This is a genomic window from Mesorhizobium sp. B2-8-3, from assembly GCF_006440815.1.
Classification (GTDB): Bacteria; Pseudomonadota; Alphaproteobacteria; order Rhizobiales; family Rhizobiaceae; genus Mesorhizobium.
In genome coordinates this window covers 330,837-386,190 of sequence record NZ_VFTW01000001.1, presented here as the reverse complement: position 1 = coordinate 386,190, position 55,354 = coordinate 330,837, and the positions used below count along the sequence as shown (strand labels likewise).

Here is a 55,354-nt window from a genome sequence, read left to right as displayed (position 1 = left end):
GCCCCATTTCTCGCGGTACTCGTCGGGCGTCAGGCCGTGCAACGCAAGATGCCGCTTCAGCGATTTGAACTTCTTCCCGTCCTCGAGGCAGATGATGTAGTCGGGGAGCACCGATCGCTTCGGATTGACCGTGGGCGCCAACGCAGGTTGCTCTGGTGCCTTGGCTGGCGAATGCCGGACAGCGAGGTATCGAGAAAAGCAATGAGGTCGGGCAGCCCCGATACGGGGAGGGGATTGTTGCCGACATATGCGGAGACGATGTCTGCGGTTAAGTTGATTAGCTCGTTGTTTGGGTCTGGTCGGCCAAGTCGTTTTCTATCCTGCTAGTCACCGGGCGGCCAATCGGAAGCTTCGCCGCACAATCAGAGATACCTGGCCGGGTTGCCTTCGAGGAACAGAACATGACGGCGCGCGCCCCAGGCAAAGCAGATGGCCCAACTCAACCAATCCTCTAATGCCGAAGGTTCTTCCAATCTGAGCGACAGCGATCCCGCCGCCTGATCAGCTACTTTGTGCTCATTTTGGAGCGGAGCGATTTGGCTGACTAGCAACCCAAGCTGGTCGAGCGGCGTATGCGATTTACATTATCTGAAGCCTTTCGCCGTAGCCGCGAGCGGATTCAGAAGACGCCTTGAACTCCGGCCGCTACTTCAGCCCATGACTCTAATAGCTTGCAACTTCATGGAACAATATCTTCCTCTGCGGGTAAGGTCTCCATGTCATCGGGTCGTTGTCTATGCGGGTCTGTGCGTTACGAAATAGCGGGCGAGCTTGCACTCCCTATAGCCTGTCACTGCACCCAATGCGCCCGCACAAGCGGCAACTTCGCGGCTATGGCGGCCTGTCGCTCGGAGGATCTCCGACTGCAAGCGTCGTCGACTCTCAGTTGGTACCGGTCGTCAGATGACGTCGAGCGGGGCTTCTGCTCGCGCTGCGGTGGTAATCTATTCTGGAAGGCGGCTCCGGGCATCCAAACCTTCGTCGCTGCTGGAACCCTTGACCGACCGACCGGCCTGCGCCTTGCCAAGCATATTTTCGTCGGCTCGAAGTCCGATTTCTACGATCTAACCGACGGCCTCCCGCAGGAGCAGGATGGCTAGGTTCAGCCGGCAGGCGCTCGAATGGGGGCGCCTCAAACGGCCGCCGTCGGTTGCCAGTTTTTTTGGCCTGCACGCTTCGGCTGCCAGCTACAATTCGTCGCTTATGGCAAGTGAGGCGCCTCACCATCGATGATCAGCCGCCGATGCTCCGAGAAAGAGTGCCAGACCACCTGCCGCGCGTCCCGCTCATCCACCATCTGACCGCACCGGGGGCAGCGGTAGAAATACTCACTTTCGTGCTCGCAAATCCTTCCGTTGAGGTGAGCTTCGAATGGGCCGAGCTCCGAAAGCTTCGTCATGTCGCCTTGTCCATCAGAGGCGTCTTCCGCTTCGGCGGGACGTTGCGCATGACCAGCCTTACCGTATCGGCGCTGACCGTAACGGGAATGCCCAGGTTGACCGTGACCTTCGCTTCGTCGACATGGGTGACGTCGCCGGTCAGTTCGATCTCCTGGCCATGCGTGATCTTTGTCGTTCGGTCGATAGTCGAGTGGGGAAAGTCGTATGAGAGGATCGTCACGCTGACGCGATCTCCGTCACGCGACCCCGCACCTTAGCGGTGATGGCGACCTCGTCGCCGACTTTGATGCTGCCCTTCGCCATAAAGGGAGTCTGGAGCGGGCAGCGGTTTAGTCAAGCAATTGCTAATGGAACGTTCAATCAGCCACCAAGTTGGGTGAATGCCGGGCGTGGAATCGTCCGCGCCGCTTTGTTGGGAGGTCTCCGGCCGCGCCCGCGCCGCGAGAGGCGTTGGAGAACTCGAGCCGAGAGTCTCGGCCACTTTGGATGAGTAGCGCTATGCCCCGTATGGTTGGTCGGCGATCCACAGCAACTGCAGGCGATCGAGGCGGGTGCTGCGTTCCGTTCGATCCACGAACGTCACTGCGGCGTCGAAATCGGCCAGGTGCGCAAGCAGCGCGAGGACTGGCAGCGTGGTGCCACCTGCGATTTGGCAACCGGCAGGATTGGCGCAGCGATCGACGCCTATGAGGCGCAAGGCATGGTCCATCAGGCGGCGACTCGGGACGACGCGCGCAGCGGTCTGGTCGAACGCTGGGATCGCGACAGGCAGACGCAGCCTGAGGCAAGCCGGATCATTCTCACCCACACAAACGACGAGGTGCGCGCGCTCAACCAGGCAGCACGCGAGCGCATGCGCGCTGCAGGCGATCTCGACGAAGATATTTCAAGTGGAAGTGGAACGCGGCGCGAGAGCTTTCGCCAGCGGCGACCGCATCATGTTCCTGCGAGAGGAAAATCAATAACCATGCAAAGGGAAGACAATCGAACGAACAGAGCCCATTTTCCCATGCATTGCTCGCCAAGAGACGTGGGAAAGAAATCCCCGTGAGTAAGAGACGTCGCCGCCATCAGGACGATGGGCGGCAAGGGTCCGATCGGAATCAAACTTGGCGCTGGTGATCTGACCGGGACTGTCTTGCCTGGCCAATACCAAACGCAACGCTTCCCGGCTGTGAGCCCTTGGGTGGACGTGAACGAAGAGCTGGAGATTTGGACGCCGGATGAACGGCGCGCGCTCCTGCTGCGATTCTGAAATGCTCTGCTGGAAGCCTCCGGTCGGCCGCCTGCGCGCTCCATTACAGAGTTCGAGCGAGCAGCTGCGGTAGCGCCGCTTTCGAAATAGGCGATGCATGATTAACGCTTCTGGGGCTAAGCCAACGTCAGCAGTTCGATGCCGGACTGACCGGTTCCCAGTCGAAAGACCGACGGGTCAGCAACCCACCGAGCGCGTTGAAGCGGCCGTCCGCGCTACGTCGGATAGGCGCTCAAGTTCTTGCCGCATTCAACGCGGCTCGCCCTCGGCTAGCATCATCGAAATGAGAATGGCCCATATGAGTTTCCGCTGCCTTGATCGGCCAGACGAGGAGCGGTGTCGGCAGCACCATGGCTTGGGCCCGCAAGCCGTCTGGCGGTTGCGGACGCGAGGCGCAAAACGGCAGGCCTTCGAACTGGCCTGCCGAGATTGGCAACTGGCGGCCAACCCCGTCCGCTTCGAGCTTGGGAACTGGAATACGAGTTTGCCGGCGTCAGCCGCATTGAGAGCGCTCGCTGCGCTTGAAGCGCCCCTATATAATCCCCGCCGCCGCGTCACCTTGGGCGAATACAGCTTGAGAACGAAAAGAATATTCGCCACTTCTTGTGCGAAGGTGGAATAGCGCACAATGCCGTTTAACGAAGACCGCCTTGTCCTGAATCTGACCGACAGCGAACTGGAAGATTTAATCAAAAAGTGGTTCGCACGCCTCGAAAGCAGCTATATCGGATTTGAGCGTCCCACGCGATCAGCGGACATGGGTCGCGCCGCCGTCGGATTCCTGTCCAACAACGCTACGACGGCGAATGGCACAATTATCAGTGTAAGCACCTGAAATCGCCCTTGGGCAAGGCGGAGTTCGTCACCGAGTTCGGGAAATTTTCTACCATGCGGGCCAGGGCGAATTCACGCTGCCCACCAGCTACATTTTCGTCTGCCCCAACTCGGCGGTTCGCGATGTGAAAAAGGTGATTGACCGGCCGTCGTTCATCGCCGACTTCCTGATCGACAATTGGGCCGACTATTGCATCGCGCCGTCGACAGGACGATGACGCTGTTGAAGTAGGCGTTCTATTTCCCGTATCGCTGCTCCAGCGCTTCGGCAATGTGTTCGCAAAGCAACTCCCCGGTGACGATGTTGACGTGGAGACGGATGCGTGCGCCCTGCGGATCGACCATCGTGATCACCGCGCCGCGGTCGGAGTATTCGAACGTATCCAGAACCTTGTGAATGACGAAGTCAGCTACGTTGGGCAGCGAGCCGGCGCGATCTTCCACGGCCTTTCTCCATCCCGAAATCAGCGGATCATCCCTTTGGTCGGCAGTCGTGTGCCTAGAAGGTCTCCGACAGCTGCCCGATCGTTAAATATGTAGCGGCTTGTACTAGCGTCCAGAAGAATATTAACGCTCCGCAGCATCCGTTGCGCATGTCCTTGGAGCGGGCGGCTTCTCGGCAAAAGCCAAGCCGGGAACCGGATCTTTGACTGGCTGCTTTCCGCATAGGTCTGGATAAGCGTCAGGTCGCGGTGCCGTGCAAGCGTGCTGCGACGGCTCGAAAAATAGCGGCATCATCGAGTCGCCGGATTTGCTGGTCCGGCGCCCGCGAACGCCTTCCAGCATAACACCTGCCGTTAATGGCCGGGTGAATTGTGCAGCCCGTTGGAACCTCTTGTGAAATCGAGTGTTAAGCTGCGTTTAGGGGAATTCAATCTTTCATGGAACAACGAGCTTTGCCCTCCAGCATTTCTGGCGCGAAATCCTTCGCCGATGAAAGGGACGTCGAAGGGCCCCGTGCGGTCCTGCTCCCCGGCAGCGATATGGAAGATTTCTTCGAGAATGCAGCCGTGGCTCTCCACCTGGTCGCGAATGATGGCACGATTTTGCGCGCCAATAGAGCCGAACTGGACTTGCTCGGCTATGCCGCGGAGGAATACATCGGCCGGAACATCCGCGAATTCCACGCCGATCCCGCCGCGATCGAAGACATTTTGCACCGCCTTTCTCGGCATGAGCAGCTTCGACATTATCGTGCGAGGTTGCGCGCCAAAGAAGGCTCCATGCGTTGGGTCGAGATAACATCGAATGTGCGTTCGGTTGGTGGTCAGTTCCTCAATACGCGCTGCATCACCATCGACGTGACTGAGAAGGTCGAAGCGGAAGAGTTGTTGCGCGAACAGGAGCAGAGGCTTGCCCTGACCTATCACAGCGCTGGTGTGGGAATCGTGGAAGCTGACGCCGAAGGCCGGCTGCTGCGGGTGAACGGACATTTGTGCCGTCTTTTGGCCTGTACGCAGGAGGACCTTGTTGGCCGATCTATTTTCGATCGGACCTTTCCTCCCGACGTCGAGGCGGATCGCATGAAATATCGCCAACAGGTCGCTGGCGAGATCAAAAGCTACACGATCGAGAAGCGGTTCGTGCGCAAGGACGGGTCGCTTTTCTGGGCTGTCGTGACGTCTTCCAGCGTCTACGACGGCAGTGGGCGGTTTCACTACGCGGTACGGGTGCAGCACGATATCACCGAGCGGAAAGAGATTGAGGCGACGCTCGCCCAAAGGGCCGAGGAGCAGGCTGCGCTGCATCAATTAACGGAAATGCTACAGCACGCCCGTACCCGCGAAGACGTCTACGAGGCGGCGCTCGACGCGATCCAGCGCGGGCTAAGATGTCAGCGTGCTTCTGTTCTGCTCTTGGAAGGCGGGATCATGAAGTTTGTCGCCTGGCGGGGCTTGTCGAAGGCATATCGAGGCGCCGTGGAAGGCCATTCGCCCTGGTCCGCGGCAGACCGCGATCCGCAGCCGATTTGCATGCGCGATGTGGAACAGGCCGAACTCCCCGACGGCTTGAGACAGGCAATCCGAACAGAAGGCATCGGCGCGGTCTGCTTCATTCCGATAACCGAAGGTGGGCGTCTGTTGGGCAAGTTCATGGCCTATTTCGACGAGCCGCACGAATGCTCGGCCGAAGAGGTTGAAGTCGCCCGGACAATTGCACGCCAGCTCGGCTTTGGCATTGAGCGTGTCAAGACACAGAATGCGACCCGGCAATTGGCGGCAATCGTGGAGTCGTCCCATGACGCCATCGTAAGCAAGGATCTCAGAGGCGTCGTCTCGACCTGGAATCGCGGCGCCGAGCGGTTGTTCGGCTATACGGCCGCGGAGATGGTCGGTAAGCCCATCACCACTATCATTCCCGAGGATCGGCAGCACGAGGAGCCGCTGATATTAGGCCGCATCCGCAACGGCGAACTCGTTGATCATTTCGAAACGGTTCGCCGCCGCAAAGACGGAACGCTGGTAGATATCTCTCTCACAATATCGCCGGTGCGGGATGCGTCAGGCCATATCGTCGGAGCATCCAAAATCGCCCGGAACGTAACCGACAAAAAGGTAGCGGAAGCCAAGATAAAAGACAGCGAGCGCCACCTTCAAGACCTGCTCGCGGCCATTCCTGCCGCGATCTACACCACGGATCGCGACGGTAAGATCACCTACTTCAATGAAGCGGCGGTGCAACTCGCCGGCCGAACGCCCGTCATTGGCACCGACGAATGGTGCGTGACATGGAAGCTCTACTGGCCGGATGGAACGCCGCTCCCCCACGATCAGTGTCCCATGGCCATCTCACTGCGCGAAGGGCGGCCCATCCGGGGATATGAAGCGGTGGCTGAGCGGCCGGATGGTACCCGGGTTCCATTCATTCCCTATCCCACACCGATGCGCGATGCCGCGGGAAACATCACCGGCGCCATAAACATGCTGGTCGATGTGAGCGAGCGTAAGCAGGCAGAAAGCCAGCAACGGATCTTGCTCGACGAGCTCAATCATCGCGTGAAGAACAACATGATGATGCTGAAGTCCCTGCTTTCCATGGCGGCAAGGACCAGCAAGAGTTCGGAGGCTCAAGCCGTTCTGCATGAGGCCAGCAAGCGGGTGGCCGCCATGGCTGCCGCTCAGCGGGTCCTCTATGACACGCCCGATGCCATCAACTTCGGTGCCGAACCTTTCCTGGGAGCTGTTTGCGAGACAGCAAAACAGATGTTTCCCTCAGCTGTTCAATTGGTCTGCGAGGCAGATCCGATCCAACTGCCGAACGACGTTGCGATGCCGCTGGCGCTTATTATCAACGAGCTTTTGATCAATGCCGTGAAGTATGGCTTGCCCGGAAATGAGCATGGAACCATTCGCGTTTCCATCAGACAGAACGGCCGGGCGATTAGCCTTGTGGTAGAGGATGAGGGCCCGGGCTTCGAACTGAGTTCGGTACGCTCGTCGTCGTCCGGCCTGCGACTTGTCGAAGGCCTGGTGCGACAGATCGGCGCGACGTTCGAAGTCAGCCGGAGCCCGTCCAGATGCACCATTATTTTTTCTCAGATGCCTCAGGAGATTGGCCTTGCGACCAAAAGCAGCGATACCTGAGTTGAGCCGTGCGGGGGACATCAATCGGCCCTTCAAGCCGCAGGTAGTCTTCTCCCGAGATGATGTGAGCGGAGGACACCCCGAAACCGCTCTGAACCAGCCGATTCTGATCGTCGAAGACGACTACCTGATCGCGCTGGATGTAGAGGCGGGACTGCTGGCCGAAGGCTTCTCGCTGGCGGGCCTCGCGACCAGCGCCGATGAGGCGATAAGTATGGCGCTCTCGACCAAGCCGGTGCTTGCCCTGATGGATATCCGCTTGCTCGGCAAGCGGGACGGCATCGACGCGGCCGTGGAATTGTACCGCGAGTTGGGCATACGGTGCGTCTTTACGACGGCCCATAGCGATCGCGACGTGCGGCTTCGAGCCGAAGCGGCCAGACCGCTGGGCTGGGTGCAGAAACCCTATTCGATAGCGACGCTAGTCGCAGCCATTCGAAATGCTCTTCAGGAGCTCGAGAAGGAGAGCTGAACGCGCGGGGAGGGTCATTTAAGCAGTCGGACGCGCCGAGCGCCACGTCAGTGCTTGATTTTGGGTGTGATTTGAACCTATGGACCAGGTCTAGAGGGCGAGGCGATGGAGGCTTTCGGTGGTACCTCGCTGGTTGCTCGCGGAAGCATAGGGAACGACACGCGAAGCTTCGTGATTTTGGCCCACAAAAACGCGGGTCGTGTCCCCCGCAGGTGGTGTAGCTCGGCGATAGCGCAGCCGTTCGCGAGCGCGCCCTCGACAGCGCCGTTTTATGGCAGGAATTGCATGCCTCCGTTGAAAGGGACATGCAGACTTGCAGACTACTTCTTGGGCGGATTTCTGCGGGCAGTTATCGCGAGATCTCGAAACCCGCGGCGACCTGAAGCATGGTCGGTTTCTTTCAGGTCTTCTTCATCGTGTTCGTCGGCGATCACGTAGGTCGACCAGCGACTCGGCCTCGCCGATCTCGACCCCGTTCCTCGCGAACAGCGGCTCACTTCAAAGCGACCGCAGTTCCCAATGTTCGACGAACCAGCCTTAGCTGACAACGACTCTTGCTTTGACACAAGCTACGGGCAAGCGTTTCGTGACCATCCGCGGGCGGGAGGGCAGCCAGTCAGTCTTTCGCGTGAGCGGTCCTGTGGCCGGCAGGACCGCTGCAACTCCGTCGTGGCGCTAGGCCGCCTGCAGAGCACGTCGATTGGCATCGTTCTCGCCGAGAGCGTTGAGCGCCTCGTCGGTGTCGGACTCTTCTTTTAAGGTCTGACGGAGCAGCGGGAGAGCATCCTTGAGTCTGAGCTCCTCGGCCCATGCAATCAGCGTACCGTAGCGCGCGATTTCGTAATGCTCGACCGCTTGTGCGGCGCCCACCAGACCCGCGTCGAGCGCCGGTTCGTCCTTGTACTCCTCGAGGATTTCCGAGCCCTCCTCGATGATTCCATCAATGGCCGGGCAGGTCTTGCCCCGGGCCGGCTTGCCGAGTATGTCGAAGACTTGCTCCAGGCGATCGACCTGGGCTTCAGTTTCCTTGAGGTGCTTTTCGAAGGCAGCGCTTATCTTTTCGGACTGTGCTGCTTTCGCCAGCTTTGGCAATATCTTCAAGATTTTCTTTTCCGCATAGTAGATGTCTTTGAGTCCGTCCAGGAAGAGGCTTTCCAAGCCCTTCGAGGTCGCGGACGAAGCTTTCTTCGGCATTTTTACGCTCCTTTGCGGTTGCGATCGTGCGCCTGCAGCGCTCTTTCCTAATCCGCCCGGGGACCTGAAGTTCCGACAAGACCGTCGTGTTGAAACATCGCGTTCCAGACAACCGAACAAGCTGACCGTCTCGCTATCAATCACGCCGTTGATGGAGATGGTGGGCGGCTGGAAAAGGAGTGTTGCCTGATTCGGGCCGTCCTGCTGCCGTGAAGCGCTGTCGTGTCGGAAGTCATGGAATGCCTCGCCGGGTCTTGGAGCTGCAACCTTCCATCCGTCCGTTCGTTCCTCGTGCTTCGAGTTTGTGGGAACATCGGCGTCACGGCCCGGTTAAGTCGATGCGAGGAGGTGCTCCATGAACGCTCCAACGCGTGCTCGACAGAGCCGCCGAGCGAATCCCGATGAGGAGAGTTCGCTGGCGCCGATGCGCTGGAAGCCGTTGAGCCCGAGACGCACGGGCGCTTGCCGCAAGAAGATCCCGCGGAAGGTTCACGCAAGGCTGTGGATCGCGAACTCGGCCGGCAAAAGCCATCGGCCAGGGCTGACAAAGCGAAGTCCGACAGTTAGCGCCAGCGGGATCAGGTCGGCTTCGGCCAGGGAGCCGCGCAACGCCCCCTGTCAAAGCGTCAGGACGGTGGCGAGATTTTCCAGCTCGCCATAGTCGCGCATCGCCATCGTGTCGCAATGAGCGGTCGCGAGCACGGTCGAGCTGCTGGTCCCACGAAGCAGTATCGTCACGCAATGCCGGCCGCCTCCAGGCCGGACTCGTTCGCCAGATATTCCACATGACGGAAGGCTGGATCCTCCCGCAACTACGCTGCCGGCCATCGACCGAACGCAGCACCGCCCTGCCTGCCGGTGACGCTTTTCTGTTAAGTGAGCGAGATTGCGCGGGCTCTGGCGCGCTCAAGCCATGTCTTGGCTATGTCGCGTTCACGATCGTCCCGATAAAGCTGAAACATTGCGAGCTCAGTCGGACATGGAACCGGCCAGCCTCGATGCCGCAAATCCCGAACACGGAGGAACTTTCGCGTGGCTGCGGCTTTATCTTCGGGATTTGAAGCGATTGCAGCGAGGGGAAGATGTTGCGCACCGTTGCCCGGCCGAGCCGCGCCTTCCTGCCCCTGCTGGCGCTGGCGCTTGCCTCTTGTTCCTCGTCTGAAACCGTTGACCAGCAATCGAAGCTTGCGGCCTCGACGGCACAGGCGGCAGTGCTGGGGAGCGACGCCTGGCTCTCCGGCGCAGCGCCGTCCCATTATGCGTCCTCAGCATTGCAGTCCTTTGCCGAGACACTCGCCGACGCTGGCCGGCAAGTGGAATCGGCGTCTCCGTCCGACCGGGGAAAGCGAGATGCGTTGGCGGCCGCTGTTAGTCGGCTGTCGAATGCGGCAAGGCGGGCCAAGGACGCGGTCGAGGCCGGACAGGATGCGCAGCTCGGTCAGGCGCAACAGGAGCTTCGGGCCGCGCAAGGCGATCTCGCAACAGCCTATCGAAACTATTTCTCGCCGAAACGATGAAGAAGCTGCTGGAGATTTCGCTTGGTGTCGTCACCAGCGTCGGCGGCTTCCTGGAGGTCGGATCGATGGCGACGGCGGCGCAGGCCGGCGCACTGTTCGGTTTCCCGCTCATCTGGGCGGTGGTGCTCGGTACCATCTGCATCATCTTCCTGGTCGAGATGGCCGGTCGCTTCGCCGCGGTCAGCCATCACACCATTGCCGACGGCATCCGCGAACGGTTCGGCTTCAATGCGTTCATCTGGCCGCTCCTTGCCACCCTGCTGGTCAACTTCCTGGTGCTTTCCGCCGAGATCGGCGGGGTGGCTATCGCCGCCGAGCTTGCCACGGGGATCAGCTTTCAATGGTGGGCCTTGCCGGTCGCTTTCCTGGCTTGGCTGCTGTTGTGGAAAGGCACATTCGAGCTCATCGAGAAGGGGGTGTCGATGCTTGGTCTGGTAACGCTCTGCTTCGTCGTCGCAGCCGTGATGCTCCGCCCCGAATGGAAAGAGGTGGCGGTGGGGGCCGTGCCCAGCCTGCCGCAGCACGACACGGCAAAATACTGGTTCATGGCCGTCAGCATTCTCGGCGCCTCGATATCGCCTTACCTTTTCATGTTCTATTCCTCTGGCGCGATCGAAGATCAGTGGGACAAGAGCTATCTCGGCGCCAATCGGGCGATAGCCGGGCTCGGTATGAGTTTCGGCGGCACGATCTCGGTGGGCGTTCTGATCGTGGCGGCGCTGGTTCTTGGTGCTCATGGCGTTACCGAAGTGGAAGACTACAACCAGCTTCCGTTGATGTTGATTCCGATGTTCGGCTTCTGGGGCTTCGTCCTTTTCGTCGCGTCGCTGGCCATCGCCTGCTTCGGCGCCGCGCTCGAAGTGGCCTTGCAGCAGGCCTATCTCGTCGCGCAGGGATTCGGCTGGACCTGGGGCGAGGATCTGAAGCCGCGCGACGATCCCGGATTCAGCCTCATCTACACATTGACGCTCTTCCTCGCCGCGGTCCCGATAGCGCTCGGTCTAGACCCGTTGAAGCTCACTATCTTCTCCATGGCGCTGACAGCGGCCAGCCTCCCGCTGACGGTTGTGCCGTTCCTCTTCCTGCTGAACGACGACCGCTATGTAGGCAAGCATCGCAACGGCGTCATCTCGAACGCGGCCGTGATTTTCGTCATCGCGCTCGGCTTCGTGCTGGCGCTCGTGACGATTCCGCTGCAGATATTCGGAGGCACGTGATGCAGCTGCTGCGCGATATCCTGGACAAACAGGTCGTCGATCGCGAGCAGGTCAAGATCGGCAAGGTTGATGGCCTGGTCGCCGAGCTGAGGCCGGGTAAGCCGCCCAGGCTCATTGCGATCGAGCTTGGCTCGATCGCGCTGGCACGTCGGCTTGGCGCGCGGCCCGGCCGATGGACCGCGCGGCTCGCGGCAAAGCTTGGCGGCAAGCGCCAGGCACGGCCGCACCGGATCGCGTGGCACAAGGTGCGCGACATCGGTGTCGACATCGAATTCGACATCGACGTGCGACGCACCAAGATCTTCGCCTGGCAGGACTGGCTGCGCGAACATGTCGTCGGCCGAATCCCGGGAGCCTGAGGATGGCGACTGTAAATCTCGAGCATCTTGCCGGCAGGCCCGTATTCTCCGAGCGCGGCAAGAGCATCGGCTATATCGAAGAGATCGTCGCCGAGCGGGACGGCGACGACCTCGTCGCCACCGAATTTCATGTCGGCATCTTCGCCGCGTTCGAGCGCTTGTCCGCTTCGACTATCGGCGCTGCATTGCTCGACTTCTTCGCGCTGAGGCGCCATGAGGGCCTTTATCGCATTCCCTGGGACAAGATCGATATTTCCGATCCGACACGCCCCCGGCTGCTTTGCCCGGACCAGGAGCTTGCCGCTTTGAGGGCAAAGCCCGAGAGCAAATGAGAATTTGCTAAAAAGCCGCTCGTCCAGGGGAACATCGCAGCCGGCGGGAAGTTCGGACTGCATCGAGGAGGCTGCATCATGAACAGTGTCATCTATCTCATTGGTCTGATCGTCGTTGTGCTCGCAGTGCTTTCCTTCCTCGGCTTTCACTAGGAGGCACCATGCAGCGCGAGGATGATCGGGACCCCCAGTCCGCCGACTTTGCCAAAGCGAAGGACGACATTTCCGACCGGATCCGGCAAGAAGCGCAGAGCGCCGGCGAAGCTCTCCACGATGCCCGCGACGAGGTTGCCCGCAGGGCTGGAGCGTATGCCGCCGAAGCCCAGCAGGCCGTCTCCGAAAAGGCCGAGCAGACGCAGCGCGATATCGGATCGAGCCTTTCGGCTTTCGGCGGCGCCCTGCGCGCCGCGAGCAATCACTTGGCTAACAGCGACCAGACTGCGGCCTCGAAGTTCATGCAGGAGGCCGCAAGCGGGCTCGAGCGGCTGTCCTCCTCGTTGAAAGAGAAGCCGTTCGGACAGGTGCTGGAAGACGTCCAGTCTTTTGGCCGCCAGAATCCTGGGGCGCTTCTTGCCGGTTCGGTTCTGGCGGGATTGGCACTTGGCCGCTTCATGAAGGCTTCGCCGCCCGGCACGCGCCGCCCGACGCAGGGCGCGGCAACGCCCGATCACCCCCGACAAACCGGCATGGGAACGAGCGCGCGCCGGCATAACGCTCCAGCAAATTGGGGTTCCGATGGCGGCATACCCGGGAAGGCAGCGGAGCTGAAGAAATGAGCACTGAGGACAATCCAAGTCTCGGCACATTGGTCGCCGATCTGGCGCAGCAGGTGAGCACGCTCGTGCAAACGGAGGCGAGGCTCCTAAGAGCGGAGATATCGGAGAACGCGACCAAGGCCGGCGCAGGCGCCGTGGAGGTGCTGGGCGGCGCGATATGTCTGCTCGCCGCGCTGCTGGTTTTGTTGCAGGCACTCGTCATCGCCCTGGCTCGCCTTGGTCTGGGCGCCGGGTGGTCCGCTTTGCTCGTCGGCGTGGTCGTTGCCGTGCTCGGCGTCATCCTGTTGCGGACCGGCATGGCGAGCATGGCGCCTTCCGAGCTCGCGCCGGACCGCACACAGGAACAGCTCAAGCGTGACGTGAACGTGATCAAGGAACAAGCGAGATGACCGAGAGATCCGCAGCCGAGCTCGAACGCGAGGCGGAAGCCACACGCGCAAGGGTGGTGGCGACCGCCGACTCCATTCGCGACAAGATGACCCCCGGGCAGCTCTTCGACGAGTTCACCGGGCTTTTCAGAGGCGGCGCGGGCTCCGACATGCTTCACAACCTGAAGGCCCAGGTACGGGACAATCCGTTGCCGCTGACCGTGATCGGCGCGGGCCTGGCCTGGCTGATGTTGGGCAGCGGCGCCTCCGCCACCCCGGCTGGTACCAATGGTGTGACGCGGCGCGGTCCTGGCCTCGATCATGGCGCATTCGGCGCTGGAATGGCTTCGAGCGCGTCGGATGCGGCAGGCTCTGTTGCCGAAGCCGCCAGCGGAGCGGCCGAAACTGTTTCGGGAATGGCAAGCGAAGCAGCCGGCACGGTGTCGAACCTGGCAAGCAGCGCAGCCGACACACTGGCGAGCTCGGCGGCGGCTGCGGCCGATATGGCGACGAGCGCCAGCCGATCGGCGCATGGTCTGCTTCAGGACCAGCCTCTCGCAGCAGCCGCCATCGGCCTCGCCGTCGGAGCTGCGATCGGCGCCATGCTGCCCCACACCGAGGTCGAGGATGAGCGATTGGGTGCCTATCGCGAGAGGCTTCGGGACAGTGCCGAAGACACTTTGAAAGAAGGCCTCGACACTGCAAAGCAAGTCGCGGCCGAAGCCTACCAGACGGCGAGCGACGAAGCCGGACGTCAGGCCTCGAGCGAGGGCACGCTGGCCGACAAGGCCGGCGGCGTTGTCAAAGCCGCGGCCGACAAGACCGACAAATCGATGCGGGAGAAACTCTCCGGTTCCGACCCGTCCTCGTCCCGGAAATCGTAGACGCTTTTCATCACGTTCAAGGAACAATGCGGGCCACCCTCGGTTCGGGCGGCGTCAAACTGATGGAGACACCGCAATGGCTGAATCGCGCGAATGGCTTGTTCAATGGTTGAGGGACGCTCACGCAATGGAGGAACAGGCCGAGACGATGCTGTCGGGCCAATTGAGTCGGATAGACAATTACCCCGAACTCAACGAGCGAATCCGTAGCCATCTGGAAGAAACGAAAGAGCAGGCCAGACGGCTGAAGACCTGCCTGGATGGCCTCGACGAAGGATCGTCCATGCTGAAGGACGCAGGCGGCAAGCTGACCGCCACCGCGCAGTCGATCAGCGGCGTCTTCGCCGGTGACGAAGTGATGAAAGGCTCTCTGGCGAGTTACACATTCGAGCATATGGAAATCGCGTCCTATACGATCCTCATCGCCGCGGCCAATGCCGTGGGCGAAGCCGAGATTGCCCGCGTGTGCAAATAGAACCTGCGCGAAGAGGAAGCCATGGCCGAGTGGCTGAAGGACCACCTTCCGCAGGTCACCCAGACGTTCCTGACGCGTGCGGACGCAGATAGCGACAGCGCCAAGCGCTGAGACGGCGGTTAGATCAATTCCAGGAAAAGTCTGAGCGGTTTTCCGCCCGGAATTGCGTCAAAACAAGGAGGTGGAGCATTTCACTGTTTCACGGAAACGGCGAACCGCCTCATCTTCTTGTTTTGACCCAATTCCGGGCGGAACCGCGGACGAGCGGCCTGCCTGTCTGCCTATTCGTCATTCTCATCCTGGAACCGCGGTGATCTTGCACGCGGCTTGCGATCTCGGTTCCCTTGCTGATCATCTCAGCCCGTATAGATAGGCCGCGATATCGCGCGCCTGCTGGTCGGTAATCCTCATCGATGGCATGGCGGTGTGCGGGTTGATTTCCCTTGCCGAGCGGATCCAGCGGATCAGATTCTCCGGATTGTTCGCCAGCACCCCGCCGATATAGACGCGGCCGGCGAGGCTGCCGTCGAGGCGCGGCCCGACCTGGCCTTGCGCTCCCGGCACGCCGGGAATCGTATGGCAGCCGGAACAGCCATTCGCGGTCATGATCGGAATGGCGCGTGCGCCCACGCCGCCAGTCGCGACATCCGACTCGTGCCGGACGCGATCGCGCCGGTCGGTCCATAAGGCCGCCAGGCCGACCGCGGCGAGCAGCAGGCTCATGGCCAGGGCGCCGCCGATAAGCCTAGCCAGGTCGGAGCGCATGCGTTGCCTCCCTGGTTCCGCTGTTGCTTATCCAAAGGCCGGCGATCAGCAAGGCCGCTCCGCCATAGATGAGCCCGGCCGGAACCCACATCACCAGCCCGGCGAGCTGCTGGTCCTCGATGGGACTCAGACCCCAGAGCGCGGCGCCGGAGGCATTCTCCGGATACCAGAGTTTGGGCGATACCAGCAGCAGGACGCCGAGCAGGCCGGTATGCAGCGACGTGAAGAAAAGATGCATGATGGAGCTACCATAGGTTTGCTGTCGGCCAGAGCGCGGCAGAAGCACCGACCAGAACAGCAAGGCAGTGCCGAGGAAGCTCGCATGTTGCGCATAATGCAGCACGCCCTGCTGTAGCGCTGCCTCGAACAGCGCTGGAATATGCCAGATCCAGATCGCTATCCCGTGAAGGATCGTCGCGTAGAGCGGGCGAGCGGCGAACGCCCAGACCGCCTGGAGCATCTTGCCATGGGTGAGTTTTCCTGTCCCCCGCCGAAGTGTGGCCGGCAACGCCCACATCAAGGCCGCGCTCGGGCAGGCGGCGACAAGAAGCGGCGCCGCCACGGCCATCAGCAACTCATGCTCGATCATGTGGGCTGAAAACACCCGCTCGCCGAGCGCATGGATCGGGCTCACCAGCGCTCCCGTCAACACGCCCCAGCCGGCGGCGAACAAAAGAGCCTGGCGAAGCCGCTCGGGTCGGCCTCGGCCGCTGCGGCGCCACAGCCGGCCTGCGCCGATCCCATAGATGAGCGCGATTGCAGCCAAGGGAAGCGCAATAGGAAACGCCAACGTCCATCCGGCCTCGGGCGCGCCGGCGCCGTAGCATATCGAGGTCGAGAAGAACGCATCGAAGCTCATCGCAGGCACTCGTCGAGGATAAGCGCCGCGCTGCCCTGCATGACGATGACGAGGGCAAACAACAGAGCCGCGAGCATGCCGAGATCGGCGACGAAACGTTCGGTGCTGCGCGTGCGCTCCGGCTTGAACGCGGCGCCGCCCTGCCGCTTCGCCCGCCATGACAGCGCGCCGCCGAGCAGCGAAAACACGGCGAGCAACAGCGCCGCCGGGAGCACGACCTGCACCTGACGATTGCACTGCCAGTGCACAAGCGCGTAGTTCAGCTGCGTCGAGATTGCCCAGGCCAAAGGCCCCGACAACAAACCACCCCAGGAGGTGCCTAGCCGCAGCGCACGCATGTCAGCCCCACCTCGGCAGCCAGTAGATGAGCAGGTAGATCGGGATCCAGGTGAGGACCACGAAGTCCCAGTAGAAAACATTGTCGCCGACATCGCCGAAGCGCCGGCCGTTATAGCCATGGTGCGTGAACATCAGCACCGTCAGAACGATCGTGTCGCCGACGTCGGTGATGAGATGCGTGGTGTGGAGACCAAGCAGCACCCACAGCATCGAGCCATAGGCGTTCGTGTCCCAATAAATATTCAGTGCCGGAAACTCGAACCAGCGCACAATGAGTGGCGCAATGCCGAGCAACGACATCACCACCATGCCGATCCGCACCGGCCCGATCGCGCATTCCTTGGCGTAGCGGTTGAGCATGTGGTTCGGCACCAGGCTGACGATGAGAAGCAGCGTCACGATCGTTCCCGGCCAGTGGTTGGGTTCCGGAGCGCTCAGACGCCAGTTGGGCCACAAGGTCGCCAGATAGAGGTAAGCGCCGGCCGCCAGTGCAAAGCCCGTCCCTTCCAGCGCCATGAAGCCAAGCGTGCCCCACCAGGTGGGACTGCCCGGACCATGTCCAAAGGTCGGGAGGCCGGAAAGATCTGCGGCGGGACGCTGGTTCATTCCTCGTCCTCCGGATCGTCCTTGGGCCAGAACCAGCCGATCAGGGTGATGGCGATCGGGCCCACGCCCCAGACGATGGCCCAGGGCGTGAAGATCGAATAAAGGAAGGTGCCGCCGACCGCGATCGCAGCCAGCAGCGGCCAGATCGACGGCGTCGCCGATTTCTCGCGGATGTCTGGATGGGCTTCCGCCACCGTCGAGATGACCAACTCGCGCACGTCGACGCGAAGCCCGGTCGCGACCGGGAGCGCCTCGCGTTCGGCCCACAGCGGCTCGACATTTGTCACGACCGGAATGCGCGCGAAATTGTAGCTGGGTGGCGGAGAGGAGGTTGCCCATTCGAGCGTGCCGGCGTCCCATGGATTGTCGCCGGCGGGCGCGCCGCGCAATGCGCCATGCACGAGATTGAAGGTGAACAGCACGAAGCTCAGGAAGAACAGCACCGCGCCGGCGGTGATGAAAAGATTGATGTTGCCCCAGTCAAGCTCGGCTGGATAAGTGTAGACCCTGCGTGGCATGCCCCACAGGCCGACGATATGCATCGGGAAGAAAGCGGCGTTGAAGCCGATCAGGGCCAGCCAGAAGTGCCAGCGCCCAAGGCGCTCGCTCATCATGCGGCCGGTGATCTTGGGGAACCAGAAATAGGCTGCGGCCAGCAGCGGGAAGACCGAGCCGCCGATCAGCACGTAGTGGAAGTGGGCGACGACGAAATAGGTGTCGTGCACCTGCAGGTCGAGCGGCACCGAGGCGAGCATGACGCCGGTGAGGCCACCAATGACGAAGATGAAGAAGAAGCCGAAGACGAACAGCAGCGGGGTGCGGATCACCGGTCTGCCGTCCCACAATGTCGCCAGCCAGCAGAAGATCTGCACGCCGTTGGGGATGGCGATCATCATGCTGGATGCGGTGAAGAAGCTGGCGCCGAGCTTCGGCAGTCCCGTCGCGAACATGTGGTGGACCCAAAGGCCGAACGACAGGAAACCGACAGCGATCAGCGACAGCACCAGCCCCAAATGACCGAACGCCGGGCGCCGCGCGAAGGCTGGAATGATGGAGGAGACCATGCCGGTCGCCGGCAGGAAGATGATGTAGACCTCCGGATGCCCAAAGAACCAAAACAGATGCTGGAACAGCAGCGCATCGCCGCCCTCCGCCTGGTTGAAGATGTGCGTGCCGACGAGCCGGTCGAGAATGAGGAAGGTCGACGTGATCATCACCGCCGGCATGGCGAAGACGATGACGAAGGAAGTGACCAGCAACGCCCAGACGTAAAGCGGTATCTTGTCCAGCGACATGCCGGGCGCGCGCTGCTTCAGCACCGTCACGATGGTGGCGACGGCGACCGACAGCGAGGACACTTCGGTATAGGTGATCATCTGCGCCCATACATCGGCGCGCTTGCCGGGACTGTATTCCGGCCCGGACAGCGGCACATAGGCGAACCAGCCGACATCGGGCGCCATCGAGAGGGCGAAGGATACCCAGGCGAAGATACCCCCCGAGACATAGACCCAGTAGCTGAACGCGGTGAGGCGCGGAAAGGCAATGTTGCGGGTGCCGACCATCAACGGCACCAGATAAATACCGGTCGCCTGCACGATGGGCACGGCGAACAGGAACATCATGGTGACGCCATGCATCGTGAAAAGCTGGTTGTAGAGATCCGGGCCGATGAGCCCGCGCTGCGGGCCCGAGAGCTGGACGCGCATGGCGACGGCGTTAAGCCCACCCAAGCACAGAAAAAGGAAGGCGGTGATGAGGTAGCGCCGTGCGATCACCTTGTGATCGACGCTCGAGAGCGCACCGATGATGCCGGGGGGCGTGCGCCATGTCCGCGCCAGCCAGCGATGCAGGCTGGCATCATCCAAGCCGGTGTCGCGCGGCCCATCACGCTCGGGTGCAAGATCGCCTTTGGCGGACACCTCGCGCTCGGGCGGCAGATCGCGTTCGCTGGTGAGATCCGCGCTGCTCATTTCAGCCCCTCGAGATAAGCGACGATGGCGTTGAGCTCGTCGCCGCTCAGATCGACAACCGGCATGTGAGAACCCGGCTTGATGCCTTGCGGATCGGCTATCCAGGCGGCGAGATTGCCGCGGCTCATCGTCAATGTTCCGGCCGCAAGCGTTTGCCGGCTGCCTATATGCGTCAGGTCGGGAGCGACCGTTCCTCCGGCGGGGGTGCCCCCGATCCTATGGCACATCACGCAGGGCCGCTTGAGAAAGAGGTCTTCGCCGGTCTTTGCCTCGTCGCTCGCCGGGCCAGCGGCCGGCTGCAACTGGTCGTTCCACCAGGCGTCGAACTTTGCCCGCGGCTCGGCGATAATGAAGGTACCCATATTGGCGTGCTGCGCGCCGCAGAACTCGGCGCATTGGCCGCGATAGACGCCGGGCTTATCCGCCTTGATGTCGAGCACGTTCATGTGACCGGGAATGAGGTCGAGCTTGCCGGAAAGGCTCGGGACCCAGAAGGAATGGATAACATCGGTCGAGGTGAGGAGAAGCCGAACCGGTTCGCCGGCGGGAATGTGGATCTCGTTCGCCGTCGTCAGGATGCGGCTCGGTGTGGCGTCCTCATAGCGCACCTCCCACCACCATTGATGGCCGGTGACGCGAATGGTCAGCGCGGCGTCCGAGCCGATCGCGGCGAGCGTCCTGTTGGCGAAGAAGCTCAGCAGAGTGAGCCCGATCAGGATGACGGCGGTCAGCCCGACGGCGGCCGTCACCACGCGCAGCTTCCGATTGTCCGCGCCGGCGTCAAGCACAAGCGGCTCCAACCGGTCCCGCGGCCGCATCATCAGCGGCGCGGCAAGAGCGATCATCACCAGCACCCACACCACCGCGCAAAGCCCGGTGAAGAACCAGATCAGCCATGCCAGTTCGCTCGCCGCCGGGCCCTTCGGGTCGAGCGCCGATTGCCAGCCTGCGCATCCCTGAAGAAGCAGGGCGATTGCCGTGGCGAACGCAATCGAGGCGAAGCGTTTCACGGCGACTTCCCCAGCGTGGCGGCGTCCGGCATGCGGTTTTCCGACGGATGCACCATCATATCGTCATTTCGGGAAGGCGCGGCGGAGGAGGGTGCGTTGCCGCTCAGCGAGCGAACAAAAGCTGCGAGCTCCCAGATCTGGTCGTCAGGGATCTTGTCGCGAAAGCTCGGCATGCCGTTCGGACGACCGTCGCGGATCGTGGCGTGAATGCTTTCCATCGAGCTGCCATAGATCCACTTTTCGTCCATCAGCGCAGGGCCCATGCCGCCGCCGCCATTGGCATGGCATCCTGAGCAGTTGAACCAGCCGAACAGGCGCTTGCCTTCGCTCAGATGGAAGGCATTGGCCTCGAAGCTCGCCGCCTTGTTGTCTGTGGGAGAGGGCCGCTGCCCGCCGGGTTCCAGAGTCGTCACCGGTGTCGGCTGCTCGCCGGAGCCGAGCGCCGACTGCGGCCGTGTGTCCCGCTCCTCGCGCTGGCAGGCCGCCAGCGCTAAAATCGCCAAGAGAAGCATGGCGGCGGTCGATCTCATCGCACCGGGCTCCCGGCCACGTCGAGACGAGGCACTCCATATTGCGTCAGAACCGCGTCGATCTCGGCTTTGTGTCTGGCAAGCGCGCTGTTCACATCGCTGCGCAGCGCATCGTCCTCGCGCCGAACGCCCATCGAGATGTCATACATCAGCGGCAATTGCGGCCCGTCGATGCGAGGCGTAACCGGCGTGATCCGGAGCGGCACCTTCTGCTTCTGGGCGAAATAGCCGGCGAGCGGACCCCAGACCACCGCGAGGTCGATATCGCCGCTCGCCACTGCTTCGACGATACGCGCCGGAGGATTGGGAGCGGAGTAGTCGCCATAGACGGGGTAGCCGATTAGATGCCCAATGATGCCGCGGCGGCCAAGCGCCTGGACAGGAGGCGAGTTGGCGCCGTCGTCGCCGATGAGCTGAACGCCGATGCGCAAGTCGCGCAGCCGCGGGTCGTTGAAGGAGGCGACGTCGGGGTCGTCCTGGCGAGTCACGAAGACATAGGAGGAGCGGTAGTAGGGCCTCGTGGTGCGCAGCATTTCGAGATTGGCCGGCGTACCGGGCACGAGATCGCAGAGACCCGCCTTCAGCGTGTTGCGCACGAAGCCGCGGCGCTGCGCCCACCAGGTGTAGGTCAGCTTCGCGCCGAGATCGGCGGCGATGATTTCGGCGATCCTGTTCTCGAATCCTTGTCCGGCCGCATTGGAAAAGGGCAGGTTGTTCGGGTCGGCGCAGACCCTGAGCTCACGAACGCCGGCCGTCGCCGGCAAGAGCAGCAAGGCGAGTGCGACGGTGCCGAGCGCCATTCGTGGGAACGCCTTCCGTGCCACGCCGTGGATCAAGCCGAACGCATCAGGGCAGCCGGAACACATAGAGCGTGCCTCCCGCCGTGGTCGCGTTCTTCAGGTCCTTCATTGCATTGACGAAACCGAGCGCGGCGCTGGCATCGCGCGGGTCGAGGTCGCCCGACACGATGGCGCCCGCCCAGCCGCCGACGCCGGATAAGACGGCGACATATTGGTGGCCGTCTGGGCCGCGATAGGTGATGGGTTGGCCTATGATGCCGGACGAAGTCTTGAATTGCCAAAGCAGGTCGCCGGTCTTTGCGCTCACTGCCTTGAACCAGCCTTCCATCGTTCCATAGAAGACCACGTCGCCGGCGGTCACGACCGCGCCGCTCCATACCGGGAAGTTCTCCTTGAGGCTCCAGGCGGGTTTCTCAGCCGCGATATCCCAGGCGGTGAAAGCGCCGCGATTGCCGCCCGGCCCGGGGATCATGCGCACGTTCATCCCCACATAAGGCGTGCCGGCGATGTAGTTCACCTCGACGCCTTCTTCGTCCATGCACAAATTGTTGTGCGGGATATAGAGCAGGCCGGTTTTCGGCGAGAAGGCGGAAGGTTGCCAATCCTTGAGGCCCGACGCGGTCGGGCAGATGTCGCGGACGACTTTGCCGGTGCCGGTCTGCTTGTCAGGGTTTTCGATCAGCCGGCCGGTCTTAAGGTCGACGCCCTTGCTGGAATTGACGGGACCATAAGGTTTTGCAGACAGGACCTCGCCGGTGGTGCGATCAAGGACATAAAGGTAGCCGTTGCGTTCCGGACGGACCAGCACCTTGCGCGGCTTGCCCTGCCAGTTCATGTCGAGCAGGACCTGCTCGTTGATGCCGTCATAATCGTGCAGGTCGTGTGGACTCCATTGATAGAACCATTTCGCCGCTCCGGTATCGGGATCGCGGGCGAAAATTCCCGATGTCCACTTGTTGTCGCCGGGCCGCAGATCCGGATTCCAGGGGCCGGGATTGCCAGTGCCGTGGAAGATCAGGTTGAGGTCCGGATCGTAGGAAATCCAGCCCCACATATTGCCGCCGCCGATCTTCCAGGCCTCGGGCGGCCATGAGGTGACGCCGAGGTCCTTGCCCTTGTCCATATCGTAGTGGGGCTTGAAGTCCGGTCCGATCAGCACGTCCTTGTCCGGCCCGGTGCCATAGGCCGTCCAGACGACGTGACCGTCGCCGGCGTCCAACGCCTTGACCCAGCCGCGAACGCCCATCTCGCCGCCGGAATTGCCGACCAGCACTTTGCCTTTCACCACAAGCGGCGCCATGGTGATGGTTTCGCCGATATTGATGTTGCCGATATGGGCGTTCCAGAGCGGCTGGCCGCTGTCCGCATCGAGCGCGATGGTGTGGCCGTCGAGCGTGTTGAAGAAGAGGCGCCCGTCCGCGAAAGCCGCGCCGCGGTTGACGACGTCGCAGCAGGCAACCCCTTGAGCGGCTGGCTCAGGATTGGGCTCGTATTTCCATTTCATCGGCGCGCCGGGCTTGGAAAGGTCGAGCGCGTAGACGATGTTGGGAAACGGGCTCACGATATACATGGTGCTGCCGACCACCAGCGGCGCTGCTTCCTGGCCTTTGTTCACCCCGGTCGAAAAGGTGAAGGCGACCTGCAGGTTCTTGACGTTACCCTCGTTGATTTCCGCGAGTTCGCTATAACGGGTCGAGGCGTAGTTCTTGGCGGGCATCGTCCATTGCCCGTCATCAGGCGGCGCGGCCGCCGGAGGCGGAGATATCGCCGGCGATGGGGGAGCTTCCGAAGCGGCTGTCAGCAAGGGGGCGCAGACCAGCAGCATGGCTGTAAGAACGCCAAAACGTTTTTGAGATACGGCCGGGCGGTCGGAATACGCGGCATCACCGCAGAATGTTGCAGTTTCGGTTGCTTGCTTCATTTCGGCGTCGAACCTCCGACGCCGGAACCGATTTCCGCCGCAATATCGGCCTCGCGACCGGCACAAAGCGGATGACCCCAGCCGGAGGCACTTTTCCCCCCGGGATCAAGATCGTAGATGATGGCGTCCTTGCGATTGGGATTGACGCCCGCCGGAACCTTGTCGAGGCCGAGAGCGGCGCGAACGCGCCAGGCGACATTGTGGTCGGCACAGGAGGAATCGCCGCTGATGCCGAGCGCCCCGACGATTGTCTTGCCGTCGTAAAGAGCCAGTCCCCCGCCAAACACGACGACGCCCCCGATCGACTTGCCAATAAGCGGGTCGTTGGCGCTGCCGAAAGTCTTGGGGTCACCGGCATAGGCTGCTGCCTGGTTGACGGGGCTGGTGGCCAGGAGACCGAACAGCGGCCCGCCCGGCTGCACCCCGGCATAGAGATTGGCTGTCGACAGCGCCATGTTGGCCAGGCTGAGCCCGTTGGCCGTATTGGCCTTCTCGGCCGCGATCAGCCGGCTGCCCGGCCACTGCGCATCGGCGGTAGGTCCACTGAAGGCAACGGCACAGACGGTACCGTCGCGGGCGACTATCGCTGCCCATTCATTGTTCTCGAAGCCGCCATTCGCGGGGCCGCCACTTGCCTTGACATTAGCCTTCAACGCCGAGAGCAGCTTATCGTGATCGGCCGAGCAGGGCGCCTGGGCCTGAGCAGTGCCTTGCTGCATCGAGCCAAACGCCAAGACCAGGAAACCCAGACCCAGTGACGAAAACCGACGATGAGCCATGGCCTCGAAGCACTCTGTTGAGGCTATTCAAACTGGCAACAGGCAGCTTTGTTCCTCCTTCATGAAAGGCGTTTGTAGCCGACCAAGTCCGCTGGCGTGGAAGGACGTCGAGCAACCGATTCAGTATGGATCAGTGGCCGCATCAGACGTGTCGGCGCCAGGTCGGATCATGGCATTGGGGCAGGGCTTGGCCGTTTTTGCGACCGCGGCAGGGTTACAAAACTGTCTTTACTCTGTCTGCCACGCGAATTCCCCGAACCGCTCGGCACGCCGATCGAGATGGCGAGAGTGGCTGCGTTGCGCTGTTGCCGATTATCCCAGCCTCGCCATCAGTAAGATTGGTGACCGGAACACGAGCCGGGCTTTGCAATCGAAGGACAGGCTTGCCGGAGCTATCCCGTCCGAAAAACACGATGCCGGCGGCTTGGAATGCCTGGCGCATGGCAAGCAGCTTTCCGGCGGGTGGACGGCCACCACGCTCAAACGCGCGAACACTCGCTTCGCTCAAATCACATTTTGCTCCAAGCCGCACCGGAGGACAGGTCAACCGGACACGGGCCGCGTTACCTGTTCTGGCGTTATAGAAGCCACCAAACGTCTCCACTGCTTTTGGTCCTGCCTCGAACTGGAAGCTCAAGAACATGTTCTATTGCCGGCAAATTCAGAAGGCGTCATGCCCCAGGACTGCCGTCTTGAGCCCCGCTTGGAACAACGATGAGGCGCGCGTTGTTCGATGGCAATGGAACAGCTTCGTTCAGATTTCGCGGCAATGGCGCAGCCGGGCTATTGGATTGCCCTCGCACTCGTCGTTATCCCATATGGAGTGGGCGTGTTTTTCCTCGTAAGGACTTGCCACTGTATGTGACCGCGTGCCGTGCTGCGGTCCAAGGCGACGCGATCTGCAGCAAATACAACGGACGGTCGAATGTCACGTCCCGTTACGGGCGGCAACAAGAGCCGCTATCGGGAGCTCGGTCGCTCTCCAGCAACGGGAACTGGTGATTTATAGCGACCGGCGCATTCCCGCCTGCACTCCGGGTCGGAAGTCGCAGTCGAGGAACATTCTTCTTTCCGCGCTATTCGGGAGGAGTTTCCCGGGACACACAACATGTCGATACTGGGCTGGATTCTCGGTCGCCGGCTGGCCAATCAGGAACAGTCGCAGCGCAAGATCGGTGTTTTCGAAGGCGTGCCAGCCATGGGCCTCGATGGGCTGGGTTCGTCGGCCTACGGTCCGGAAGCGGCGCTCACGATCCTGATCCCGCTCGGCGCGGCGGGTCTGGGCTATATCGGTCCCATCATGGGCGCCATAGTCGGTTTGCTCGCGGTCCTTTATCTTTCTTACCGCCAGACTATCGCCGCTTACCCCAGCAATGGGGGCGCTTATATCGTCTCGCGCCAAAATCTTGGCCGCAACGCCAGCCTGCTTGCCGCCGCCGCGCTGATGGTCGACTACGTGCTCAATGTCGCCGTAGGCATCTCTGCCGGCGTCGGCGCACTGGTGTCGGCGCTGCCTTCGCTGCATGCCTACACGCTTTGGATCTGCCTCGGGATCCTGCTTTTGGTGACCGTCGTCAATCTGCGCGGCACGCTCGATGCCGGCCGGCTGTTTGCCTTGCCGACCTATCTGTTCGTCGCGAGCTTCCTGGCGATCCTGGCGATCGGCGTCGCGAAGACGGTCGCCTCCGGCGGTCAACCGGTGCCGGCAATTCCACCGCCGCCCCTGCAGCAGCCGTTCGAAACCGTAAGCCTGCTCCTCTTGATGCACGCCTTTGCCAGCGGCTGCACGGCGATGACCGGCGTGGAGGCGGTCAGCAACGGCATGACCGCTTTCAAGGATCCGGCTGTCAGGCACGGCCGGCGCACGCTGGCGGCGATCTGTCTGATCCTTGGGCTGCTGCTCGGCGGCATCGGTTTCCTGTCGGCACACTACCGTATCGGCGCGATGGATCAGGAGAAGGACGGCTATCAGAGCGTGCTGTCGCAGCTTGCGCATGCCGTCGTTGGCGACGGTGTCTTCTACTACGTCGCCATCGGTAGCCTGCTTTGCGTGCTGGCGCTTTCGGCCAATACAAGCTTCGTCGATTTCCCCCGCCTTTGCCGCATGGTGGCGGAAGACGGGTACCTTCCCAAACCCTTCGCCATGGTTGGCCGGCGGCTCGTTTTCTCGATCGGCATCCTTTATCTCGCCTTGTCGACCGGACTGCTGCTGATCGTGTTCGGCGGCATCACCGACCATCTGATCCCGCTCTTCGCCATCGGCGCCTTTCTGACCTTCACGCTGTCGCAGACCGGGATGGTGATGCACTGGGTAAGGGCGCTTCGCACAACCAAGGACACGAACCGGACGGGCAACCACATGCATCTGGCGATCAACGCGTTCGGCGGCATAGTCACCGCGCTGGCGCTCATCGTGATTGTCGTCGCCAAATTCAGGGAAGGGGCCTGGATCACGGTGATCGTCATCCCGGTGGTGATCCTCCTCCTGCGGCTGGTGCGGCGCTATTACGACCAGCTCGAGGCAAGTCTGCGCGAGCCCGGCAAAGTCGATTTGAGCAGCACCGAGCCCGCTGTCGTTCTTGTCGTGACCCAGCAATGGAACAGGATGGCGGACAAGGCGCTCAGCTTTGCCTTTCACCTGTCCGGAGATGTCATCGCCGTCCATGTGGCGCGGCTGTCGGGCGAAGAGAGCGATGAAGAGCGCGCAATTCGCGGAAGGTGGTCGCAGGATGTGGAAGCGCCGGCGAGAGCGGCGGGCCTGCGCCCGCCGCGTCTTCTTCTCCTCAATGCCGACTACCGGCTGATGTACGAGCCGTTACTGAAGGAGATCAGGACGTTGCGCGGAGAGTTCGATGGCCGTCCCATTGCAGTGCTGCTCCCAGAGGTCGTGCCGCCCAATTGGTGGCAATATATCCTGCATACGCATCGCGCTCGCCGATTGCACGCCAAACTGCTCGAGTTCGGCGGGTCGGACATCGTGATCATTTCAATGCCCTGGTATATCGAAGAACCGAGGATCGAGGGGGCCCATTGAATGTTGCCGCTCCCTTCGATCACGCCACGTCGCCAAAAGTTTTGGCCGAGCGATGGAAAACAGGAACGTTCCTTTTTTTCAAACATTCTCTCTGGTCTGCACCTCGTAATTCCTACTTGCTGGGGCCGGAACATTGTCATCCAGAGAGCATAATCTGCCGAGCCCCAGCACCGAGGAGATCTCCATCGTCGATCTCATTCCTGCCTTACGGGCTTTTGCCCGAACCTTCTGTCGCGTGCCTGACGATGCCGACGATCTTGTGCAGGAAACGTTGGCCAAGGGGCTTGGCAATCTGGACAAATTCGAGCCCGGCACGCGCCTGAAGTCCTGGCTCTTCACCATCATGCGCAACACGCACTACACGCGTATCAAAGCGGCGGCGAGGGAGGCGCCCGGGCTGCTCGACTGCGCCTCCAGCCGTCCGACTTCAGAACCGTCCCAGGACTGGTCCGTGCAAAGCAGGGAAGTGCATCAAGCCATCCAGAAGCTGCCTTCCCATCAGCGTGAGGTTTTGATGCTGATCGGCGTACTGGGCGTAAGCTACGAAGAAACCGCGCAAATATGCGGCTGCGCTGTCGGCACCGTCAAAAGCCGTCTCAACCGCGCCCGTGCCGGCGTTCTGGAGTTCCTTGGGGAAACCTCGCCGCAAGTGCTGATCGAGCCACGAGGTCAATTTTCGGACAACCATTGGGATGCTGAGGGCGCAAGGCGCTAAGCGCGGCCAAATCCTACAGGCGCTGAGCTGCTCTCATGACTTTCGCCTCTCTCATCAACGAGGCCCAATTCAGGCCGAGCAGAGCAACAAGTTCGAGCGCTTGCGCTTCGGTGATGCCCGTCTTTGCGACCAGCCGCCGAGCGAGTTCGTCCACTTCCGGAGTTCTGCCAGCCATCGGGATGACCCCCCAAACGGCTACAACGATTCACTTATGTTAAGGTTCCACCGATCACGCGACAGCGGGCGATATTGATACCTGCCCGTCTCCGAGTAATGCTGCATCCTTGCCGGTGACGTCTTCAACCGCGCTCACCCGTCATGTCGCCTTTGCGCTTTTCGATCAGCGCCTTCTGCAGTTCGAGCGCAAGCCTTGTCAGCCGGTCAGGGACCTCTTCCCGCTCGATAGCATTCAACAGTGATGCGATCTCCTGGTCCAAGCTCAGGATCAACTGGGCGCAAAGATCGCGCTGACTCCTGTGAGACATCGCATTCTCTTAACAAATAGAGGCCCCTTCAAATCTCACAGGGGCATAGCCGACCAGCCTTTTCAAGGCGCTTGCCGCAGGCTGTGGGATTTCCGGTCCGTTGTCACCGGATTTCGCGGCAAGAGGTGATCTGGGAACATCAGCTCAATCCTCGGGAAGGCGGTTCGCCGCGTGATCCTGATACTGATCGGACGTAATCCGGTTGCCGTCGAGACCGCGTTGCTCGGTGTGCTGCTTCTTGTCCCGGTTGGACAGCACGTCGTTCTCGCCGACCACGTCCTTTGCAAGCGTCGCCTTCGCTCCGCTTCCGGAACCCTTGCCCTGGCTGCCGCGGCCCATCTGCTTCTTACCGCCGGATGCCATTTCCTTCTCCCTGTTCTGCAGGCGTGGAACTGTTCGGTGACCGAACTGCCGCCGGTGCGTTATGTTCCGCCGGCACGGCGGACGAGGAAGACCATGCCGTCCCAACTGCCGAACGGCATTTCACCGTCGACCGCAACGTCCATGCCGCATACATGAGAAAGACGGCTGATGTCGCGGGAATCGATGCCCGGCGATGTCCGATAGGAATAGTTGAGGATCGCTGCCATTCCTCCCCGTCGCAGGACGCGCGCGATCTCGCTGAAATGCCGCTCGGCAACCCCGGCGAGCACAAGGTAAGGAAAACTGTCCAGGGCCAGCACGCCGTCAAAGCTTGCATCGGCGAAATCACCGAGATCAAGGCCCGAGGTCAGGCGAAATTCCACATTGACAAGGCCGGCGCATCGCCGGCGCGCGATTTCGATCATCCGCGACGAGATATCGATGCCGACGACATATCCTGCCTGGGTGCCGAGCGCATGTCCGAGACGCCCGATGCCGCAGCCGATGTCCAGTATGTGCTTATGGGCACCAAGGAAACCCTGCTGTTCCAGCCATGAGACAATCTCGGCGGTCGTAGTCGAAAGCCTGTGCTCGTCGCCAAGCGAGGACAATTGGACGCTGGCCGCGGGAGATATGGCGGCCGCCCGATCGAAGCTGCCGGCCAGCCGTTTGACAGTCATGGCGGTCGGTTCGCTATCCGGCCGGTCATGCGACACGCAGGCAGCCGCTCTTCGGACCTTGTCGAAGGCATCCGCCTTGCCACGAAGCATCGTGGCGATCTCTTCCAGCCAGCATCGCCGGGGAGCATGGCTTGGACGCATATCCAGCGCGATATCCGCCAGTTGCGCCGCGCTGGTGGTCTTGTCAATATAAACGGCCAATCTGCCCAGCGCGTTGTCAACGGAAAGGCTGTCCGTCATGCAATCCTCGAGCAGCGCCTGGCAATCGCGCCTGATTGCTTCGCGATGTTCACGGCGACGCGCTCCTGGTCCACACCTTCTGCGCCGTCCAGCGGTCCTTCGCGCCCCAGCCATATTTGTAACCTTCTCTGCCGCGTAGGAAATCGAACTCCAGCGCGCCCTCGGTGGCGGCTCCGGTGATGGCATGCCCGATCAGAATCGCGCCGGGGCTTTCGTCGGCATAGGCCGGATCGAAACCGCCAAGGTACGCATAGGCCCGGTCGCGGTGATGAAAACCGTAATAGGCACCGATGACGAGATCGTCGATCTGGATCGTCAAGCATCGCGCCAGGCCGTTATCGGCAAGCCGCGGCAGGGCCCTGCGATGAAATTCCACAGCCGTGTCGGATAGCACGCCACCGCCATGGCCAGTCCAGCGCGCGCCATGCAGTCGGATGAGCCTGTCGAGAAATGTCTGCGGATCGGACTCGCCGCGGCTGACAATGACGGCTCCTCTTCGCCTGGCAGCTCTCTCGGCACGGCGCAACTGACGCCTTCGTCTCGCCGGAACCGAGCGGGCCAGAGTCCGATCGCCATCGAGCGACAGCACAGGACAGGCCGCGTGGGCCATCGATCTGCGCTCTTCGGCATTCGGCAGTTCAAGGCTCAGCGATATGGCATCGGCCGAGAGGTCGGGCAGGATCCACTGCGACCATTCCAACGACAGCGCCGCCTCGGCTATGGCGGCCTCAGCCTCCGCCTGCAGTTCCGGCGCGCATAAAATGTCGAGATAGTCGCTCAGCGAAATCCCGATGGGGAGCAGGCGCTGACCGCAATTATGCCTTTCGATATAGAGCGGCGCCAGTCCGGCGAGATCGTCTCCGCTCCACACGGCAATTGCCGTGAGATCGCCCGGCGCGAATGTACGCCACCAGGGGATGAGCCAGGCAGGAGATTGGAACGGTGTGGCCGAGATGCTTTGCCCCCAGAGCTGCCACCAGCACGGCTCCAGGTCCTCGAACGTCCCGGGGGCGCGAATGATCTCGGTGCGCAGACTGCCCATCAGCCGGTTCCCAGCAAAGCGCGACGGGTGCCAAGCTTCGCCAGCGCTTCGTAAGCATCCATGTAGGATGTGATCATGCGCTCAAGCGAGAAGCGGCGGCGCGCCTCGGCCCGGCATGCCTCGTCGTCCAAGGCTCCGGATGCGACAATGGCCTTCGCCATTTCCTCGACGTCATTGACCAGGAATCCGGTCCTGCCATGCTCGATGACATCGGGAAGGGCGCCGTTCGGGAAAGCGACGACCGGCGTGCCGCAGGCAAGCGCCTCCATCGCGACAAGCGAGCTTGTTTCGGCGGCAAGGCTGGGAACGACCAGGCAGCGGGCGGCGTTGAGCAGGCGCCGCTTGGCACAAAAGCCGAGTGGCCCGAGGAAACGCCGCTGCCGATCGAGCCGAGGGTGCACTTCGTCGGCGAAATAGCGCAGATGGGTCTCGTAGGGATAGACCTGGCCGGCGATCGCCAGGGGAATGCCGGCGCGCTTGGCCGCCTCTATCGCGAGATGGATGGCCTTTTCGGGACAGATGCGGCTGAGCACCAGCGCGAAATTGCGCCGCGATCGGGGCTGGTTCAGCGCCTTGATATCAACGCCGTTTGGAATAGGCTTCGCAAGTCTCGACCCTGCCGGCGCCGTCCTGTGCTGCGCCCACGAGACCGCGTGCAGCCACAGGTCCTCGCGTGGCGGGGCAAGCACCTCGGACGAATACCAGCCGAGCGGCAAGTGCAACGTCACCAGGGTTGGGCCCTCGGAAGGCAGATAGGCATCGAAGTCGATCCCGTGGAGATGAACAACGTCGATGTGCCAGCGCGCCCGGGCGGCCGTGATCGCATCGCGATGCGCCTGCTGGGCCCGGTCCTTCGCCGCCTTGTCGAGCACGCCTGCTTCGGCCGGTGTTTCCACCAGGACGCCAGCCGTCTTTGACCCATGGCAGGCGACGACAACCGACCGGTGGCCTTTCTCAACCAGCCCCCGGTCCAGCGCCGACAGCACCTGCTCGGCGCCGCCGACCGCATCCGGCCCGACGGGCGCGAGGGGGTAGGCGACGTTGAGGACGGTCAGTGTCATAGCCGATCGAGCCGGAACTCACCATGCTGCCGACACACGTAGCGTTGGTGCCATGTCATCGCTGATCGCCGGAGCGTAGCGGCGGATCATCGCCGCGCAGAACTCGGCGAATTCCTCCGGCACTTGGGGCGGGCTGGTGTGATGGGGCTGCAGACCGCGATGTTGCGGCGTGAAGCAGAAGGTGACCGTGACGTTGAAATCGGCAAGCGCTTCCATCTGACGATCGAACCAGCCCTGCGCATTCGGCCGAAAACTGTCGGCCCAGGATAGGCCTGTGCGCAGATGCGTAACGCCCAGACGGTGCATCCAGGCAACGGCATCATCCAGCCGATGGTCCTCATAGTGGAACCACTGCACTAGGCCCATTTGCGGAGTGTGGCGCGCGAACTCCTCGAGCGCCGGCTTGGGCGTGCCGTCCTCGCGCAGCAGGCCCATGTGGAAGTGCCTGTAATAGGACGAGCCTTCCGCTTCCCGATGGCGCGTCGTCGCCTCCCAGGAACGCGGCAGATCATAGAGGCTGTACCACTGCACGCGTGGCGCGAGGCTGAGCAAAAGGTCCGCCGTCCGGCGCAAGCCCCAAACTTGCACCTCCTCGGCGCCGAAGGTAGACACACCGACTTCGCTGACCCAGACCGGAATATCGGCGACTGTAGCAATCTCACCGAGCTTGTGAGGCCACTCGTGGATCTGCCAGAGGTTCCAGTCGAGCGGGAAGCCATGCACTGCGGCGGCATCGACGTGGTCAAGCACGCCGAACTCCTTCATGCGCGTCATGAAGCCAGCATCGATCGGGGAAATGCCGCCGAGGACCTTGGTGATTGCCGGGTTCTCGCGGCCTATCGCATCGGCAGCCATGATCGCCATCGTGGCAAAACGGCTCCAGTCGGGGTCGAGCTCTGGGTCCCAATGCGATTTATTGTTGGGCTCGTTCCAGATCATGGCGGCTTCAATCATCGGTCTCTCCTTTCGAAGGATAGACGGCGCCGCTGCCTGTCGGGTCGTCGGACGCGCGGCAGAAATAGACCTCGTCTTCCGGATGCAGCAGGATGTCGAAACCAGCGCTGCGCAGCATCGCTTCGGTGCAGGCGCGGTTCGGGATCCACCAATTGGTCGGGTCGTCGGCGTAACGATGCTCGATGAAATGCAGCTTTGGAAATTCTGGCTGGTCGAACAGATCGCGCGTCCAGAAATGGTAGTTCTGTTCGAGCGGTAAGACTTTGCCGCTGCCGCGCTGCATCGACTGGAAGATTATCAGGTCGCCCGCGACATGCGCTCGGATCAGGTCGAGCGCCAGCAACGGGTGGCGCAGGTGGTAAAGCACGCCCATGAACAGCACGATGTCGAAGCGTTCGCCGAGCGCCCCGACATCGTAGACGGACAATTCTCGGAACTCTATGTCGCAGTCGGCGATCTCGGCGGCGAAGCGGGCCTGGGCGAGATAGGCTTGGTCGAAGTCGATTCCGAGCACGCGAGCGGCGCCGCGTTTCTTCATTTCGATCGAGTAGAAGCCGGCGTTGCAGCCGATATCGAGCACCGACTTGCCCGAAAGATCAGTCGGAATGGCATCCGCGAATTTGCGCCATTTGATCAGCGGGTAGTTGCCGAGGAAATGATCGGGAGCGGTCTCCACGCCCGCGAGCTCCATATTGTGAAACCAGGGCCCCAATGCGTCGATGCGGCGGCGTATCTCCGTGCTGGAATGGGGCATGACTAAGCTCCTTCGCTTGGGAGGAGTGGCACAGGCGAGCGGTCTTGCCGGGCGAACATCGGCGGGACTTCGTCTTCCGCGGCGCCGTTGTTTTCCAGCAGCCTGAGTGCCGTGCGATAGCCGTTGAAAGTACCGACATCGACATAAGCCGTCCCGGCCTTGACGCCGTAAGCCTCGCCTCCGCCGGCGAGATAGGCGTTGACCAGAGTGCCCAAATACTCGTCCACGCCGTCGCGCTGGCGCCACAGTGCCGCCAGTTGAAGGAAGATACGACCCGGCATCTTGAAGGCGCCCCAGACCCAGTTTGTCGCTGCGTCAGCTTGCTTGACCTGGATCTGCTCGACCCGCCCGTTCCGATCGAGGACGACGGCGTCGAACAGGTCGGGGCGATCGACCGGAAACATCAGGAAAGAAAGCTGGTCGTCGGCCAGGTGGCAGAAGCCGTCTTCAGGAAACCAGATCGTGTCCGGCAGGCCGATCAGGACCGTTTCTTCCGGCGTCACAAGCGGTGTCGCGCGGAAGATCGCGTCGCACAGTCCAACCGGAGAAGGCTGCGCCACGAAGATCGCCGTGGCGTCGTCGTAGCCGGCGGCGTAGTATTCGAGGATGTCCGACTTGCCGGAACCGATGATGAAGCAGATGCGGTCGACGCCGTTACGGACCATCCGCCGCACCAGATATTCGCTCACCGCGCAAGGGCGTTCGGTCTGGCCATCCAGTCGGCTGCCGACCGGCAGCAGTTCCTTGGAAAAACCCAGCGGTTGAATGCGGCTGCCGCGACCTGCGGCAGGCACGATGCCCAACATCAGACGACTTCCTCCATTGCTCCACCTGCCGTGGACACGGCGGCGTTCAAGATGCGATCGAGTTCGGCGGCGCGGTGCGCGGACGTGTGCTCGTCGAGAACGCGTTCACGGGCGCGGCGGCCAAGCGCCTCGATTTCGCTGTCCGACTGGCCAAGCGCGGCGACGACATCGTCGGTAGTGTGTGCCAACAGAATCTCGCTGCCGGGCGTGAAGAAGCTGTCCAGGCCGGCCCAGTCGTCGGAGATGATCGCGGCGCCGCATGCGGCTGCTTCGAACAGACGCCCTGATGGGCACCAGCCCTTTCGCGCCATCGCTTCACGGGTGACGTTCAGCGTCAGGCGCGAGGAGGAAAAGAAGGCAGGGTGATCGGCGGGCGGCAGGTGCCGGACGAAATAGATGTTGCCGCTCCAGGGGAAGTCCTGCGGGTATTGCGCCCCGCCGATGATGAAACGTCGGTTTGGAAGCCGGGCGGCGGCAGCGACAAGCAGTATTTCGACGCCTGCCTGCCGATCCTCGGCGTAGGTCCCGAGATAGGATAGGTCGCCGGCGAACTCGGGCCTTGGCTGCGCCGGCTGGTGACGGTCGGGGTCGACATGGCCGTAGAGCGGCAGGACGTGGCGCACGCCGAGAATGCGCTTCAGCGCATCGATCGCCGGCCCTCCTGTATAGCTGAGGACCAGATCGAAATCGCGCAATCCTTCCGGCTCGAAATAGGCCGGGTAATCACCTCGCTCGATGCTCGCCAGCGTCACCGGTGTATCAAGGTCGTAGAATACTTTCAGGCCGCGACAGCGGTCGTTGGCGAGCCGCGAGGCCTCCACGGCATCTGGACAATAGGAGGTGACGATGACGACGTCGGCCTGCCGTATCGCTGCCTCGGCCTCTTGGCGGATATCCTCCCAATCCGGGTAAAGAACGACACCGCCGCCGCTCAACCGGTCGATGTCCCTGGCGCCGGCATAGTACGGTGTATTGCGCTCGAAGAAGCTGATCGACCAGCCAAGCGGTGCTAGCGCGCTAATCAGTCCCCGCCAGAGCGTGGCATGCCCATTGCCCCACGACGATGTAACGGTCAGACCGAATATGACCATGCGCATGGGCGACCACTCCCTCAGGCAACTTCATTCAAACGGATCAGTTTGGAGCCCCAGTCGCCGTGGACGACTGTTGTGATGGAGGCCGGCGCGATATCGAAGCGAAAGCAGTCGCCAAGCTGCAGGCCGAGGATCGCGCAGACAGCCGCCTTGATCACATCGGCATGACTGACAAGCGCGATGCACTGACCCTGTCCATTCTCGCGCAGCGCGTCCATCAGGCCGATCATCCTGTGCTGCACATCCAGCATGGTCTCGCCGCTCGGCGTGCGGGCGCTCTGGCGCTGGTCGTTCCAAAGCCGCCAGCTTGCATCGCCGCTCAGTTCTTCGAATGTCTTGCCGGACCACTCGCCGAAGTCGATCTCGTCGAGTTCCTTGCAGATCGCGATCTTCTCAATCTCGCAAGCGATGGCGATCGGCTTCGCTGTTTCCAGCGTGCGCTCGCGCGGACTGCTCAAGATCGCCGCGAGCGGCTCTCGCGTCAGTCGCCGCGCGAGGTGCAGTGCCTGCGCCTGGCCGGCTTCGCCGAGGCGAACGCCTTCGAGCCGCCCGGCCAGGTATGAGCCAACATGATCATGCGCCGCGTGGCGGATGAGAAAGAACGTCGTGGTCATTCGGCGGCGTCCAGCATAGGCTTGTCGTTACCGGCGATGAAGGCGAGCGTGCGCAGGCGCGCTTCCGCGTCGGTGAACTGCTCCGGCGGCGACTTCATGAAGTAGCTGCTGGGGCCTGTGAGCGCGCCGGCGATGCCGCGGTCGAGGGCGAGCTTTGCGCAGCGGAGGGCGTCGATGACGACGCCGGCCGAGTTGGGCGAATCCCAGACCTCCAGCTTGAGCTCGGCATTGAGCGGCACGCCTCCAAAAGTAGTGCCTTCGACACGGATATAGGCCCATTTGCGATCGGTCAGCCACGGGACATGGTCACTGGGTCCGACATGGATGTTGCCGGCCTCAAGCGGGACGTCGATCTGGCTGGTGACGGACTGCGTCTTCGAGATCTTCTTCGATTCCAGCCGCTCGCGCTCGAGCATGTTGAGGAAGTCGGTGTTGCCGCCGAAGTTGAGCTGATAGGTGCGATCGATGCGAACGCCGCGCTCACGGAAGAGATTGGCGAGCAGCCGATGCACGATGGTTGCACCGACCTGGCTCTTGATGTCGTCGCCGACCAGGGGAAGGCCACGTTCCTCGAAGCGCTTGCGCCATTCCGGCCGCGAGGCGATGAAGACAGGGATGCAATTGACGAAAGCGCAGCCGGCCTCAAGCGCGCATTCGGCATAGAAGCGCGTCGCCTGTTCGGAGCCGACCGGAAGATAGGATATCAGCACCTCGACCCCGCTCCCGCGGAGCCGGGTGGTTACGTCTGCGGCCGGTTCATCCGACTCTTCGATCTCCTCTCGGAGATATTTGCCGATGCCGTCGAGTGTTGGACCGCGCTCCACACGAACGCCGGTCGGCGCGACATCAGCAAAACGAAAGGTGTTGTTGGGCGCGGTGTAGATCGCTTCCGCCACATCGCGTCCAACCTTGTTTTTCGCGACATCGAAGGCGCAGACGACCTCAATGTCGTCGACATGATAGCCGCCGAGATCGGCATGCATCAGCCCGGGGATCGGCTCGTTGCCGTTGACGTGGCGATAGTAGGAGAGACCTTGCACAAGAGATGACGCGCAATTGCCCACGCCGACGATGCCGATACGAACTTTCTTCGATGTCACGAAACCGCTGCCCCTTTTGGTTGGAGGTAAGTTCCTCGCCGCCGAACCGGGAGCGGCCTCGAATGTTCCGTGGCGCCGCGAAAAATTGCCCGGCGTCCGAAAATTGCTGGGCTGGGTTGCGGATCAAAAGAGACGCGGTTCGCGTTGGCGGCAGACAGCCGGGTAGGAGCCGCATGATCGTCTTCGGCGACCACAAGCGAGCGCACAGCGCACAACAGCTCAGGGAAGCTGTGTTGGCCGCCGCGAGAGCGATCGGCGATCTGCCCGCGGGCATCGAGCGCCACGCTGCCCTGGTCGATCTTTTCGTCGGCGCTTCCGAACTTATACAAGGCCTTGCCGATGCGGAATTCGACATCAAGGGCGGCGATTGGAATTCCTCGAGACAGAAGCTGGGGTCGGAAATTCTCGTCGAGTTGTCGGAGGAAGTGCTGCGATCCTGGCAACAAGGATTTGTCCGGCATGGAGTGCTCGATGCGTCGCTGCTTGCGAAGCTTGCCGGCATGGACTGTGGCAACGAAATAACCACCGGCCCGGCCGAAGGCTACGCGCTTTATGCGCTATATCCGGAAACCTATCTGCTTGCAGCGCTGCGGTCGGGACTCGACGCAAACACATGCGTCATCGGCATCCGCAGCATTGGTCTCGGCTTGGCGGCGATGGTCGCCGCCGCCCTGCATGCGCCGCCGCCTGTTAGCGTGCGACCGATCGGCCATCCGTTTTCCCGGCACATTTGCGCCGCGCCCGAACTCCTCGGCTCTTGGCGCGACAGACCTCTTGCCAAATTTGCCATCGTTGATGAAGGTCCGGGCCTCTCCGGCAGTTCCTTTCATGCTGTCGTTGCCTGGCTGCGCCGGCAGGACATCGACCAGGAGCGCATTCATCTGTTCCCAAGCCACCGTGGCGGGCCGGGCGTGCAAGCTTCGGCAGACATGCAGGCTATTTGGAGTCACTGCTCGCGCCATGTCGCGGACTTCGAAGCGGCCTTCGATGGATGCGTCGCGCCGAACCTTCGCCGATGGGTGGCGAACCTCCTCGGCAAGGCCGATGTCGAACTCAGCGACATTTCCGGCGGCGAATGGCGCAAGCATATTTCCACGGCGCCGGAGCATTGGCCTCCGGTGTTTGCCGGATTTGAGCGGCGAAAATTCCTGGCACTGGCGGGCACGGAGCGTTGGTTGGTCAAGTTCGCCGGTCTCGGCGGGACCGGGCAGCACAAGCTGCACACGGCAAGGTCGGTGCACAGGGCCGGTTTTGGAACGCAGCCTGCCGGACTCTGCCACGGCTTCCTGATCGAGCGTTGGACAGACGCGGACAGGCTGGATCGGACAGAGCTGGCCAGGGACCTGCTGGTCGAATGGCTTGGACGCTATCTCGGCTGGCGCGCTGCCGAGTTGCAGACGGAAGAGGCCGGCGCGTCGCTGGAGAGGCTTGCAGACATGGCCATGCAAAACTGCAGGGAAGCCTTGGGGGAAGAGCCGGCCCAAGCATTAAAGGGTTGGTTCGCCCGCCACTCCTCACATTCCTTCCTGCGGAGGATCGAGATCGACGGACGCCTGCACCCGTGGGAATTTCTGGTTCGGCCGGAGGGAACCCTGCTCAAGACGGACGCCGTCGACCATTGCCGCTCGCACGACATTGTCGGCTGTCAGGACATAACGTGGGACATTGCAGGCGCGACGGTGGAATATGAGCTTTCCGACGCCGAGCTTTCGCGGCTCATCCAAGGCGTTGAGGCAGAAATGTCGCGTGCCGTCGATCATTCCTTGGTGGACTACATGGAGCCCTGCTATCTCGCCTTCCAGCTTGGGCTGTGGACGATGGCCCGACAGTCGACACACGGCGATGAGCGGATAAGAGCCACGCGCGCCGCCGACCGCTACGAAACCAGGCTTTCGCGTTTTATCGAGCGCGCGAGGACCTGATCAGTCCAGCCTGCGCAGCATGTCCGCTTCCTCCTCCAGAATTGTGGCCACTTCCTCGCGCTGCAGATGTGTCATCATCAGACTGACGCAACATTCGAGATAGGTGATGGAGGCTCGCCGCAGGAACGCGGCGGTTTCGGCCGCCGCCATCTGGTCGATGTCCTTGATTGGTCGCTTCGGCTGCACAGTTCTTCTCCATGACGGTTGTCATGTCCAACCGCAACCCCGGTCGGTTGTTCCGCTACGGTGAAGGAAGCCACCGCCTCAGAGCTGAAGGTTCTGAGCTTTTCCGGCCTCAGTCCTCTTGACCGGTACGATGGCCTCCATCGCGAGGTCGTCGAGCCTCGAGAAAAAGGCGATGGTTTGCAGTAGGCCTGGCCTGAGAGGCACCTTCGGTGACCAGCCGAGAAGCGCTCTTGCGCGGCCTATGTCGGGCCGCCGGCGGCGCGGGTCGTCCTGCGGCAAGGGCAGGAATTTCACGGGTGATCTGCTGCCGGTCAGTTCCCGAACCAGCCTTGCCAATTCGAGGATCGAAAACTCGCCGGGATTGCCCAGATTGACCGGCTGTCGCGGATTGGGATCGACATCCATAAGGCGTCGCAATCCTCCGATCATGTCGCTGACATAGCAGAATGAGCGCGTTTGCCGGCCATCGCCGAATATCGTCAGCGGCCGTTTCTCGATCGCTTGCATGACCAGGTTGGACACGATGCGGCCGTCGGCTGGGTCCATTCTGGGACCATAGGTGTTGAAGATGCGGGCGACGCGAATATCGGCCATCTCGGCCCGCAGATAATCGAAGCAGAGCGTCTCCGCGGTGCGCTTGCCCTCATCATAACAGGCGCGCGGTCCTGTGCAGTTGACGTGGCCGACATAGTCCTCGCGCTGTGGGTGCTGTTCTGGATCGCCGTAGACTTCGCTGGTCGATGCCTGCAGGAAGCGGGCGCCGTTGCTTGCGGCGAGCGCGAGCAGATTGAGCGTTCCGATCACACAGGTGCGCGTTGTGTGGATCGGATCGGCCTGGTAGCGGGGCGGCGATGCCGCGCAGGCCAGGTTGAAAACGCGGTCGACAGCCTCGCCGAGTTCCAGCGGGACGCAAACGTCCTGCTCGATCAGCCGGAACCGGGCTTGGCCGATTAGCGAGCTGACATTCTCCATTCGGCCCGTAAGAAAGTTGTCGACGCATATGACGCGATACCCGTCGTCAAGCAGGGCCTCGCACAAATGCGAACCGAGGAAACCGGCACCGCCGGCGACAAGCGCCGCCCGTGTCTGCTGAACCCTTCTTGATCGCCGCATCTGCAAAGTCTCCTGTCTCTATTCATGCTGCACTTTCCACGTTCAGATCGATTGCCGCGCGCGTATGGACTGACTGAGTCAAAGTCAGAACGAATTCACGCGCCCGAGCGCCGCCGGTGTGGCTTGCAAGCACCGCCTCGCGTGCCGAGCGGGCCATATCGAGTCTGGCCCGCTCCGATTTGGCTGTGAGGATTTCCTGCACGTCGCCGGCACTGGCTGCGGTCTCGATCGTCGATTCGGGGAAGAAGCTGTCGAGACCGGGCCAGCGGTCGCTGATGATCGGTGTGCCGCAGGCCGCGGCCTCGAAGAGCCGCACGCTGGGCGACCATCCTGCCGCGATCATTGACGCCCGCGTAAGGTTCAATGTGTAACGCTGGCGGCTGTAGAAGGCGGCATGTTCGGCGGGCGGCAGGTGCTCGATCCGCTGGACGTTGTCCGGCCAGGCGATGTCGAATGGATATTGCGAGCCGGCGACGACGAAGCGGCGGTCCGGCAGGCACCGCGCCGGCTCCAGCAGCAGCGTTTCGAGGGCGAGCTGCCGGTCGGCGCTGTAGGTTCCAAGATAGCCGAGATCCCATTCGATCGCGTCTCTGGTGCGATGGTGTCGCTTTGGATCGACCGAGCAGTAGAGCGGCTCCGTTCGGAGGGCGCCGAACTCCGATCTGAGGCGCTGCAACGTCGGTCCGCCGGTGAAGGAGAAGTAGACGTCGAAATAGGGGATCTGCCTGCGGGCAAGGTAATCGCAATCGTCCTCGGCAACCCGCGCCAGCGTCACTGGCGTGTCGATGTCGTAAAAGCAGAACTGTCCAGTGCACAGCGAAGCGAGGTCGTCGATGATGGCCCTGCCTTCCGGCACGAAGGAGCCTATCACCACCGCGTCGGCCCGCTGCAACTCCTGCCGGTGATTGCGGCGCAGCTCTGAGACCGTCTGGTAGTAGCGCAAGTCGCAGAAATCGGGGTCGCGCAGGTCCCGGTGATGCGCGTACCAGGGCACGTCGCGTTCGAGGAAGGTGACGCGATGGCCGAGCTCGTTGAGCGCGCGCAGCAGCCCCCGGAAAGTCGTCGCGTGGCCGTTGCCCCAGGATGAGGATAACGAAAGTCCGAGGAAAACGATGTCGAGCGGTTTCGTCATTCCGCGGCCTCCATTGCCCGGCGCTCGAAATGCGCCTTGAAGATGTCGTCCACCAGCCGGGCTCTCAGCGTGTAGGTATGCTCGGCCAGAACGCGCCGCAGCGCTGCGGCGCCGATCGCCTTCGCCCGTGTCGGCGTCAGCGTGCGCACGATCTCGGCGACGTCGGCACCGTCCCGCGCGACCAGGATCTCTTCGCCAGGGGTCAGGAACAACTCGACGCCGAGCCAGGCATCGGTGATTAGGCATGCACCCGCGCCCGCCGCTTCGAAGACGCGTGTCGCGGGCGAAAACCCGTTGGCCGCCATGCTGTCGCGGCTGATGTTGAGCACCGCCTTCGGCGTGACGTTGAAGGCGTTGTGATCGCGCGTACCGACATGGCCGAGCCACGAAACGTTCGCCGGCAAGGGCTTGTCGCCCCAGCCGGATCCACCAAGCAGGAAGCGTTGGCTGCCAAGCACACGGGCCGGGTCGAAGAAGAAGGCGTCGACGCGCGCCTCGCGGTCGGGCAGCCGATTGCCGAGGAAAGCGAGGTCACAGGCAAAGCCCGGATTTGCGGCGACCGGATGATGTGTCTCGGGATCGAGCGCGTTATAGATCGGCACGCATTCCGCGGCGCCGAGCGCGCGATAATCCCAAACCACGGGATCGCCGCCGCCATAGGTCAGAACAAGGCCGATCCTCTTCAAGGTCTCATGCAGGGGGTGTTCGGCATGATTGCGCAACTCGCTTAAGGTCGCCGGCGCGTCGACGTCCCAGAACACGGTCAGCGCATCCGGGCGAGCGTTGTCGAGAACCGCATGCAGTAGCGCCTCGTCCTCGAAGCCGACGCCGCTTGCCTTGACCACGACGTCTGCCTGCGCGGCGCAAGAGGCGACCTGCATCAGCGCATGCGCTGTCGGCTCGTAGACGACGACGCTGCACCAGTCCGGCGCCTTGATATCGCGATGCTTCTGGCGATCGTAGACATCGGGCTCATAGAAGACGATGTCATAGCCGCGCTTCGACAACGCCTTGAGCAAGCCCCGATAATAGGTGGCCGCGCCGTTCCAGTAGGACGACAGAAGGCTCGATCCGTAAAAGGCGATCTTCATGCGACGGCCTCCCTTGCAGGTTTGATTTCAGCGACCTCGCGATTGCCGCATGCGGCGAGAATGTCGAACAACTCGTCGACGCGGTGCCGGCATGTGTGGCGCGCAAGGATGGTTTCCCGGCCGGACGCGGCGAGCGCCTCCGCACGCTGGCTGTCGTTCAGCACGTCGCGAAGGTGACCTTGCATCTCGGCGCCGTTCCGGGCGAAGAGGAAATCCTTGCCGGCGCGGAACAGTCCTTCGACATCCGACCATGGCGCCGAGACCAGCGGAATGCCGCAGGCCATCGCCTCGAACATGCGTATGGTCGGAATGCCGGGCAGGCTCTCCCGATAAGGTCGGCGGGGGATGTGCATGGTGACGCGATGCCGGGCGAAGCTCTTCGGCACGTCGGCATTGGCAATCCAGCCATCATAGCGCAGCCCTGCCTCGGCAAGCGCGGCTCGGGCATCGGTCGGATAGCGCACGCCGTGCACGGTTCCCGACAGCGCGAGAGCGCTCGCCGGCTCGATCAGGAACTCGGCGATCTCGGCGCTGCGTTCGTCGTCGCCCCAATTGCCGATCCAGACGAGGTCGGAGACGGGGTCGACATCCGGGCACGGCTTGAACAGCCGGTCGTCCGCCGCCTCATGCCAGGTGAAGACCCGTTTGCCCCAGCCGGCGCGAAGATAGCTCTCGCGCAGCACCTCGCCGAAGACCAGCACCCCGTCGTAATGCTCGAGCTGAAGTGCCGCTATCGCCTGCATCGCCGATACGGCGCGGTGATGGGTGTCGTGGAACAGGAGCGTGAAATTGCCATAGGCTCGCGCCTGTCCGATGCGCGCGACAAGATCCTTGTCCGTCCATTCGTGGACGATCACGACATCCGCGCCGGCGAGCCAGGCTTCGTGCGCGAAGCCGGGGCCATAGCTCAGCGCCATCAGCTCCGGGAAATCCTTGCGGAAGCGCTCGACGGCGAAAGGGCCTTGCTCGGCAAGCAGATTCGATCGGCTCCAGCCGTCGGCGGGTTCCAGCGCGACCGCCTCATGTCCGCGCGCGACGAGCTCGCGCATGATGCCGCGCTGGAAATGCGCGTTGCCGTGATTCCAGTCGGAAACGGCGGAATGGGTGTAGAACACGAAGCGCATGGTCAAAGCCCTGCCATGGCCGTCGCCGCCCGATCGTAGACCTCTCGCATCCGCGCCGTCTGGGCGCTGAGCGAGAATTTGCGCGCCCGTCGGGCGGCGCGCTGACCGAACTGGCGTCGCAAGCTTTCGTCACGCGAGAGCCTGGCGATGCAGCCGGCAAGCGCGTGGGGATCGCGCGCGTCGAAGAACGTCGCTGCTCCGTCCCAGATCTCGCGGTAGGTCGCGATGTCCGCCAACACCAAGGGGGTGCCCGCAGAGGCTGCCTCCAGGGCGGCCAGCCCGAAAGGCTCGTAGATGGACGGCGAGACAAACATGCTGGCCCGCGCCATCAATTGCCGAACCTCGCAATGGCTGATCGAGCCAAGCGAGATGCAATGATCGAAGAACAGGCGCTGTCCATCCGGACCTTCAGTTTCGCCTGCGGCGAAAACGGGAGGGCCACACAAGGCAGCCGCGGCATCGAGCGCCAATCCGTTTTTGCCCTCATCCCACCAGCGGGCGGCAGCGAGAACGAAGGACTCACGATGCGCGCTTGCCGGGCCGGGGAGCGCACCATTGTGGACGACGCTCAAGCCCGCGATCGGACCGTAGCAGGCTCCGAGCATGGCGGCATGGCTTCGGCTCGGCGCGACAATGGCTTCGGCGCGGTCGAATCCGGCGCGGTTGCGCTCTCGTTGCCACGCCCAATCGCCCTCGGGCATTTGCGCCCGCACTGCATGCAGCCATGTGACCACGCAGGAATGGGATACCGCGACGATCGGACAAGTCAGCTCGAGACCGGCTGCCTGCGCCGGCGCATTGAGGTGTACGAGATTGATTGCATAGTCCGACGCAAGCTCCTGCAATTCGCCAGGCAACCGGTCGAGATCTTTCGTGTCGCGCGTCATCCAGTCCGGCGGGCATTTCAGCCAAACCAGCGCGGCGATGGACCGCGCTTCCCGAGCCTGTTCGGGGGAAGGCTCGGGTCCCAGCCCGGCAAGCACGATGCTGTCGCCGCTGGCCACCAGCTCTCGCGCCAGATCGAGCGAATAGCGCCAGACTCCGCCGACGGCGTCAGTCGTCATAAGGATGCGCCGCGGACGATGGGTCAGTGATTGCAGCATGAGGACTCCAACTCAGCCAGCGCATGCGGCCGCTGGTCCTGGATGTCGCTGAAGGATCGGAAGGAGGCGAGGTAGTGCTCATGGGCGCGCTCCCAGGCGAGGTCGTCGGGTTCGCCCCACAATTCGCGGTAGCTGGGAGAGCTCGGATAGGGATAGAGCGGCACGGGCTCGTTCGCCCAGACGCCGTGATCGATGAGGTGCTTGCGCCAATAGTCCACCAGCGTCGGGTCGTCCTCGACCACGCCAATCAGATTGGCCTGGACGAAAGGCACATGACGGCGGGCGTCAACCAGAAGCGCAGCCAGATCCTCTGTGTCGAGCCGACAGCGCTTGGCGAGCATCGCGCGGCCCTCGACGGTCAGGCTTTCAAGACCGGCCTCGATCGAGACGCAGCCGGCCGCGCCAAGCAGTTCGAGCAGTTCCGGCTTCCAGAGGTCGATACGTGTCTGAACGCCGAACTGGACGTCGCGTTCGACCAAGGCCTCCAGCAGCGCCTTCTGCGGCAGGAAGATCTCGTCGATGAAATAGATATAGCCGACCCCTTGATTGATCAAACCGTCGATCTCGGCCACAACGGCGTCGTGCTTCCTGCGCCGATATGCATCGCGGAAATCGATCTTGGCGCAGAAGCTGCAATTATAGGGGCAGCCGCGCGACGCTTCCACCTCGGCGCCGGCGCCCTTCTGATGGGCATCGAACCTGTGGTGGTGGTGGCCATGCGCGGCGATCCAGTCGGACGGCCAGGCGAGCGCAGCATGATCGACGAACGGGCTGGCATGCACGCCGCCATTGCACACTGGAAGGTCGTTTTGGAGCCGGGCCGTATGCGCAATCTTGCTCCAGTCGCTCTGCCGTGCAAGCTCCGTCACGACGTCCTCACATTCACCGCGCACGACGACATCGACGCCGAGCTTGCGTAGGGTCGGTGCAGGCGTCGCCGAGCCATGCGGTCCGACCGCCACGGTTCGTCCGCCGCGTCCGGCGAGATGGCTGAGGAATTCCCCCGGCACGCGCAGTTCAGGCGGCGCGCAGCGCCAGAACAGATAGGTCGGCGCGGTGGTGACCACGGTCATGTCCGGCGCGAATGACGCCACCTGCTCTGCCAGCGCCGCGTTGTCGAGGACCTGCAATTGCCCGTCCAGCATCATGACGTCGTGACCATCCGCTTCCAGCATTGCCTTCGAATAGCCGAGCTCCAGCGGCAGATGCGGCTGCCGGCAGCCGAAATAGATGCTGTGCTCATACGTCCAGAACGGATTGACCAAGGCGACTTTCATGCGACGTACCTCGTGGCTTCCGGGCGCGACTGGAGCCGATGTCGCACCAGCCAGCTGGCGAGATCGCAGACGCCTTCGCGCCATGGGACACGCGCCTGCCAGCCGATCGCGGCTTGCAGCTTGCGCGTGTCGGCGACGAAGAATGGTTGGTCGCCAACGCGCTCGCGGTCGTGGCGAAGCGCGACGTCGCTGCCCGTCATCTCGGCTATCTCCGCCAGCAGCACGCGCAGGCTGACCGCATTGCTCGGGCCGCCGCCCAGGTTGAACGCCTGGCCCTTGAGGTCCTCAATCCTGGCCAACACGCCGCGATAGGCGGCTACGGCATCGGACACATGCAGGATGTCGCGCACCTGCCTGCCGTCGCCGTAAACGGTAATCGGCCGGCCGGACAAGACGCTGAGTAGAAAATGCGCGACCCAGCCCTGATCCTCGGTGCCAAACTGGCGCGGCCCGTAGATGCAGCTCATGCGCAGCACCGCTGTCGGGAGTCCGTAGGATTTGGAATAGTCGAGCACATACTGATCGGCCGCGCCCTTCGAGCAGCCATAGGGCGTGCAGAAATCAAGGCCCACCTTCTCATCGACCCCGCTCGCACGTACCTTCTCGTCAAGCGGCTCGCAGTGATCGTCGGCTTGCCGCACCGCGATCTGGGGCAGGCTGCCATAGACCTTGTTGGTGCTGGCGAAGACTACCGGGACGCCGGTGCTGCGAGCGGTCTCCAGCACGTTGAACGTGCCTTTGAGGTTGATGTCGAAATCCTGCGCGGGATCGACCAGGCTGGTCGTCACGGCGGTCTGGGCGGCGAGGTGAAAGATCGCCTTTGCCGGCGCCAGCGCCGCCGCCAGTGCGCTGGCATCGCGTATGTCGACTGTTTCGGCGCTCAGCCGGTCGCCGTGCTTTTGCGCCAGCCAGTCGAGATTCTGCTCGACGCCCGGGCGGCTGAGATTGTCGACGACAAGCACGGCCTCGCCATCGGATAGCAGGCTGTCGGCCAGGTTGGAGCCGATGAAGCCGCTGCCGCCAATGACGGCTATCGGTGCCTTGCGCGGATGGCGGTGGCTCTGGGTCATGAGACCAATCCCCGCTCTTCCAGCTCGCGCCGCATGTCCGCGCCCCGGTCGATAACGACGCTGTTGCGGACCCATGCCGCGAATTCGCCGAGCGAATCTTCCAGCCGACGCTTCGGCTCAAAGCCCAGCAGTTCCCGGGCCTTGGCGATGTCGGCGAAGCAGTTGCGGATATCGCCGGAGCGCGCCTTGGTGAGGATTTCGGGCGGCCGCTTTGGGATGCCCATAGCCTTGGCAAGAAGACGGGCCACGTCCCTGATCGAATAGGCGTGGCCGCTGCCGATGTTGATGGCATGGCCGGCGGCCTGGCGCTGCTCCAGCGCCAGCCGGAACGCGGTGGCGACATCGCGCACATGAACGAAATCGCGCTTCTGCTCGCCGTCCTCGAAGATCGTCGGCCGCTTGCCGTTGGCAAGGCGCGAGGCGAAGTTGGCGAGAACGCCGGTGTAGGGATTGGCAAGCGCCTGTCCGGCGCCGAACACGTTGAACAGGCGCAGTGCAACGGCATCGACGCCGTAGGCCTGGCCGAAGATCAGCACCGCGCGTTCCTGCGCATACTTGGTCAGCGCGTAGATCGAGGCGAGATCGGGCCGCTTCTCCTCGTCCGTCGGAAGAGGCGACAGTGTTTGGCCGGTCGCCGACAGCAAATCCCAGCGGCCCTCCCTTATATCGGCAGGCTTGCGGCGCGCATTGTCGATCCGCTCGCCGTCCGGAGTCTGATAGAGGCCTTCACCATAGATGCTCATGGAGGACGCCACGACGATCCGTTCGACCGGCTTCTTGATGAGTGCCTCGAGCAGCACCGCCGTGCCGAGATCGTTCGTGCCGACATAGCGGGCGATCTCGTACATGGACTGGCCGACGCCAACCTCGGCCGCCAGATGGATCACGGCATCGACGTCTGAAACCGCCTCAGCGACAGCGTCGCGGTCGCGCACGTCCCCCTTGATCAGTTCGGCCCCCGTAGGGAGGTTGATGGCTTCGGCGCCGTGCACCTGTTCGACAAGCGCGTCGAGCAGGCGCACCTGATAGCCATGGTCGGTGAGTTCCTGGGCGACGTGGCGGCCGATGAAGCCGCAACCTCCCGTAACCAATACACGTTTCACGATGACTCCCTTGCGGATTTGGCTTCGGCGCCCCGAACTGCGCGGCAAAAGGTTTGTTCCCTGCTTCAACAAAGTTCCCGTCTCAGGAGGTGCCGCAGCTTTGTCAGAGAGCCGTTCCACCATCTGGAACATTGCCTGTTGGCTGCTGTTAGGACCGCTCATCGGTCCCCGCTGCAGAAAGGAAAGTCCATGTCCGAGGCCAAGACGACCACCAACCACGACGAAATCCGGAAGTGGGTAGAAGAACGGAATGGCCAGCCGGCTGTCGTTCGCACGAAAGGCAAGGGCGGCATTCTGCGCATCGATTTCGGGGAGCCCGAAGACACGCTCGAACCGATCGAATGGGACGAATTCTTCCGCATCTTCGACGAGAACGATCTCGCCTTCCTGCATCAGGATGAAGCTGGCGGCGGAACGAGCCGCTTCAACAAATTCGTCGAGCGCAGCCGGAAGAGCTGACGGCCAAGGGTAGTGTCATGGCGCCGTTGAAGGGAGAGGAGACCCTGCAACGGCGCCGCGACAGACGGTCAGGCTGCCGCATTTGTTCGTCCCGCTCAATCGAGCGGCTTGTCCGTCGGCCTGGGTGTCGGCCCGGCCTCGCGGCGCCGGCCGGCATTGCGGCTGGCAACACGGTTATCGAGCGGCGAGGACGATGGCTCCGGGGCGCCTGCGGTCTTCGGAGCGATCGGCTTCGCGCCTGCATCGCTGCCCTGCGCATCGCGACGCGGATGTGGAAGACCTCCGCGGTCGGGCGACTTCACTGGAGGCTTGGACGTATCTTTCGCTTGAGCCATTTCGAACCTTCCTGGTTCAGTCAGAGATATGCAAAGCCTATCATTCGCTATCGGCGCTATCAGCCGTGCGGGCGCATCACCACTTTGATGCAGCCGTCCTGCTTGTCGCGGAATGTCTTGTAGAGGCCGGGTCCGTCTTCGAGGCCGGCGCGGTGGGTGATGACGAAGGACGGGTCGATCTCGCCGCTCTCGACCTTTTGAAGGAGCGGCTCGAGATAGCGCTGGGTGTGGGTCTGGCCCATGCGGAATGTCAGCCCCTTGTTCATCGCCGCACCGAAGGGAATGTGATCGACCAGGCCGATATAGACACCGGGCACCGAGATGGTGCCGCCCTTGCGGCAGCAATAGATCACCTCGCGCAGCACATGCGGCCGGTCGGTGCCGAGATAGACGGTGGCCTTGGCCTTATCGAGCATGGAATCGGTCGTTGCGGTTGCATCGGCCTCGGTGCCGACGCAGTCGATGCAACTGTCCGGCCCGCGCCCGCCGGTCATGGCCATCAGGGCATCGTAAATATCGGAATTGCTGAAATCGAGCGTTTCCGCCTTGCCGTAGTCGCGCGCCATGGCGAGCCGTTCCGGCACCTTGTCGATGGCGATGACGCGGCCTGCGCCGAGCATCCACGCGCTCTGGATGGCAAACTGGCCGACCGGTCCACAACCCCAAATGGCGACAGTGTCGCCTTCCTGGATGCCGGCATTCTCGGCCGCCATGTAGCCGGTCGGAAAGATATCGGAGAGGAACAGCACCTGCTCGTCATCGATGCCGTCGGGCACCTTGATGGGGCCGACATCGGCGAAGGGAACGCGCAGATACTCGGCCTGTCCTCCCCAGTAGCCGCCGACCAGATGCGAATAGCCGAACAGGCCCGCGGGCGACTGGCCCATGACCTTGGCAGCCTGCTCGGCGCTGGGGTTCGACCGGTCGCAGAGCGAGAACAGGCCGTTCTGGCAGAACCAGCATTCTCCGCACGAGATGTTGAAGGGCACGACGACGCGATCGCCCTTCTTGAACTTCGTATGGGCGCGGCCGACCTCCACCACTTCGCCCATGGTCTCGTGGCCCAGCACGTCGCCCGATTTCATCGTCGGCATGTAGCCGTCCATCAGATGCAGGTCCGAACCGCATATGGCGCAGCAGGTGACCTTAATGATGATATCGCGGTCGTTCTCGATCGCCGGATCGGCGACCTGATCGCAACGAATGTCGCCTTTGCCATGCCATGTCAGGGCTTTCATTGGGATTGTTCCTATGAATTGTGGGTCCTAGCGATGCGGCGGAACTGACGCTGAGCGGGAATGTCCCCGGATCATTTTCAGCCCTCTTTCGCCGAACCCGGCTCGGCCATCTCGCGGTGCTGTTCGGCCAGCGAGCCGGCCGGCGTGACATGGGCGGCGGCGACCTGCATCTTGTTCTTCCAGCCGCTGACGACCTGTTCTTCGCCTGCCATCAAGGCATCGTAGCCGTCTTTCGCCACATCCGCGGGGTTGTCCTTCTCCTGCGTTGCGACCTCGGTGTCCATCATGTCGGCACGCTCGAAGAAGCGCGTCTGCGTGGCCCCCGGCATCAGCACGGTCACGCTCACGCCGCTGTCTTTCAACTCGTGGCGCATCGCGATGGCAAAGGAATCGATGAAAGCCTTGGTGCCGTTGTAGACCGCCTGGAACGTACCCGGCATGAAGCCGGCAATGGAGCCGGTGAACAGGATCCGGCCGCGACCGCGCTCCACCATTTTGCGGCCGAGCTTATGTGCGAGGTAGACGGTGCCGGTGATGTTGGTGTCGATGACGCGGCGTGCCTGGCTCCAGTCCTGGTCGACAAAGCCTCGGCCCAGGCCGCGCCCTGCATTGAGGAAGAGAAGATCGATGTCGCGATCGCCGATCTTGGCGATCAATTTGTCGGCGCCGTCCTCGCTTGCAAGGTCGGCCTCCACTGCGTCGACCGAGACGCCATGCGACTGGAGCGCCTCGGCGGCCTGCTCGATGGCCGGCTCATCGGCGACAATGGCTAGATCGTAGCCGTCCTTGGCGCAGAGTTTCGCGAGCGCCTTGCCGATGCCGCTCGAGGCGCCGGTGACGACCGCCAGTTTCCTGTTTCCCATCCGATCCTCCTGAGTGGTTCGGCCGAACATCCGGTTGGACCGAATGTTCCTCGGGCGGGTAGGATTTCGGGCAAGGAGGATTTGCGCGCGGCCGATTGCTATGCGGTCGGCCGAGGGAACCGCGTGGGCGCTCAGGCTGTTGGATCAGCAAGGAGCAATGGCATGGGACTCTTTTCCGACCTGAGCAAAAAGCTGACCGAGAACCTATATGCTCATGGAAGCTATCTGAGCGATCCGAGCGCCGACCTGCCGCGGCGGGTGGAGGAAACGGTCGATCTGCTGATGCCCTTCGTGAAGCCCGAAGCGCGGGAAACGGTCAAGCTGCAGATCCTCGGCATCATCCACGAGCATATCTTTGACGAGAAGTGACTCCGGCTCGATCCCGGAGACACTAGCCGGCGGGGGCTCTGTCACCCCGAACGTCGCTTCGCGCAGCACCCGCACAATGGCGTCGGCTGGAGAGGGGTGTGTTGTTGGCTGTGCTTTCCAGCGCCACAGATGACGAAACAAACGTCTCAAGCGCGGCATCGCAATTACCTCCTTGCGCCATCCAACCTGGGACGGGGAATGATGTTCCTTTCATACCTGGCGGAAGACCGCGGCGAGCAGAAACACAACCGCGGCCAGTACAACCAGCGCCACGATCACCAGCACCGGGCCATTCCTGCGCGGTTGCAGGCCGGGCGCGTTCTCTGGCGGCCGCATCGCGTTGGCAAAGCTTGTCTGGTTGGTGAAGCTCGGTTTGCGCGGCCCGGCCGGCTTGGCGGAAGTCGGGACATCGCCGGCCTCGGCATCCGTCTCCTGCGGCGCCGCCGCAGGGTCGAACCCGGGGGTCTTGTCCTGCGTCCTGCCGGCCTGGATTTCGCCGCGGGCCTCGGCGGGTGTGCGTTGGTTAGGTGACATTCGGCGCCTCCTTTGTTTCCAAACCTGCTTCCGGCCCCGCTGTTCCAACCGGGCCTTTAGGATGGATATCGATCAGGGAGCCGCCTTCGAGTTCATCGCGAGCGCTTTGGAGATGTCAGGCGCGGCTATCTAAGTCGATTCTTGAACTGGGGCGGAACTTTCGGGAGCAGGGGAGCTTTGTATCCCCGACGCGGAGACGAAGAGGCAGGAATGCAAGTTCTCGACACAGCGATACATGCCGGTACTGGACACGTGACGGTCGAATTTCTCGGCGAGGACGGGGAAAACATCGCTGTCACCATGGTTGTCTCCGACCGCTTGCCTGGCGATGCCGCGCTTGTCGATCGCGCCAAAGAGTTGATGGTTCAGTGCGCGGCATTCGGCGGCCGATCTGCGCAAGGCAGCCAGGACGGCACCGTGGATGCCGTCCGGCCCGCCGACGAGAGGCCAATCGACGTGGGCCAGGATCTCTATACATTCGAATATCGCCAGGGTGGCAGTTTGAGGCGGCTTGATGGGGTGGAATTGCCCAACGTCGAAGCTGTACATGATGAAGCGCTGCGCTCGGCGATCGATCTGCTCGACGATCCGGCTGCCGAACCTCGGCGGGAGGGCTGGGCGGTTCGGGGCGGCGACGGCGATGTAATCTTGTCCATCGCTATCGATGAGGCAAAGCGGGAAAAGGCGGCCGCGGCGTTGTGATGGAGGCAAGTCTGTGAAGGATCGGACTATAAATCTCTTTATGCCCTTGCACGCGATTGCCGCCGCAAGGGGCGATGGGCTGAGGTCGCAATTCCTTCGACTGTTCGAGGCCCGCGCGGCCTTGTCAGACCTCGACGTGATCCAACTTAGCCGGGGCGAGGACGCAGGCTTGGACCAAGCCGGCCCGAATCCTATCGGCAGCCGCGCAGCCGTTTGCGGGCGAAACATTGTGCGCTTCCCTGGCCGGCGGAGTACATCAAGCCGTGTGCCAGGAGGAGGTAAGCGTGTCTGAGGAGATCGTTATGCAAGCGCCCTTGGCACTGATCATTGAAGACGAATATTTGATCGCTTGCGACGTGGCGGATGGCTTAAGGGCGCTCGGCTTCGAGGTGGCGTGCGTGGCCTCGGAACGGGCAGCCGCGACATGGCTGGACGACAACCGCCCCGATCTGGCCATCATCGACATCCAATTGCTCGACGGCCAACGGGGTACCGCCGCCGCTCGCCTCAAGGAAGCGGGTGTGCCTTTCGTCGTCCATTCGGGCTACGATCCGGCGTTCCAGTCCGCTGTCTTCCATGGCGCGCCTTTTCTGCCGAAGCCTGCGCCGATCCGGCATCTGGTCGAACTTGCGAGCCGGTTGATAGGCGATCGCACCACGTCGTAGGCCAGGCTTTCTCAGTCCGGCGCATCGCTCTTGCGGAACCGCGACACCGCTTCAATCAACAGGTTGTAATCGACCGGCTTCGACAGCTTGGGCTTGTCGCGAAACTGGTCGGGAAAGACGGTGACGCTGTCATAGCCGGTAAGGAAAATGAAAGGGACACGGCCGAGCGTGAGATGCTCGGCCAGCGGAAAGCTTTGCTCCCCCCGAAGGTTCACATCCAGCACGGCTCCGTCCAGGGCAACACCATCGATTTGTGCAAGCGCCTGTCTGACCGTAGGTGCCGGGCCGATCACTGTGCATCCTGCTTGCGTCAACCGGTCGGTGAGATCCTCCGCAAGCATAAATACGTCCTCGACCACGAGGACATTCAGGCCGGACAGGAGCATGTTGTGTCCACTCCTCATCGCTCAGCGGCAAATGTCAGCGACCTTTGCCTGACGCCAGTGGAATTTCTATGTCGCATTCAAGTCCGGAGCGTTCGAACCTTAGATCGACCTTCCCTCCCAGCTCGTACTCCAAACTCTGCTGGATGAAGCTCGTTCCGAAATTCCGCCTTGGCGGCTCTTCGACGACAGGTCCGTCGATTTCCCTCCAGCGGATCGACAGAATGCCCGGTTTGTCGGTGTTCCAGGCTACTTCGACGCGACCGTCCTCTGTCGATAGGGCCCCGTATTTCGCGGCATTGCTGGCAAGCTCGAAGAACACCATGCCGAGTGTCGCGGCCGCGCTCGCGCCAAGCTGCAAAGGGCTTCCCAGGATGATGATATTCTGGCGCAGCTTGCTGCTGTAAGGCGACAGCACTGCCCGCAGCAACTGCTCGAGATCGGCATCTGTCCAGTTGTAGGAAGACAGCACGTCGTGCGTTCGACCCATTGCCTGCAGCCGCTGCTGGAAGGACGTGGAAAAATCGCCCATCGAACTGGATGTGCGAACCATGCGAGATGTCAGCGCGGTGATCGTGGCCAGGATATTCTTCACGCGGTGCTGCAATTCGTGCAGCAGCCTTTCCTGGCTGCGCTCGGCCTCCTTGTGGCTGGATATGTCGACCAGCGCCGCGATGGCGCCGCGGACCTTGCCCTTTTCGTCGAACAGCGGGTTGGCCGACATCATGACGTCGATTGCGGTGCCGTCTTCATGCTGGACCCTCGCTTCATAGCCGGGAATTGCCCTGCCGGTGCGCATTGTCTTGAGCAGTGGCTGGTCGTCGGTGCCTACCTTGGTTCCATTGAGCGTCAGCGGCAGGATTGCGGGCACGGATATCAGCTTGGTGCCGGCAGCGGGCCGACCCAACAGCTCCGCCGCGCGCCGGTTGGCGCGGATCTGCACGCCAGCGTCATCCTCGGCGATGAAGATGCCGATCGGCACGAGGTCGAGCAGGGTTCCGAGGCTTTCGACGCGGTTGCGCAGGTCGTGCGAGAGTGCGCCGATCGTTTTCTCGGCCTGCGTGATCTGGGTAATGTCGACGAAGGTGACGACGACGCCCGCTATGATGTTGTCGACTGTCCGGTAGGGCAGCACCCTCATGATATAGCTCTTGCCGTTGTCTATGCCCTCGATCTGCCGCTCGATCGTGCCAAGCCTTTGCAGCACCTGTTCCATGTCGGCCTGCAGGCCGTCGGCCGGGAAGCGTGGACGGACATGCGCCAGCGGCCGTCCGACATCGCTTTCCACCAGCCGGAACAGGTCGCGCGCGGTCGGTGTGAAGTTCTTGATGCAGAGGTCGCGGTCGAGGAAGACGGTGGCGATCTGCGTGCTTTCGAGCAGGTTCGCCACATCGTTGTTGGCGCGGGTGAGCTCGTCGACGCGCAGACTGAGCTCGGCATTGACGGTGTGCAACTCCTCGTTGATCGACTGGAGCTCCTCTTTCGAGGTCTCCA

The 55,354-nt window shown here is 62.5% G+C and carries 57 protein-coding genes and 3 pseudogenes (2 of these 60 only partly in view); 20 read left to right on the top strand and 40 right to left on the bottom strand.

Going from position 1 to position 55,354, the window contains the following annotated elements:
* A pseudogene (locus FJ418_RS02080) lies at positions 1-278 on the bottom strand (MucR family transcriptional regulator) (it extends 136 nt beyond the left edge of the window).
* A gap of 438 nt (positions 279-716) precedes the next feature.
* On the opposite strand from FJ418_RS02080, the gene FJ418_RS02075 reads away from it, so the two are divergent.
* Positions 717-1,100, top strand: coding sequence for a GFA family protein (locus FJ418_RS02075; RefSeq protein ID WP_140784906.1), 384 nt, complete (start codon positions 717-719; stop codon positions 1,098-1,100).
* A 295-nt stretch (positions 1,101-1,395) separates the two neighbouring features.
* On the opposite strand, the gene FJ418_RS02070 is transcribed toward FJ418_RS02075, so the two are convergent.
* Complete coding sequence (locus tag FJ418_RS02070) at positions 1,396-1,620, bottom strand: hypothetical protein (protein WP_348639949.1); 225 nt, start codon at positions 1,618-1,620, stop codon at positions 1,396-1,398.
* 291 nt (positions 1,621-1,911) lie between these two features.
* Here FJ418_RS02070 and FJ418_RS02065 point away from each other — a divergent pair.
* Both FJ418_RS02065 and FJ418_RS02060 read left to right on the top strand, forming a co-directional pair.
* Positions 1,912-2,350: pseudogene (locus tag FJ418_RS02065) on the top strand (AAA family ATPase); the annotation flags it as partial.
* Positions 2,351-3,283: 933 nt separating this feature from the next.
* Entirely contained in the window at positions 3,284-3,490 is a 207-nt protein-coding gene (locus tag FJ418_RS02060) for a hypothetical protein (RefSeq protein WP_140784907.1), read from the top strand.
* A 236-nt stretch (positions 3,491-3,726) separates the two neighbouring features.
* Here the strand turns inward: FJ418_RS02060 and FJ418_RS02055 are convergent, their stop codons facing one another.
* Entirely contained in the window at positions 3,727-3,933 is a 207-nt protein-coding gene (locus FJ418_RS02055; protein ID WP_140646433.1) for a hypothetical protein, read from the bottom strand.
* 437 nt (positions 3,934-4,370) lie between these two features.
* Here FJ418_RS02055 and FJ418_RS02050 point away from each other — a divergent pair, with 437 nt between their 5' ends.
* Together FJ418_RS02050 and FJ418_RS02045 are read left to right on the top strand one after the other, a co-directional pair.
* The gene (locus FJ418_RS02050; RefSeq protein ID WP_140863301.1) at positions 4,371-7,073 is read left to right on the top strand and encodes a PAS domain S-box protein; all 2,703 of its coding nucleotides are present in this window, start codon (positions 4,371-4,373) and stop codon (positions 7,071-7,073) included.
* Complete coding sequence (locus FJ418_RS02045; protein WP_226892151.1) at positions 7,048-7,545, top strand: response regulator; 498 nt, start codon at positions 7,048-7,050, stop codon at positions 7,543-7,545. The genes FJ418_RS02050 and FJ418_RS02045 overlap by 26 nt, the downstream gene beginning before the upstream one ends.
* Before the next feature lie 675 nt (positions 7,546-8,220).
* Here the strand turns inward: FJ418_RS02045 and FJ418_RS02040 are convergent.
* Positions 8,221-8,739 carry a ferritin-like domain-containing protein gene (locus FJ418_RS02040; protein WP_140654268.1) on the bottom strand — a complete coding sequence of 173 codons (519 nt, stop codon included), beginning with the start codon at positions 8,737-8,739 and terminating at the stop codon, positions 8,221-8,223.
* 1,085 nt (positions 8,740-9,824) lie between these two features.
* Between FJ418_RS02040 and FJ418_RS02035 the strand changes: the two genes are divergently transcribed.
* From FJ418_RS02035 to FJ418_RS02000, 8 genes and pseudogenes are all read left to right on the top strand, one after another.
* Positions 9,825-10,256 carry a hypothetical protein gene (locus FJ418_RS02035; protein WP_140863299.1) on the top strand — a complete coding sequence of 144 codons (432 nt, stop codon included), beginning with the start codon at positions 9,825-9,827 and terminating at the stop codon, positions 10,254-10,256.
* Positions 10,253-11,473 carry a divalent metal cation transporter gene (locus FJ418_RS02030; protein WP_140863297.1) on the top strand — a complete coding sequence of 407 codons (1,221 nt, stop codon included), beginning with the start codon at positions 10,253-10,255 and terminating at the stop codon, positions 11,471-11,473. The genes FJ418_RS02035 and FJ418_RS02030 overlap by 4 nt, the downstream gene beginning before the upstream one ends.
* Positions 11,473-11,832: a hypothetical protein gene (locus FJ418_RS02025; RefSeq protein ID WP_140646427.1), complete on the top strand. Its 360-nt coding sequence runs from the start codon at positions 11,473-11,475 to the stop codon at positions 11,830-11,832. Before FJ418_RS02030 ends, FJ418_RS02025 begins: the two co-directional genes overlap by 1 nt.
* 2 nt (positions 11,833-11,834) lie before the next feature.
* Positions 11,835-12,164, top strand: coding sequence for a PRC-barrel domain-containing protein (locus FJ418_RS02020; protein ID WP_140646425.1), 330 nt, complete (start codon positions 11,835-11,837; stop codon positions 12,162-12,164).
* Between the two features lie 161 nt (positions 12,165-12,325).
* Entirely contained in the window at positions 12,326-12,940 is a 615-nt protein-coding gene (locus tag FJ418_RS02015) for a hypothetical protein (protein ID WP_140646423.1), read from the top strand.
* Positions 12,937-13,329, top strand: coding sequence for a phage holin family protein (locus FJ418_RS02010; protein WP_140646422.1), 393 nt, complete (start codon positions 12,937-12,939; stop codon positions 13,327-13,329). Before FJ418_RS02015 ends, FJ418_RS02010 begins: the two co-directional genes overlap by 4 nt.
* 56 nt (positions 13,330-13,385) lie before the next feature.
* A complete protein-coding gene (locus FJ418_RS02005) occupies positions 13,386-14,192 on the top strand; it encodes a hypothetical protein (protein ID WP_246672470.1) in 807 nt (268 codons plus the stop codon).
* Positions 14,193-14,268: 76 nt separating this feature from the next.
* Positions 14,269-14,778, top strand: a pseudogene (locus FJ418_RS02000) (DUF892 family protein).
* A 240-nt stretch (positions 14,779-15,018) separates the two neighbouring features.
* Here the strand turns inward: FJ418_RS02000 and FJ418_RS01995 are convergent.
* The 10 genes from FJ418_RS01995 to FJ418_RS01950 all read right to left on the bottom strand — a co-directional run bounded on the left by FJ418_RS01995 (position 15,019) and on the right by FJ418_RS01950 (position 24,189).
* The gene (locus tag FJ418_RS01995) at positions 15,019-15,432 is read right to left on the bottom strand and encodes a c-type cytochrome (protein WP_140646420.1); all 414 of its coding nucleotides are present in this window, start codon (positions 15,430-15,432) and stop codon (positions 15,019-15,021) included.
* The gene (locus FJ418_RS01990) at positions 15,413-16,291 is read right to left on the bottom strand and encodes a cytochrome c oxidase assembly protein (RefSeq protein WP_140710519.1); all 879 of its coding nucleotides are present in this window, start codon (positions 16,289-16,291) and stop codon (positions 15,413-15,415) included. The genes FJ418_RS01995 and FJ418_RS01990 overlap by 20 nt, the downstream gene beginning before the upstream one ends.
* The gene (locus tag FJ418_RS01985; RefSeq protein ID WP_140646416.1) at positions 16,288-16,629 is read right to left on the bottom strand and encodes a hypothetical protein; all 342 of its coding nucleotides are present in this window, start codon (positions 16,627-16,629) and stop codon (positions 16,288-16,290) included. The genes FJ418_RS01990 and FJ418_RS01985 overlap by 4 nt, the downstream gene beginning before the upstream one ends.
* Position 16,630: 1 nt before the next feature.
* Positions 16,631-17,236 carry a cytochrome c oxidase subunit 3 gene (locus tag FJ418_RS01980; protein WP_140710521.1) on the bottom strand — a complete coding sequence of 202 codons (606 nt, stop codon included), beginning with the start codon at positions 17,234-17,236 and terminating at the stop codon, positions 16,631-16,633.
* Positions 17,233-19,209 (bottom strand): cytochrome c oxidase subunit I, encoded by a 1,977-nt coding sequence (gene ctaD, locus FJ418_RS01975; RefSeq protein ID WP_140710523.1) that lies wholly within the window; start codon positions 19,207-19,209, stop codon positions 17,233-17,235. Before ctaD ends, FJ418_RS01980 begins: the two co-directional genes overlap by 4 nt.
* On the bottom strand, positions 19,206-20,219 hold the full coding sequence (gene coxB, locus FJ418_RS01970; protein ID WP_181166811.1) for a cytochrome c oxidase subunit II: 1,014 nt from the start codon (positions 20,217-20,219) through the stop codon (positions 19,206-19,208). The genes ctaD and coxB overlap by 4 nt, the downstream gene beginning before the upstream one ends.
* On the bottom strand, positions 20,216-20,749 hold the full coding sequence (locus tag FJ418_RS01965; protein WP_140654249.1) for a c-type cytochrome: 534 nt from the start codon (positions 20,747-20,749) through the stop codon (positions 20,216-20,218). The genes coxB and FJ418_RS01965 overlap by 4 nt, the downstream gene beginning before the upstream one ends.
* Complete coding sequence (locus tag FJ418_RS01960; RefSeq protein ID WP_226892155.1) at positions 20,746-21,549, bottom strand: substrate-binding domain-containing protein; 804 nt, start codon at positions 21,547-21,549, stop codon at positions 20,746-20,748. Before FJ418_RS01960 ends, FJ418_RS01965 begins: the two co-directional genes overlap by 4 nt.
* 46 nt (positions 21,550-21,595) lie before the next feature.
* Complete coding sequence (locus tag FJ418_RS01955) at positions 21,596-23,374, bottom strand: methanol/ethanol family PQQ-dependent dehydrogenase (protein ID WP_181166810.1); 1,779 nt, start codon at positions 23,372-23,374, stop codon at positions 21,596-21,598.
* Between the two features lie 92 nt (positions 23,375-23,466).
* Positions 23,467-24,189, bottom strand: a complete 723-nt coding sequence (locus FJ418_RS01950; RefSeq protein WP_140784784.1) for a heme-binding protein — start codon at positions 24,187-24,189, stop codon at positions 23,467-23,469.
* 1,168 nt (positions 24,190-25,357) lie between these two features.
* Between FJ418_RS01950 and FJ418_RS01940 the strand changes: the two genes are divergently transcribed.
* Together FJ418_RS01940 and FJ418_RS01935 are read left to right on the top strand one after the other, a co-directional pair.
* Positions 25,358-27,283 (top strand): APC family permease, encoded by a 1,926-nt coding sequence (locus FJ418_RS01940; protein ID WP_140784785.1) that lies wholly within the window; start codon positions 25,358-25,360, stop codon positions 27,281-27,283.
* A 133-nt stretch (positions 27,284-27,416) separates the two neighbouring features.
* The gene (locus FJ418_RS01935) at positions 27,417-27,998 is read left to right on the top strand and encodes a sigma-70 family RNA polymerase sigma factor (protein WP_226892156.1); all 582 of its coding nucleotides are present in this window, start codon (positions 27,417-27,419) and stop codon (positions 27,996-27,998) included.
* A gap of 299 nt (positions 27,999-28,297) precedes the next feature.
* Here the strand turns inward: FJ418_RS01935 and FJ418_RS01930 are convergent, their stop codons facing one another.
* The 11 genes from FJ418_RS01930 to FJ418_RS01880 all read right to left on the bottom strand — a co-directional run bounded on the left by FJ418_RS01930 (position 28,298) and on the right by FJ418_RS01880 (position 37,191).
* Positions 28,298-28,435: a hypothetical protein gene (locus FJ418_RS01930; protein WP_319023005.1), complete on the bottom strand. Its 138-nt coding sequence runs from the start codon at positions 28,433-28,435 to the stop codon at positions 28,298-28,300.
* Between the two features lie 192 nt (positions 28,436-28,627).
* Positions 28,628-28,846: a hypothetical protein gene (locus FJ418_RS01925; protein WP_140710529.1), complete on the bottom strand. Its 219-nt coding sequence runs from the start codon at positions 28,844-28,846 to the stop codon at positions 28,628-28,630.
* Between the two features lie 59 nt (positions 28,847-28,905).
* Entirely contained in the window at positions 28,906-29,766 is an 861-nt protein-coding gene (locus FJ418_RS01920; protein WP_246677299.1) for a class I SAM-dependent methyltransferase, read from the bottom strand.
* Positions 29,767-29,815: 49 nt separating this feature from the next.
* Entirely contained in the window at positions 29,816-30,808 is a 993-nt protein-coding gene (locus FJ418_RS01915; RefSeq protein ID WP_140863293.1) for a GNAT family N-acetyltransferase, read from the bottom strand.
* Positions 30,808-31,869, bottom strand: a complete 1,062-nt coding sequence (locus FJ418_RS01910) for a glycosyltransferase family 4 protein (RefSeq protein ID WP_140710535.1) — start codon at positions 31,867-31,869, stop codon at positions 30,808-30,810. Before FJ418_RS01910 ends, FJ418_RS01915 begins: the two co-directional genes overlap by 1 nt.
* 18 nt (positions 31,870-31,887) lie before the next feature.
* Positions 31,888-32,823 (bottom strand): beta-xylosidase, encoded by a 936-nt coding sequence (locus FJ418_RS01905; protein WP_140863291.1) that lies wholly within the window; start codon positions 32,821-32,823, stop codon positions 31,888-31,890.
* Entirely contained in the window at positions 32,816-33,577 is a 762-nt protein-coding gene (locus tag FJ418_RS01900) for a TIGR04290 family methyltransferase (RefSeq protein WP_140863289.1), read from the bottom strand. Before FJ418_RS01900 ends, FJ418_RS01905 begins: the two co-directional genes overlap by 8 nt.
* A 2-nt stretch (positions 33,578-33,579) precedes the next feature.
* On the bottom strand, positions 33,580-34,383 hold the full coding sequence (locus tag FJ418_RS01895; RefSeq protein WP_140646384.1) for a sugar phosphate nucleotidyltransferase: 804 nt from the start codon (positions 34,381-34,383) through the stop codon (positions 33,580-33,582).
* Positions 34,383-35,480 carry a glycosyltransferase gene (locus tag FJ418_RS01890; protein WP_140710539.1) on the bottom strand — a complete coding sequence of 366 codons (1,098 nt, stop codon included), beginning with the start codon at positions 35,478-35,480 and terminating at the stop codon, positions 34,383-34,385. The genes FJ418_RS01895 and FJ418_RS01890 overlap by 1 nt, the downstream gene beginning before the upstream one ends.
* A 14-nt stretch (positions 35,481-35,494) precedes the next feature.
* Complete coding sequence (locus FJ418_RS01885) at positions 35,495-36,091, bottom strand: histidine phosphatase family protein (protein ID WP_140654227.1); 597 nt, start codon at positions 36,089-36,091, stop codon at positions 35,495-35,497.
* Positions 36,088-37,191 (bottom strand): inositol-3-phosphate synthase, encoded by a 1,104-nt coding sequence (locus tag FJ418_RS01880; protein ID WP_140654226.1) that lies wholly within the window; start codon positions 37,189-37,191, stop codon positions 36,088-36,090. The genes FJ418_RS01885 and FJ418_RS01880 overlap by 4 nt, the downstream gene beginning before the upstream one ends.
* A 173-nt stretch (positions 37,192-37,364) precedes the next feature.
* Between FJ418_RS01880 and FJ418_RS01875 the strand changes: the two genes are divergently transcribed.
* Positions 37,365-39,113 (top strand): hypothetical protein, encoded by a 1,749-nt coding sequence (locus FJ418_RS01875; RefSeq protein ID WP_140710541.1) that lies wholly within the window; start codon positions 37,365-37,367, stop codon positions 39,111-39,113.
* Here FJ418_RS01875 and FJ418_RS01870 read toward each other — a convergent pair whose 3' ends face one another.
* The 9 genes from FJ418_RS01870 to FJ418_RS01830 all read right to left on the bottom strand — a co-directional run bounded on the left by FJ418_RS01870 (position 39,114) and on the right by FJ418_RS01830 (position 48,312).
* Complete coding sequence (locus FJ418_RS01870; RefSeq protein WP_140654223.1) at positions 39,114-39,299, bottom strand: hypothetical protein; 186 nt, start codon at positions 39,297-39,299, stop codon at positions 39,114-39,116.
* Positions 39,300-39,377: 78 nt separating this feature from the next.
* Positions 39,378-40,412, bottom strand: coding sequence for a UDP-glucuronic acid decarboxylase family protein (locus FJ418_RS01865; RefSeq protein ID WP_140863287.1), 1,035 nt, complete (start codon positions 40,410-40,412; stop codon positions 39,378-39,380).
* A 22-nt stretch (positions 40,413-40,434) separates the two neighbouring features.
* Entirely contained in the window at positions 40,435-41,544 is a 1,110-nt protein-coding gene (locus FJ418_RS01860; protein WP_140710545.1) for a glycosyltransferase, read from the bottom strand.
* A complete protein-coding gene (locus FJ418_RS01855; protein ID WP_140654218.1) occupies positions 41,541-42,635 on the bottom strand; it encodes a glycosyltransferase in 1,095 nt (364 codons plus the stop codon). Before FJ418_RS01855 ends, FJ418_RS01860 begins: the two co-directional genes overlap by 4 nt.
* On the bottom strand, positions 42,632-43,759 hold the full coding sequence (locus FJ418_RS01850; protein ID WP_140784790.1) for a glycosyltransferase: 1,128 nt from the start codon (positions 43,757-43,759) through the stop codon (positions 42,632-42,634). Before FJ418_RS01850 ends, FJ418_RS01855 begins: the two co-directional genes overlap by 4 nt.
* Positions 43,760-43,761: 2 nt before the next feature.
* Positions 43,762-44,862 carry a glycosyltransferase family 4 protein gene (locus FJ418_RS01845; protein WP_140654214.1) on the bottom strand — a complete coding sequence of 367 codons (1,101 nt, stop codon included), beginning with the start codon at positions 44,860-44,862 and terminating at the stop codon, positions 43,762-43,764.
* Positions 44,847-46,139 carry a TIGR04295 family B12-binding domain-containing radical SAM protein gene (locus FJ418_RS01840; protein WP_140863285.1) on the bottom strand — a complete coding sequence of 431 codons (1,293 nt, stop codon included), beginning with the start codon at positions 46,137-46,139 and terminating at the stop codon, positions 44,847-44,849. The genes FJ418_RS01845 and FJ418_RS01840 overlap by 16 nt, the downstream gene beginning before the upstream one ends.
* Positions 46,136-47,209, bottom strand: a complete 1,074-nt coding sequence (locus FJ418_RS01835; RefSeq protein ID WP_140710555.1) for an NAD-dependent epimerase/dehydratase family protein — start codon at positions 47,207-47,209, stop codon at positions 46,136-46,138. The genes FJ418_RS01840 and FJ418_RS01835 overlap by 4 nt, the downstream gene beginning before the upstream one ends.
* Positions 47,206-48,312: an SDR family NAD(P)-dependent oxidoreductase gene (locus tag FJ418_RS01830; RefSeq protein WP_140710557.1), complete on the bottom strand. Its 1,107-nt coding sequence runs from the start codon at positions 48,310-48,312 to the stop codon at positions 47,206-47,208. Before FJ418_RS01830 ends, FJ418_RS01835 begins: the two co-directional genes overlap by 4 nt.
* Positions 48,313-48,501: 189 nt before the next feature.
* On the opposite strand from FJ418_RS01830, the gene FJ418_RS01825 reads away from it, so the two are divergent.
* Complete coding sequence (locus FJ418_RS01825; protein WP_140646358.1) at positions 48,502-48,771, top strand: hypothetical protein; 270 nt, start codon at positions 48,502-48,504, stop codon at positions 48,769-48,771.
* A 95-nt stretch (positions 48,772-48,866) separates the two neighbouring features.
* Here FJ418_RS01825 and FJ418_RS01820 read toward each other — a convergent pair whose 3' ends face one another.
* From FJ418_RS01820 to FJ418_RS01810, 3 genes are all read right to left on the bottom strand, one after another.
* Positions 48,867-49,106 carry a hypothetical protein gene (locus tag FJ418_RS01820; protein ID WP_140654208.1) on the bottom strand — a complete coding sequence of 80 codons (240 nt, stop codon included), beginning with the start codon at positions 49,104-49,106 and terminating at the stop codon, positions 48,867-48,869.
* Between the two features lie 59 nt (positions 49,107-49,165).
* The gene (locus FJ418_RS01815) at positions 49,166-50,344 is read right to left on the bottom strand and encodes a zinc-dependent alcohol dehydrogenase (protein WP_140784792.1); all 1,179 of its coding nucleotides are present in this window, start codon (positions 50,342-50,344) and stop codon (positions 49,166-49,168) included.
* 77 nt (positions 50,345-50,421) lie between these two features.
* Positions 50,422-51,207, bottom strand: coding sequence for an SDR family NAD(P)-dependent oxidoreductase (locus FJ418_RS01810; RefSeq protein ID WP_140784793.1), 786 nt, complete (start codon positions 51,205-51,207; stop codon positions 50,422-50,424).
* A 162-nt stretch (positions 51,208-51,369) separates the two neighbouring features.
* Here FJ418_RS01810 and FJ418_RS01805 point away from each other — a divergent pair, with 162 nt between their 5' ends.
* Positions 51,370-51,576, top strand: coding sequence for a hypothetical protein (locus tag FJ418_RS01805; RefSeq protein WP_140646352.1), 207 nt, complete (start codon positions 51,370-51,372; stop codon positions 51,574-51,576).
* Positions 51,577-51,786: 210 nt separating this feature from the next.
* Here the strand turns inward: FJ418_RS01805 and FJ418_RS01800 are convergent, their stop codons facing one another.
* Positions 51,787-52,110: a hypothetical protein gene (locus FJ418_RS01800; protein ID WP_140654202.1), complete on the bottom strand. Its 324-nt coding sequence runs from the start codon at positions 52,108-52,110 to the stop codon at positions 51,787-51,789.
* A 210-nt stretch (positions 52,111-52,320) separates the two neighbouring features.
* On the opposite strand from FJ418_RS01800, the gene FJ418_RS31785 reads away from it, so the two are divergent.
* Together FJ418_RS31785 and FJ418_RS01790 are read left to right on the top strand one after the other, a co-directional pair.
* Complete coding sequence (locus tag FJ418_RS31785; RefSeq protein WP_181166809.1) at positions 52,321-52,812, top strand: hypothetical protein; 492 nt, start codon at positions 52,321-52,323, stop codon at positions 52,810-52,812.
* Positions 52,813-53,096: 284 nt separating this feature from the next.
* On the top strand, positions 53,097-53,477 hold the full coding sequence (locus FJ418_RS01790) for a response regulator (RefSeq protein ID WP_140784794.1): 381 nt from the start codon (positions 53,097-53,099) through the stop codon (positions 53,475-53,477).
* An 11-nt stretch (positions 53,478-53,488) separates the two neighbouring features.
* Here the strand turns inward: FJ418_RS01790 and FJ418_RS01785 are convergent, their stop codons facing one another.
* Together FJ418_RS01785 and FJ418_RS01780 are read right to left on the bottom strand one after the other, a co-directional pair.
* On the bottom strand, positions 53,489-53,863 hold the full coding sequence (locus tag FJ418_RS01785) for a response regulator (protein ID WP_140646346.1): 375 nt from the start codon (positions 53,861-53,863) through the stop codon (positions 53,489-53,491).
* A gap of 34 nt (positions 53,864-53,897) precedes the next feature.
* A protein-coding gene (locus FJ418_RS01780; protein WP_140863283.1) for a CheR family methyltransferase crosses the window boundary here: on the bottom strand, positions 53,898-55,354 show its end. Its footprint extends 2,116 nt past the window's final position; the window shows 1,457 of its 3,573 coding nt (coding positions 2,117-3,573); its start codon lies off the right edge, out of view; its stop codon occupies positions 53,898-53,900.

Coding starts and splice junctions, on each gene's coding strand:
- FJ418_RS02050 (WP_140863301.1), top strand. CDS start 4,371: ATGGAACAACGAGCTTTGCCCTCCAGCATTTCTGGCGCGAAATCCTTC.
- FJ418_RS01960 (WP_226892155.1), bottom strand. CDS start 21,549: ATGGCGCTCGGCACCGTCGCACTCGCCTTGCTGCTCTTGCCGGCGACG.
- FJ418_RS01895 (WP_140646384.1), bottom strand. CDS start 34,383: ATGTTGGGCATCGTGCCTGCCGCAGGTCGCGGCAGCCGCATTCAACCG.
- FJ418_RS01965 (WP_140654249.1), bottom strand. CDS start 20,749: ATGAGATCGACCGCCGCCATGCTTCTCTTGGCGATTTTAGCGCTGGCG.
- FJ418_RS01855 (WP_140654218.1), bottom strand. CDS start 42,635: ATGAAGATCGCCTTTTACGGATCGAGCCTTCTGTCGTCCTACTGGAAC.
- FJ418_RS01900 (WP_140863289.1), bottom strand. CDS start 33,577: ATGCCCCATTCCAGCACGGAGATACGCCGCCGCATCGACGCATTGGGG.
- FJ418_RS02030 (WP_140863297.1), top strand. CDS start 10,253: ATGAAGAAGCTGCTGGAGATTTCGCTTGGTGTCGTCACCAGCGTCGGC.
- FJ418_RS01860 (WP_140710545.1), bottom strand. CDS start 41,544: ATGACGAAACCGCTCGACATCGTTTTCCTCGGACTTTCGTTATCCTCA.
- FJ418_RS01815 (WP_140784792.1), bottom strand. CDS start 50,344: ATGAAAGCCCTGACATGGCATGGCAAAGGCGACATTCGTTGCGATCAG.
- FJ418_RS02010 (WP_140646422.1), top strand. CDS start 12,937: ATGAGCACTGAGGACAATCCAAGTCTCGGCACATTGGTCGCCGATCTG.
- FJ418_RS01800 (WP_140654202.1), bottom strand. CDS start 52,110: ATGTCACCTAACCAACGCACACCCGCCGAGGCCCGCGGCGAAATCCAG.
- FJ418_RS01840 (WP_140863285.1), bottom strand. CDS start 46,139: ATGAAAGTCGCCTTGGTCAATCCGTTCTGGACGTATGAGCACAGCATC.
- FJ418_RS01825 (WP_140646358.1), top strand. CDS start 48,502: ATGTCCGAGGCCAAGACGACCACCAACCACGACGAAATCCGGAAGTGG.
- FJ418_RS01810 (WP_140784793.1), bottom strand. CDS start 51,207: ATGGGAAACAGGAAACTGGCGGTCGTCACCGGCGCCTCGAGCGGCATC.
- FJ418_RS01990 (WP_140710519.1), bottom strand. CDS start 16,291: ATGAGCTTCGATGCGTTCTTCTCGACCTCGATATGCTACGGCGCCGGC.
- FJ418_RS01980 (WP_140710521.1), bottom strand. CDS start 17,236: ATGAACCAGCGTCCCGCCGCAGATCTTTCCGGCCTCCCGACCTTTGGA.
- ctaD (WP_140710523.1), bottom strand. CDS start 19,209: ATGAGCAGCGCGGATCTCACCAGCGAACGCGATCTGCCGCCCGAGCGC.
- FJ418_RS31785 (WP_181166809.1), top strand. CDS start 52,321: ATGCAAGTTCTCGACACAGCGATACATGCCGGTACTGGACACGTGACG.
- FJ418_RS01985 (WP_140646416.1), bottom strand. CDS start 16,629: ATGCGTGCGCTGCGGCTAGGCACCTCCTGGGGTGGTTTGTTGTCGGGG.
- FJ418_RS01890 (WP_140710539.1), bottom strand. CDS start 35,480: ATGCGCATGGTCATATTCGGTCTGACCGTTACATCGTCGTGGGGCAAT.
- FJ418_RS01835 (WP_140710555.1), bottom strand. CDS start 47,209: ATGACCCAGAGCCACCGCCATCCGCGCAAGGCACCGATAGCCGTCATT.
- FJ418_RS01910 (WP_140710535.1), bottom strand. CDS start 31,869: ATGACACTGACCGTCCTCAACGTCGCCTACCCCCTCGCGCCCGTCGGG.
- FJ418_RS01805 (WP_140646352.1), top strand. CDS start 51,370: ATGGGACTCTTTTCCGACCTGAGCAAAAAGCTGACCGAGAACCTATAT.
- FJ418_RS02040 (WP_140654268.1), bottom strand. CDS start 8,739: ATGCCGAAGAAAGCTTCGTCCGCGACCTCGAAGGGCTTGGAAAGCCTC.
- FJ418_RS02015 (WP_140646423.1), top strand. CDS start 12,326: ATGCAGCGCGAGGATGATCGGGACCCCCAGTCCGCCGACTTTGCCAAA.
- FJ418_RS01820 (WP_140654208.1), bottom strand. CDS start 49,106: ATGGCTCAAGCGAAAGATACGTCCAAGCCTCCAGTGAAGTCGCCCGAC.
- FJ418_RS01875 (WP_140710541.1), top strand. CDS start 37,365: ATGATCGTCTTCGGCGACCACAAGCGAGCGCACAGCGCACAACAGCTC.
- FJ418_RS01885 (WP_140654227.1), bottom strand. CDS start 36,091: ATGACCACGACGTTCTTTCTCATCCGCCACGCGGCGCATGATCATGTT.
- FJ418_RS01950 (WP_140784784.1), bottom strand. CDS start 24,189: ATGCAGCAAGGCACTGCTCAGGCCCAGGCGCCCTGCTCGGCCGATCAC.
- FJ418_RS02020 (WP_140646425.1), top strand. CDS start 11,835: ATGGCGACTGTAAATCTCGAGCATCTTGCCGGCAGGCCCGTATTCTCC.
- FJ418_RS01850 (WP_140784790.1), bottom strand. CDS start 43,759: ATGCGCTTCGTGTTCTACACCCATTCCGCCGTTTCCGACTGGAATCAC.
- FJ418_RS01865 (WP_140863287.1), bottom strand. CDS start 40,412: ATGCGGCGATCAAGAAGGGTTCAGCAGACACGGGCGGCGCTTGTCGCC.
- FJ418_RS01920 (WP_246677299.1), bottom strand. CDS start 29,766: ATGACGGACAGCCTTTCCGTTGACAACGCGCTGGGCAGATTGGCCGTT.
- FJ418_RS02060 (WP_140784907.1), top strand. CDS start 3,284: ATGCCGTTTAACGAAGACCGCCTTGTCCTGAATCTGACCGACAGCGAA.
- FJ418_RS01925 (WP_140710529.1), bottom strand. CDS start 28,846: ATGGCATCCGGCGGTAAGAAGCAGATGGGCCGCGGCAGCCAGGGCAAG.
- FJ418_RS01940 (WP_140784785.1), top strand. CDS start 25,358: ATGTCGATACTGGGCTGGATTCTCGGTCGCCGGCTGGCCAATCAGGAA.
- FJ418_RS02075 (WP_140784906.1), top strand. CDS start 717: ATGTCATCGGGTCGTTGTCTATGCGGGTCTGTGCGTTACGAAATAGCG.
- FJ418_RS01995 (WP_140646420.1), bottom strand. CDS start 15,432: ATGCGCTCCGACCTGGCTAGGCTTATCGGCGGCGCCCTGGCCATGAGC.
- FJ418_RS01785 (WP_140646346.1), bottom strand. CDS start 53,863: ATGCTCCTGTCCGGCCTGAATGTCCTCGTGGTCGAGGACGTATTTATG.
- FJ418_RS01905 (WP_140863291.1), bottom strand. CDS start 32,823: ATGATTGAAGCCGCCATGATCTGGAACGAGCCCAACAATAAATCGCAT.
- FJ418_RS01845 (WP_140654214.1), bottom strand. CDS start 44,862: ATGCTGCAATCACTGACCCATCGTCCGCGGCGCATCCTTATGACGACT.
- FJ418_RS01955 (WP_181166810.1), bottom strand. CDS start 23,374: ATGCTGCTGGTCTGCGCCCCCTTGCTGACAGCCGCTTCGGAAGCTCCC.
- FJ418_RS02025 (WP_140646427.1), top strand. CDS start 11,473: ATGCAGCTGCTGCGCGATATCCTGGACAAACAGGTCGTCGATCGCGAG.
- FJ418_RS01915 (WP_140863293.1), bottom strand. CDS start 30,808: ATGGGCAGTCTGCGCACCGAGATCATTCGCGCCCCCGGGACGTTCGAG.